General features: G+C 70.5%; 54 protein-coding genes and 1 riboswitch (1 of these 55 only partly in view). Of the genes, 31 read left to right on the top strand and 23 right to left on the bottom strand.

All coding sequences use genetic code 11. The features are described from left to right. Positions 1–877 carry the 5' portion of an arabinose transporter gene (locus LZ017_RS11615; protein ID WP_241396994.1) on the bottom strand. It extends 347 nt beyond the left edge of the window, so 877 of the gene's 1,224 nt are visible here — the first part of the coding sequence; the start codon lies at positions 875–877; its stop codon lies beyond the left edge, outside the window. Between the two features lie 86 nt (positions 878–963). On the opposite strand from LZ017_RS11615, the gene LZ017_RS11610 reads away from it, so the two are divergent. Next, complete coding sequence (locus tag LZ017_RS11610; protein ID WP_241396993.1) at positions 964–1,587, top strand: TetR/AcrR family transcriptional regulator; 624 nt, start codon at positions 964–966, stop codon at positions 1,585–1,587. Here the strand turns inward: LZ017_RS11610 and ribB are convergent. Then, complete coding sequence (ribB, locus tag LZ017_RS11605) at positions 1,584–2,270, bottom strand: 3,4-dihydroxy-2-butanone-4-phosphate synthase (protein ID WP_308194071.1); 687 nt, start codon at positions 2,268–2,270, stop codon at positions 1,584–1,586. The two genes, LZ017_RS11610 and ribB, sit on opposite strands and share 4 nt — an antisense overlap. Positions 2,271–2,380: 110 nt before the next feature. Continuing rightward, positions 2,381–2,550: riboswitch (FMN riboswitch) on the bottom strand. A gap of 163 nt (positions 2,551–2,713) precedes the next feature. Here ribB and LZ017_RS11600 point away from each other — a divergent pair. The 4 genes from LZ017_RS11600 to LZ017_RS11585 are packed head-to-tail and all read left to right on the top strand — an operon-like array spanning position 2,714 to position 5,727. Beyond that, positions 2,714–3,763 carry a cyclopropane-fatty-acyl-phospholipid synthase family protein gene (locus tag LZ017_RS11600; RefSeq protein ID WP_241396992.1) on the top strand — a complete coding sequence of 350 codons (1,050 nt, stop codon included), beginning with the start codon at positions 2,714–2,716 and terminating at the stop codon, positions 3,761–3,763. A 10-nt stretch (positions 3,764–3,773) separates the two neighbouring features. Continuing rightward, positions 3,774–4,580 (top strand): DUF1295 domain-containing protein, encoded by an 807-nt coding sequence (locus tag LZ017_RS11595; protein ID WP_241396991.1) that lies wholly within the window; start codon positions 3,774–3,776, stop codon positions 4,578–4,580. Further along, positions 4,577–5,224, top strand: a complete 648-nt coding sequence (locus LZ017_RS11590; protein ID WP_241396990.1) for a DUF6134 family protein — start codon at positions 4,577–4,579, stop codon at positions 5,222–5,224. The genes LZ017_RS11595 and LZ017_RS11590 overlap by 4 nt, the downstream gene beginning before the upstream one ends. A gap of 44 nt (positions 5,225–5,268) precedes the next feature. Next, on the top strand, positions 5,269–5,727 hold the full coding sequence (locus tag LZ017_RS11585; protein ID WP_241396989.1) for a DUF2177 family protein: 459 nt from the start codon (positions 5,269–5,271) through the stop codon (positions 5,725–5,727). Here the strand turns inward: LZ017_RS11585 and LZ017_RS11580 are convergent. Both LZ017_RS11580 and LZ017_RS11575 read right to left on the bottom strand, forming a co-directional pair. Continuing rightward, positions 5,690–6,376 (bottom strand): ChrR family anti-sigma-E factor, encoded by a 687-nt coding sequence (locus LZ017_RS11580; protein WP_241396988.1) that lies wholly within the window; start codon positions 6,374–6,376, stop codon positions 5,690–5,692. The two genes, LZ017_RS11585 and LZ017_RS11580, sit on opposite strands and share 38 nt — an antisense overlap. A 20-nt stretch (positions 6,377–6,396) precedes the next feature. Next, positions 6,397–6,990, bottom strand: a complete 594-nt coding sequence (locus LZ017_RS11575) for a sigma-70 family RNA polymerase sigma factor (protein ID WP_241396987.1) — start codon at positions 6,988–6,990, stop codon at positions 6,397–6,399. 248 nt (positions 6,991–7,238) lie between these two features. Here LZ017_RS11575 and LZ017_RS11570 point away from each other — a divergent pair, with 248 nt between their 5' ends. From LZ017_RS11570 to LZ017_RS11545, 6 genes are all read left to right on the top strand, one after another. Then, positions 7,239–8,630: an NAD(P)/FAD-dependent oxidoreductase gene (locus LZ017_RS11570; protein ID WP_241396986.1), complete on the top strand. Its 1,392-nt coding sequence runs from the start codon at positions 7,239–7,241 to the stop codon at positions 8,628–8,630. Beyond that, positions 8,627–9,448 carry a DUF1365 domain-containing protein gene (locus LZ017_RS11565; RefSeq protein ID WP_241396985.1) on the top strand — a complete coding sequence of 274 codons (822 nt, stop codon included), beginning with the start codon at positions 8,627–8,629 and terminating at the stop codon, positions 9,446–9,448. Before LZ017_RS11570 ends, LZ017_RS11565 begins: the two co-directional genes overlap by 4 nt. Before the next feature lie 10 nt (positions 9,449–9,458). Then, positions 9,459–10,703 carry a cyclopropane-fatty-acyl-phospholipid synthase family protein gene (locus LZ017_RS11560; protein WP_241396984.1) on the top strand — a complete coding sequence of 415 codons (1,245 nt, stop codon included), beginning with the start codon at positions 9,459–9,461 and terminating at the stop codon, positions 10,701–10,703. 174 nt (positions 10,704–10,877) lie between these two features. After that, positions 10,878–11,306, top strand: a complete 429-nt coding sequence (locus tag LZ017_RS11555) for an Hsp20/alpha crystallin family protein (protein ID WP_241396983.1) — start codon at positions 10,878–10,880, stop codon at positions 11,304–11,306. Between the two features lie 113 nt (positions 11,307–11,419). Further along, positions 11,420–11,620, top strand: a complete 201-nt coding sequence (locus LZ017_RS11550; RefSeq protein ID WP_241396982.1) for a DUF3460 family protein — start codon at positions 11,420–11,422, stop codon at positions 11,618–11,620. Then, the gene (locus LZ017_RS11545; RefSeq protein ID WP_374109912.1) at positions 11,530–12,456 is read left to right on the top strand and encodes a ScpA family protein; all 927 of its coding nucleotides are present in this window, start codon (positions 11,530–11,532) and stop codon (positions 12,454–12,456) included. Before LZ017_RS11550 ends, LZ017_RS11545 begins: the two co-directional genes overlap by 91 nt. 826 nt (positions 12,457–13,282) lie before the next feature. Here LZ017_RS11545 and LZ017_RS11540 read toward each other — a convergent pair. The 3 genes from LZ017_RS11540 to LZ017_RS11530 form a co-directional block, all read right to left on the bottom strand. Beyond that, positions 13,283–14,008: a response regulator transcription factor gene (locus LZ017_RS11540; protein ID WP_241396980.1), complete on the bottom strand. Its 726-nt coding sequence runs from the start codon at positions 14,006–14,008 to the stop codon at positions 13,283–13,285. Positions 14,009–14,110: 102 nt separating this feature from the next. Then, positions 14,111–14,569, bottom strand: coding sequence for a MaoC family dehydratase (locus tag LZ017_RS11535; RefSeq protein ID WP_241396979.1), 459 nt, complete (start codon positions 14,567–14,569; stop codon positions 14,111–14,113). A gap of 25 nt (positions 14,570–14,594) precedes the next feature. Then, complete coding sequence (locus tag LZ017_RS11530; protein ID WP_241396978.1) at positions 14,595–15,221, bottom strand: ParA family protein; 627 nt, start codon at positions 15,219–15,221, stop codon at positions 14,595–14,597. 77 nt (positions 15,222–15,298) lie between these two features. Here LZ017_RS11530 and LZ017_RS11525 point away from each other — a divergent pair, with 77 nt between their 5' ends. From LZ017_RS11525 to LZ017_RS11515, 3 genes are read left to right on the top strand one after another with little or no spacing between them, the layout of a single operon-like run. Continuing rightward, positions 15,299–15,913, top strand: coding sequence for an NAD(P)H-dependent oxidoreductase (locus LZ017_RS11525; RefSeq protein WP_241396977.1), 615 nt, complete (start codon positions 15,299–15,301; stop codon positions 15,911–15,913). Further along, positions 15,913–17,763 carry a glutathione-regulated potassium-efflux system protein KefC gene (gene kefC, locus LZ017_RS11520; protein ID WP_241396976.1) on the top strand — a complete coding sequence of 617 codons (1,851 nt, stop codon included), beginning with the start codon at positions 15,913–15,915 and terminating at the stop codon, positions 17,761–17,763. Before LZ017_RS11525 ends, kefC begins: the two co-directional genes overlap by 1 nt. Positions 17,764–17,767: 4 nt before the next feature. Beyond that, the gene (locus LZ017_RS11515) at positions 17,768–18,199 is read left to right on the top strand and encodes a DUF1841 family protein (protein WP_241396975.1); all 432 of its coding nucleotides are present in this window, start codon (positions 17,768–17,770) and stop codon (positions 18,197–18,199) included. A gap of 70 nt (positions 18,200–18,269) precedes the next feature. Here LZ017_RS11515 and LZ017_RS11510 read toward each other — a convergent pair whose 3' ends face one another. From LZ017_RS11510 to flgA, 3 genes are all read right to left on the bottom strand, one after another. Beyond that, the gene (locus LZ017_RS11510) at positions 18,270–18,668 is read right to left on the bottom strand and encodes a hypothetical protein (protein WP_241396974.1); all 399 of its coding nucleotides are present in this window, start codon (positions 18,666–18,668) and stop codon (positions 18,270–18,272) included. A 43-nt stretch (positions 18,669–18,711) separates the two neighbouring features. Further along, entirely contained in the window at positions 18,712–19,017 is a 306-nt protein-coding gene (gene flgM / locus LZ017_RS11505) for a flagellar biosynthesis anti-sigma factor FlgM (RefSeq protein WP_241396973.1), read from the bottom strand. A 163-nt stretch (positions 19,018–19,180) separates the two neighbouring features. After that, positions 19,181–19,942: a flagellar basal body P-ring formation chaperone FlgA gene (gene flgA / locus LZ017_RS11500; protein ID WP_241396972.1), complete on the bottom strand. Its 762-nt coding sequence runs from the start codon at positions 19,940–19,942 to the stop codon at positions 19,181–19,183. A gap of 168 nt (positions 19,943–20,110) precedes the next feature. Between flgA and flgB the strand changes: the two genes are divergently transcribed. The 14 genes from flgB (at position 20,111) to LZ017_RS11430 (ending at position 36,624) form a co-directional block, all read left to right on the top strand. Continuing rightward, on the top strand, positions 20,111–20,524 hold the full coding sequence (gene flgB / locus LZ017_RS11495; RefSeq protein WP_241396971.1) for a flagellar basal body rod protein FlgB: 414 nt from the start codon (positions 20,111–20,113) through the stop codon (positions 20,522–20,524). A 20-nt stretch (positions 20,525–20,544) separates the two neighbouring features. Continuing rightward, a complete protein-coding gene (flgC, locus tag LZ017_RS11490; RefSeq protein ID WP_241396970.1) occupies positions 20,545–20,961 on the top strand; it encodes a flagellar basal body rod protein FlgC in 417 nt (138 codons plus the stop codon). A gap of 18 nt (positions 20,962–20,979) precedes the next feature. Then, the gene (locus LZ017_RS11485) at positions 20,980–21,654 is read left to right on the top strand and encodes a flagellar hook assembly protein FlgD (RefSeq protein WP_241396969.1); all 675 of its coding nucleotides are present in this window, start codon (positions 20,980–20,982) and stop codon (positions 21,652–21,654) included. A gap of 40 nt (positions 21,655–21,694) precedes the next feature. After that, on the top strand, positions 21,695–23,098 hold the full coding sequence (gene flgE, locus LZ017_RS11480; protein ID WP_241396968.1) for a flagellar hook protein FlgE: 1,404 nt from the start codon (positions 21,695–21,697) through the stop codon (positions 23,096–23,098). 37 nt (positions 23,099–23,135) lie between these two features. After that, on the top strand, positions 23,136–23,864 hold the full coding sequence (gene flgF, locus LZ017_RS11475; protein ID WP_241396967.1) for a flagellar basal-body rod protein FlgF: 729 nt from the start codon (positions 23,136–23,138) through the stop codon (positions 23,862–23,864). A gap of 35 nt (positions 23,865–23,899) precedes the next feature. After that, on the top strand, positions 23,900–24,682 hold the full coding sequence (gene flgG / locus LZ017_RS11470) for a flagellar basal-body rod protein FlgG (RefSeq protein WP_241396966.1): 783 nt from the start codon (positions 23,900–23,902) through the stop codon (positions 24,680–24,682). Positions 24,683–24,749: 67 nt separating this feature from the next. Next, positions 24,750–25,451, top strand: coding sequence for a flagellar basal body L-ring protein FlgH (locus LZ017_RS11465; RefSeq protein WP_241396965.1), 702 nt, complete (start codon positions 24,750–24,752; stop codon positions 25,449–25,451). A gap of 48 nt (positions 25,452–25,499) precedes the next feature. Then, positions 25,500–26,642, top strand: coding sequence for a flagellar basal body P-ring protein FlgI (locus tag LZ017_RS11460; RefSeq protein ID WP_241396964.1), 1,143 nt, complete (start codon positions 25,500–25,502; stop codon positions 26,640–26,642). A gap of 1 nt (position 26,643) precedes the next feature. Then, positions 26,644–27,546, top strand: coding sequence for a flagellar assembly peptidoglycan hydrolase FlgJ (gene flgJ / locus LZ017_RS11455; RefSeq protein ID WP_241396963.1), 903 nt, complete (start codon positions 26,644–26,646; stop codon positions 27,544–27,546). A gap of 38 nt (positions 27,547–27,584) precedes the next feature. After that, a complete protein-coding gene (gene flgK / locus LZ017_RS11450) occupies positions 27,585–29,603 on the top strand; it encodes a flagellar hook-associated protein FlgK (RefSeq protein WP_241396962.1) in 2,019 nt (672 codons plus the stop codon). Between the two features lie 52 nt (positions 29,604–29,655). Further along, entirely contained in the window at positions 29,656–30,909 is a 1,254-nt protein-coding gene (flgL, locus tag LZ017_RS11445) for a flagellar hook-associated protein FlgL (RefSeq protein ID WP_241396961.1), read from the top strand. A 7-nt stretch (positions 30,910–30,916) separates the two neighbouring features. After that, on the top strand, positions 30,917–32,101 hold the full coding sequence (locus LZ017_RS11440; protein ID WP_241396960.1) for an EAL and HDOD domain-containing protein: 1,185 nt from the start codon (positions 30,917–30,919) through the stop codon (positions 32,099–32,101). Positions 32,102–32,134: 33 nt separating this feature from the next. Next, positions 32,135–35,857: a PAS domain S-box protein gene (locus LZ017_RS11435; protein ID WP_241396959.1), complete on the top strand. Its 3,723-nt coding sequence runs from the start codon at positions 32,135–32,137 to the stop codon at positions 35,855–35,857. Between the two features lie 146 nt (positions 35,858–36,003). Further along, a complete protein-coding gene (locus LZ017_RS11430; RefSeq protein ID WP_241396958.1) occupies positions 36,004–36,624 on the top strand; it encodes a response regulator in 621 nt (206 codons plus the stop codon). 20 nt (positions 36,625–36,644) lie between these two features. Here the strand turns inward: LZ017_RS11430 and LZ017_RS11425 are convergent, their stop codons facing one another. Further along, positions 36,645–38,270, bottom strand: a complete 1,626-nt coding sequence (locus tag LZ017_RS11425; protein ID WP_241396957.1) for an ATP-binding protein — start codon at positions 38,268–38,270, stop codon at positions 36,645–36,647. A gap of 140 nt (positions 38,271–38,410) precedes the next feature. On the opposite strand from LZ017_RS11425, the gene LZ017_RS11420 reads away from it, so the two are divergent. The 3 genes from LZ017_RS11420 to LZ017_RS11410 are packed head-to-tail and all read left to right on the top strand — an operon-like array spanning position 38,411 to position 42,873. Further along, positions 38,411–38,806 (top strand): Hpt domain-containing protein, encoded by a 396-nt coding sequence (locus LZ017_RS11420; RefSeq protein WP_241396956.1) that lies wholly within the window; start codon positions 38,411–38,413, stop codon positions 38,804–38,806. Beyond that, positions 38,803–41,028, top strand: coding sequence for a bifunctional diguanylate cyclase/phosphodiesterase (locus tag LZ017_RS11415; protein ID WP_241396955.1), 2,226 nt, complete (start codon positions 38,803–38,805; stop codon positions 41,026–41,028). The genes LZ017_RS11420 and LZ017_RS11415 overlap by 4 nt, the downstream gene beginning before the upstream one ends. 18 nt (positions 41,029–41,046) lie before the next feature. Next, positions 41,047–42,873: a diguanylate cyclase gene (locus tag LZ017_RS11410; RefSeq protein ID WP_241396954.1), complete on the top strand. Its 1,827-nt coding sequence runs from the start codon at positions 41,047–41,049 to the stop codon at positions 42,871–42,873. 30 nt (positions 42,874–42,903) lie between these two features. Here the strand turns inward: LZ017_RS11410 and LZ017_RS11405 are convergent, their stop codons facing one another. The 12 genes from LZ017_RS11405 to LZ017_RS11350 all read right to left on the bottom strand — a co-directional run bounded on the left by LZ017_RS11405 (position 42,904) and on the right by LZ017_RS11350 (position 55,588). Then, positions 42,904–43,164 (bottom strand): hypothetical protein, encoded by a 261-nt coding sequence (locus LZ017_RS11405; RefSeq protein WP_241396953.1) that lies wholly within the window; start codon positions 43,162–43,164, stop codon positions 42,904–42,906. Positions 43,165–43,489: 325 nt separating this feature from the next. After that, positions 43,490–44,839 carry a methyl-accepting chemotaxis protein gene (locus tag LZ017_RS11400; protein WP_241396952.1) on the bottom strand — a complete coding sequence of 450 codons (1,350 nt, stop codon included), beginning with the start codon at positions 44,837–44,839 and terminating at the stop codon, positions 43,490–43,492. Between the two features lie 168 nt (positions 44,840–45,007). After that, positions 45,008–45,721 (bottom strand): RNA polymerase sigma factor FliA, encoded by a 714-nt coding sequence (locus tag LZ017_RS11395; protein ID WP_241396951.1) that lies wholly within the window; start codon positions 45,719–45,721, stop codon positions 45,008–45,010. Positions 45,722–45,733: 12 nt separating this feature from the next. Continuing rightward, the gene (locus tag LZ017_RS11390; RefSeq protein WP_241396950.1) at positions 45,734–46,555 is read right to left on the bottom strand and encodes a flagellar biosynthesis protein; all 822 of its coding nucleotides are present in this window, start codon (positions 46,553–46,555) and stop codon (positions 45,734–45,736) included. A 25-nt stretch (positions 46,556–46,580) separates the two neighbouring features. Beyond that, complete coding sequence (gene flhF, locus LZ017_RS11385; protein ID WP_241396949.1) at positions 46,581–48,173, bottom strand: flagellar biosynthesis protein FlhF; 1,593 nt, start codon at positions 48,171–48,173, stop codon at positions 46,581–46,583. 169 nt (positions 48,174–48,342) lie between these two features. Beyond that, positions 48,343–50,442, bottom strand: coding sequence for a flagellar biosynthesis protein FlhA (gene flhA / locus LZ017_RS11380; protein WP_241396948.1), 2,100 nt, complete (start codon positions 50,440–50,442; stop codon positions 48,343–48,345). Further along, the gene (locus LZ017_RS11375) at positions 50,439–51,638 is read right to left on the bottom strand and encodes a flagellar biosynthesis protein FlhB (RefSeq protein ID WP_241396947.1); all 1,200 of its coding nucleotides are present in this window, start codon (positions 51,636–51,638) and stop codon (positions 50,439–50,441) included. The genes flhA and LZ017_RS11375 overlap by 4 nt, the downstream gene beginning before the upstream one ends. Before the next feature lie 206 nt (positions 51,639–51,844). Beyond that, positions 51,845–52,480, bottom strand: a complete 636-nt coding sequence (locus tag LZ017_RS11370) for a protein phosphatase CheZ (RefSeq protein WP_241396946.1) — start codon at positions 52,478–52,480, stop codon at positions 51,845–51,847. 16 nt (positions 52,481–52,496) lie between these two features. Continuing rightward, positions 52,497–52,889, bottom strand: a complete 393-nt coding sequence (cheY, locus tag LZ017_RS11365) for a chemotaxis response regulator CheY (RefSeq protein ID WP_241396945.1) — start codon at positions 52,887–52,889, stop codon at positions 52,497–52,499. A gap of 26 nt (positions 52,890–52,915) precedes the next feature. Beyond that, complete coding sequence (gene motB / locus LZ017_RS11360) at positions 52,916–53,848, bottom strand: flagellar motor protein MotB (protein ID WP_241396944.1); 933 nt, start codon at positions 53,846–53,848, stop codon at positions 52,916–52,918. Positions 53,849–53,905: 57 nt separating this feature from the next. Beyond that, a complete protein-coding gene (gene motA / locus LZ017_RS11355) occupies positions 53,906–54,766 on the bottom strand; it encodes a flagellar motor stator protein MotA (protein WP_241396943.1) in 861 nt (286 codons plus the stop codon). Positions 54,767–54,772: 6 nt separating this feature from the next. Beyond that, a complete protein-coding gene (locus LZ017_RS11350; protein ID WP_241396942.1) occupies positions 54,773–55,588 on the bottom strand; it encodes a trans-aconitate 2-methyltransferase in 816 nt (271 codons plus the stop codon). Between the last annotated feature and the right edge of the window lie 59 nt (positions 55,589–55,647).

The raw sequence follows: 55,647 nt of genomic DNA, 5'->3' as shown, positions 1-55,647 counted from the left end.
AGACGAGCGCGACGCGGGCACCACCCAGCCGGTCCGGCAGATGGCCGAAGAAAAGCCGGGCCGCGATGAAGGCCAGGCCGAAGGCCGTGAAGGCCAGCGAAGCCTGCCCCCAATGCCGGGCGGAGAACAGCAACGCGACGAAGGCGGTGATGACGCCAAAGCCCACGCTGGACAGGGCCAGCCCCAGGCCGGGCATCCAGACCGCACCCAGCACCTGGTAGAAGGGCGTGCGCCGCGTGGCGGTGGGCGGCGTCGCCCGCAGTCCGGCCACCAGGGCCAGGGCCACGAAGGGCACGAACAGCGTCGCCAGCGCGAGACCGGCAAAGCCCTGGGCGGCATTCAGCGCCACCCCGGCCGGCGCGCCGACGGCGTAGGCGCCATACATCGCGATGCCGACCCAGGCCATGACTTTGCCGGCATGCTGGGGGCCCAGCATGCCCACGCCCCAGCCGAGGGCCCCGGTGACGACCAAGCTCTCTCCACAACCCAGCAGCAGGCGGCCGATCAGCAGCACCGCCGTCGACGCCGCGGGCGTGGCCGTGAAGGCCAGGGACAGCCAATAAGCCAGCCCCGAGCCGGCGGCCAGCAGCAGACCCGTGACCACGGCACGCTTGCCGCCGCGGAGGTCGGCCAAGTTGCCGGCCCAGGCACGCGACAGCAGGGCCGCCACGAACTGCGCGCCCATCAGCACGCCCACCATCGGCATGCTCAGGCCCAGGCTGTCATGCAGGTGCAGCGGCAGCACCGGCATGGGCAGGCCCAGCGTCAGAAAGCCGACGAACACCGCCAGCGCAAGAGGCAGCAAACGCAGGACGCCCGGCCCCGCGGGCGGTGCATGGGTGGAGGGCGACACGGGGGATGAAGACGGAAAAGACATGCATGACTCCAAACATGAGCATTTGCTCGATATCCATTAGAATATGAGCCATTACTCACGTTGAAAACTCGCCTTTCGGAGCCCCCATGCCGCCCCTGCCCCAGCCCCGCCGAGTTCCGCGCCAGGCCCGTTCCCGCGCGCTGGTGGAGGCTATTCTGGAAGCCACGGCTCGCGTTCTGGCCGAGCGCGGCTACGCCGGCACCAACACCAACCTGGTCGCCGAACGTGCCGGCGTCAGCGTGGGCTCGGTCTACCAATACTTCCCGAACAAGGATTCGCTGATCACCGCGCTGCACGAGCGCCACGCCACCGAAATGCAGGCGGCGATGGAGACCGTGCTGGCGACCGCCCATCCCCGCGGGCTGCGCGGGCAGCTGGCGGCCCTGGTCCATGCCTGGATGGCGGCTCACCAGGTCGAGCCCGAGCTGCACCGCGTGCTGGAAAAGGAGTTCCCCTTCTTCGACGCGCCCGCCGAGCACAGCCCGGCGGACCAGGGCATCTTCCGCCGCGTGCGCCAGCTGCTCCAAGACCACCGCCATGAGATCGTGCCCAGCGACCTGGACCTCGCGACCTGGGTGGTGCTGCGCACCCTGGAAGCCCTGATCCACGCAGCGGTGATCACCCCGTCACCGGCGCACCCGATGCCGGCCGTCGAGCAGGCCATCGTGGACCTGCTCTCCGGCTATCTCTGCGGCCGGACGGACACTTAGCCTTCGCCGCACTCCTGCCGCTCACTGAGCACCAGATCGGCAATGGTGAGCACGGGCAGGCCGTGGCGCCGGGCGTAGTCCAGCACCTGGGCGCCGCGCGTCATGGTGCCGTCCGGGTTCATCAGTTCGCACAGCACCGCGCTCGGCCGCAGCCCGGCCAGGCGGGACAGCAGGACGGAGCCTTCGGTGTGCCCCGGGCGCGCCAGCACGCCGCCGGGGTGCGCGCGCAGCGGGAACACATGGCCGGGCCGGACCAGATCCTCGGGGCGGGCCTGCGGATGGATGGCCGCCCGCACGGTGGTGAGCCGGTCGCGCGCGCTGACGCCGGTCGACACGCCATGGCGGGCCTCGATCGACACGGTGAACGCCGTGCCGTGCGAGCTTTCGTTGCGCGCCACCATCTGCGGCAGCTGCAGGCGGGACAGGTCCTCGTCGGTCATGCACAGGCACACGATGCCGCTGCCGTCCCGGATCAGCTGGGCCATGGTCTGCTCCGTGATCCGTTCGGCCGCGAGAATCAGGTCGGCCTCGTTCTCGCGGTCGTCGTCGTCCATCAGCACGACGGGAATGCCCTGGCGCATGGCCTCCAGGGCCGGCTGGATGCGCCGCCGGGCGGCCTCCACGGCGGAATCGCTGCAGGGGTAAGCCGGCGCGGCGCGCTCGGCGATTTGGGTTTGAGACATTCAAACGCTCCTCGTTGACAGGTTGAGAAGACGTTTTCGGGGCACGCAGCCGCGCCTGCCCCCGCGGGCACGGCCGAAGCCGCCCGCGCATGGGGCATGCGCTGACGCTTGCGCATCTTCTTTCATCCGGACTGTGACCGTCGGCTCTGGTGTGGGGCCAGATCTGCTGACCTCATTGCACGAGGCAATGAGCGCTCGCGGGCTCGCGGGGACCTGCAGGCATTGCGCCGCAGCCTCGCCTACCGCCGGTGGGGAATTCCGCCCCGCCCTGAAGACGCTGTGTCGCTCAAAGAACGACGCTGGCATTTTAGGGAGCTGCGCGACGGGCCGCCTACTCGCGTTCCGCGCCCCAGCGGAGCGGCGCGCACAACGATGGCCGCGCGGTGATCCAGCGCCGGCCGCGGCGCGTACAAGAGGGCAACCTGTCACTGTGCCGGAACACCATGGCCCAAGACCTCACCCTCGCGGCGACCCGCCTGGCCGAACGCGGCCTGCTCCCCGACCCGGCGCTGCGCCTGGGCATACGCCGCCTGCTGCGCCAGCGCCTGCAGGAGCTGCGCGATGGCGACAGCGAGAGCGCCGCCGTGCTGACGCAGCGCTTTCTCGCCGAGCTGCGCGCCGCGCCGCTGGCCCTGCTGCCGGACAAGGCCAATGAGCAGCACTACGAACTGCCGCCGGCGCTGTTCGAGGCCATGCTGGGCCCGCAGCGCAAGTACAGCTGCTGCTGGTGGCCCGAGGGCGTGGACACGCTGGCGCAGGCCGAGGAAGCGGCGCTCGCCGAGACGGCCGCGCGGGCACGCCTGGCCGACGGCCAGCAGATCCTGGAGCTGGGCTGCGGCTGGGGCTCGCTGAGCCTGTGGATGGCGGCGCGCTACCCGAACGCGCGCATCCTGGCCGTTTCCAATTCGGCCTCCCAGCGCGAGTTCATCGAAGGGCAGGCGCAAGCGCGCGGGCTGGGCAACCTGGAGGTGCAGACCTGCGACTTCAATGCCTTCGAGACGCCGCGCCGCTTCGACCGCGTGGTCTCGATCGAGATGTTCGAGCACCTGCGCAACTGGCCACTGGCCTTCGCCAAGGTGGCCCGCTGGCTGCGGGACGACGGGCTGTTCTTCCTGCATGTCTTCGCGCACCGCGAGGCACCCTACGCCTTCGAGGCCCGCGACGCCAGCGACTGGATGAGCCGGTACTTCTTCTCCGGCGGCATGATGCCCAGCGACGATCTGGCGCTGCTGTGCCAGGACGAACTCGCGCTGCAGCAGCGCTGGCGCTGGGACGGCCGGCACTATGCGCGCACCGCGGCGGCCTGGCTGGCGCAGCTGGACGCGCAGCGCGGCGCGCTGATGCCGCTGTTCGAGACGGTCTATGGCGCGCCGCATGCGCCCATGTGGTGGCAGCGCTGGCGGCTCTTCCTGCTGTCGGTCGAAGAGTTGTTCGCCTATGAGCGCGGTCAGCGCTGGTGGGTGAGCCACTACCTGTTCGCGCCCCGGCGCTGAGGCACGCGGCATGGCCACGAGTTCCGCCCTGTGGTCCAGCGGCGCGCCGGGCCTGCTGGTGGGCGTCGCGATCGCGCTGCCCACCTGGCTGGCAAGCATTCCGCTGCGCGACGCCAGCCTGGCGGACCGGATCTGGTCGGCCCTGGTCGCCGCGCCGGCGGCCTTCTATGTGCTGCGCAGCGGCGCCGATGCGCGCAGCGGCGTGATGCTGGCCATCATCCTGGTGTGGGCGCTGCGCCTGGGGCTTTACCTCAGCCTGCGCAACTGGGGCCATGGGGAGGACCGCCGCTACCGCGCCATGCGCGAGCGCCACCAGCCGGGCTTCGCGCTGAAGAGCCTGTGGCTGGTGTTCCTGTTGCAGGCGCTGATCGGCTGGATGGTTGGCTGGCCGATGCTGGCCGCGCTGCCGCCGGCGGGCCAGGCCTGGACCGCGTGGGACACGCTGGGTGCGCTGGTCGCGGTCGCGGGCCTGCTGACGGAGACGGTGGCCGACGCCCAGCTGGCCCGCTTCCGCCGCGACCCCGCCCAGCGTGGCCAGGTGATGGACCGAGGGCTGTGGCGCTACTCGCGCCACCCCAACTACTTCGGCGAAGCCTGCCTGTGGTGGGGCCTGGGCCTGATGGGTCTGGCCGGCGGCGGCTGGGAGCGCGCCTGGTGCCTGCTCTCGCCGCTGATGATGACGCTGCTGCTGTTGCGCGTCTCCGGCGTGACGCTGCTGGAACAGGACATCGGCGAACGCCGCCCGGCCTACCGCGACTATGTGACACGCACCAGCGCCTTCATTCCCTGGCCGCCCCGGCGCGGCGCCGGCCGATGACGGCGAGGACGGCGCGAGCGGGCACGCTGGCGCTGGCCGGCGCACTGGCGCTGGCGCCGCTGGCCAGGGCCGCGGCGGACGACGCCGGCGCGCAGACCTGGGAGTTCGAGGTGCGGCTGGACGGCCGGCCGATCGGCTCGCATCGCTTCGTCGTCAGCGGCCCGCCGGCGGCGCGCGAGGTGGAGAGCACGGCGCGCTTCGAGGTGCGGCTGCTGGGCATCCCGGTCTATCGCTACCGCCACCAGGCGCGCGAACGCTGGCGTGGCGACTGCCTGCAGGCACTGCAGTCGCAGACCGACGACGACGGCCGGCCGGCCCGTGTCGACCTGCAGCGCGAGGACGCGGCCGCCCGGACGAGCGACTGCCTGATGAGCTTCGCCTACTGGCACCCCGCGCTGTCTCGCCAGAGCCGGCTGCTGAACCCGCAGACTGGCCGCATCGAGGAGGTGCGCTTCGAGCGCCTGCCCGACGCCACCGTCCAGGCCGGCGGGCAGGCGCGGGACGCCGAGCGCTGGCGGCTGCGGACCTCGTCGGGCACGCCGCCGCAAGACCTGACCCTCTGGCTGGACAAACGCGACGGCCGCTGGCTCGCGCTGGACGCGCAGGTCGCGGGCGGCCGCCAGCTCAGCTATCGACTGCCCTGACCTCGACGTTCTTCCCTCCCTCAGCCCACGACCGGAGATCCACCTTGTCCTCCACCCCCGCTCGCATCCCATCGGCGTGGCGCCTGCCCCTGGCCTGCGCGACGACCACCGTCGTCTTCCTGACGCTGGACGCACTCTGGCTGACCAACACCGCCAGCGCGCTCTACCGGCCCGCGCTCGGCCACCTGATGGCCGACAGCGTCGACTGGAAAGCCGCCCTGCTCTTCTACGCGATCTACATCGCGGGCCTGACGGTCTTCGCGCTGAGCCCCGCGCTGGCCGCCGGGCGGCCGTTCGCGGCGCTGGGCCGCGGCGCGATGCTGGGCCTGCTGGCCTATGCCACCTATGACCTGACCAACCAGGCCACGCTGCGCGGCTGGCCCTGGCGGGTCACGCTGATCGACCTGGCCTGGGGGGCCTGCGTCAGCAGCCTGTCCTGCTGGGCCGGCGCCGCGCTGAGCGCGGCTACATGCCGACCAGCGAGCCCAGGCAGCGGGCGATGAGCCCGTCGAAGCGCAGCGGGGCCTCCAGCGTCGCGACGCAGATGCACTCGCTGCCGTCCTGCACCACCGGCTGGTGGTGGACCTCGCCGTCGGCGAGGTCGAAATCGCCCGGGCCGAACAGCGCGCGCCCGTCGTGGAAGCGGCCGTAGATCACCTGGGTCAGCTCGGTGCCGCGATGGGTGTGCTGCGGCAGGTATTTGCCCGCCCCGATGCGCAGCAGGAAGACATTCGCCTGCGGCGCGTCGGGCACGGTGACGCGGCTCCAGCGCATGCCCGGGCCTATCCAGCGCCAGCGCGTGGCGCTGCAGCGGGCGAGCGCGCGCGGCCAGATCGCGCCGGCCGGCAAGGGCGGCGGCGGCGCCACCCGACGCGGCGGCCGCGCGGCGTCCGGGCCGGCGGCCTCGGCCCGCTGCGCCTGGTCGATGCGTGCCAGCACCCGGGCCAGCGCGTCCTCGCGCATCGGCGCGGCGGGCTGCTCGTCCAGCAACGCACCGCCCACGCTGCGCAGCAGCGCCACCCGCGCACGGCAGGCCGGGCACAGCTCCAGATGGGTTTGCACCACCAGCTGCATGCCGATGGGCAGGGCGCCTGCGGCGAGCGACAGCAGCAGCTCGTCGGCGGGGTGGTGGCGGATGTCCAGGGGCTCCATGGTCGGATCGTCAGCGGGGGTCAAAGGTCGAGCAGCTTGCGCAGGTGCGACACCGCCAGCCGCATGCGCGACTTGACCGTGCCCAGCGGGATGCCCAGTTCGGCCGCGATGCGCGCATGCGGCTCCTCGTCATAGAAGGACAGGCGCAGCACCTGGGCCTGCTCGGGCGGCAATCGATGCAGCGCGTCGCGCACGCGCCGCGCCAGCCGGGTCGCGTCCAGCTGCTCGGGCACGCTGGGCTGATCGGCCTCCAGCGCGTCGAACTCGAAGCACTCGTCGCCGGCGCCGTCCAGCCGATGCCGCCGCGCGGCGTCCACGCGCAGATGGCGGGCGATCGTGAAGATCCAGGTCGACACCGCCGCCTGCGCCGGATTGAACAGCGCCGCCTTGCGCCACACCGTCACCAGCGTTTCCTGCGCCAGCTCCTCGGCCGCCTCCTCGAGGCTGCCGCTGCGCATCAAATAGCTCTTCACCCGCGGCGCGAAATGGGCGAAGAGCCGCCCGAAGGCCTCGCGGTCCTGGTGCTCGGCGACCCGTCGCATCTGCGCCGGCCAGTCTTCGGCGGACGCGGGCGGCGCGGCGGCACGGTCGGGATCGAACGGAACAAGGGTCAAGCGGCGGGCTCCCGGCACGGCGGTCGTGGACGATTCGCCCGGCGCGCCGGCCGGGGCATTCAACGGATTGTCGCGTCGCGGGCTGCCCATGTGGGCTTGTACGCGGCAAGCCGGCCCATGGATCACTCCAGCATCGCCGGCGCACCCCCTGGACCCGGGCCCTCAGGGAAAACGCGAAGTTCCCGGGCCGCAGCGATCCAAACCGCGGCGGCCTGCGTAGAAGCGCCAGAGACCCCCAGGAGCAGCACATGCCCCCTCAACCGATCGCCCGCGCCCCCCTGCCGCTGCCGCCCGGCGCCGAGCGCGGCCGGCAGCGCATTGCCGTGGTCGGCAGCGGGATCTCCGGCCTGTCCTGCGCCTGGCTGCTGTCGCAGCGCCACGAGGTCGAGCTGTTCGAGGCCGAGCCGCGCATCGGCGGGCACAGCCACACGGTGGACGCGCCCTGCGACGGGGGCTCGCATCCGGTGGACACCGGCTTCATCGTCTACAACGAACCGGCCTATCCCAATCTGAGCGCGCTGTTCCGCCACCTGGACGTGCCGACGCAGGCCTCGGACATGTCCTTCGCGGTCAGCCTGGACCAGGGCGCGCTGGAGTACGCGGGCACCGACCTGAACGGCCTGTTCGCACAGCGTAGCAACCTGCTTCGGCCGCGCTTCTGGACCATGCTGCGCGAGCTGCTGCGCTTCTACCGCGAGGCCGAACGCGACGCCCCGCTGTGCGGCGATCTGAGCCTGGACGACTACCTGGACGCGCGCGGCTATGGCCGCGCCTTCCGCGACGACCATCTCTATCCGATGGGCGCGGCCATCTGGTCCTCGACGCCAGCGGAGATCGGCCAGTACCCGGTCGCCGCCTTCGTGCGCTTCTGCGCCAACCATGGGCTGCTGCAGGTCCGCGATCGCCCGGTCTGGCGCACCGTGGTCGGCGGCAGCCGCGAGTATGTACGCCGGCTCACGGCCGGCTTTGCCGGCCGATTGCACCGCGACGAACCGGTCACCGCACTGGCGCGCGAGCCCGGCGGCGTGCGCCTGCGAACGCAGCGTGGCAGCTGGACCGCGGCCTTCGACCAGGTCGTGCTGGCCACGCACGCCGACCAGGCGCTGCGCCTGCTGGCCACGCCGTCGGAGGACGAGCGCCGCCTGCTCGGCGCCTTCGCCTACACCCGCAACCTGGCCGTGCTGCACAGCGACCCGACCCTGATGCCGCGGCGGCGCCGGGTCTGGTCGAGCTGGAACTACCTGGCCGGCCGCGCGCGGGCGGGCCAGCCGGCGCAGACGCCCACGGTGAGCTACTGGATGAACCGGCTGCAGCCCCACCTGCCCCAGGGGCGCGAGGCCCGGCCGCTGTTCGTCTCGCTCAACCCCGGCGTCGAGCCGCGCCCCGAGCATCTGATCCGCACCGAGGTCTATGAGCATCCGCGCTTCGATGCCGGCGCCATCGCGGCCCAACGCGAACTCTGGACCCTGCAGGGCCAGCAACGCAGCTGGTTCTGCGGCGCCTACTTCGGCTCCGGCTTCCACGAAGACGGGCTGCAGGCGGGCCTGGCGGTCGCCGAGGCGCTGGGCGGCGTGCGCCGCCCCTGGACGGTGGCCGGCGAGTCCGACCGCATCCACCTGCCGCGGGCGCTGGCCACATGAGCCCCGCCCCCGGTTCGGCCCTCTACCTCGGGCAGGTGATGCACCAGCGGCTGCACCCGCTGCGCCACCGGCTGAGCTACCGGGTGTTCTCGCTGCTGCTGGACATCGACGAGCTGGCCGCGCTGGACGCGCGGCTGCGCTGGTGGTCGCTGGGCCGCTTCAACCTCTTCAGCTTCCATCCAGGCGACCACGGCGACGGCAGCGCCAGCGACGTCCCCGGCCTGCGCGCGCAGATCGACACCAGGCTGCGCGAGGCCGGCCTGCCCACGGGCGGCGCCATCCGGCTGCTGGCCATGCCACGCATCCTGGGCTATGCCTTCAACCCGCTCAGCGTCTGGTTCTGCGAGGCGCCCGGCGGCGGCCTGCAGGCCATCGTCTACGAGGTCAACAACACCTTCGGCGAGCGGCACAGCTACCTGATCGAGGTCGACGCCTCGCGCCCCCTGCCCGAGGTGCTGGAGCAGCGCTGCGACAAGCAGATGTTTGTTTCGCCCTTTCTCGGCATGGATCTGCACTACCGCTTCCGCGTTCGGCCGCCGGGCGAGGGGCTGGGCATCGGCATCGGCGTGCATGAAGGCCCCGCCCGCGACGCCGCCGCCCGATTGCTGATGCACGCGCGGCTGGACGCGCGCCGCGTGCCGCTCACCGACGCCGCGCTGCTGCGCGCGCTGGCCCTGCATCCGCTGCTGACGCTGAAGGTCATCGGCGGCATCCATTGGGAGGCGCTGCGCCTGTGGCTGAAAGGGGCCCGGCTGCATGAGCGCCCGCCCGCGCCGGCCCATCCCCTGACCGTCGTCCGCCCGGGCGACCCGACCTGAGTCCCGCGCCATGAGCACCCTGCTTCCGCTGTCGACGTCCACCCCCTCCTGCGCCGCCACGCTGGCCGGCGACCCGCTGTCGGCCTGGCATGCGCCGCTGCGCCGCCTGCTGTCGCGCATCCAGCATGGGCGGCTGAGCCTGACCCTGCCGGACGGCCGCCGCCTCGAGGCCTGCGGGCCCCACCCCGGCCCACAGGCGGAGCTGCGGCTGCACCGCTGGCGCCCAGCGTTGCGCCTGCTGCTGCAAGGCGACCTGGGGCTGGCGTTCTCCTACCGCGATGGCGACTGGAGTTCGCCCGACCTGAGCGCGCTGCTGTCCTTCGGGCTGGCCAACGAGGCAGCGCTGGGCTCGCTGACCGAAAGCCGTGGGCCGGCGCGCTGGTTCGCCCGGCTGCTGCACCGCGCCCGCGCCAACACGCGCCGCGGCAGCCGGGACAACATCGCCTACCACTACGACCTGGGCAATGCCTTCTACCAGCGCTGGCTGGACGACAGCATGCTGTACTCCAGCGCGCTGTACCGCGACGATCCCGCCGACACGCTGGAAGCCGCGCAGGCCCGGCGTCTGGACCGCATCGCCGAGCTGCTGGACATGCGCCCCGGCCTGAAGGTGCTGGAGATCGGCTGCGGCTGGGGCACGCTGGCGGCCACGCTGGCCCGGCGTTTCGGCGCCGAGGTCGTGGGGCTGACGCTGTCGACCGAGCAGCTCCGCTTCGCGCGCGAGCGTGCCTCGCAATGGGGCGTGGCCGACCGCGTGGATCTGCGCCTGCAGGACTACAGGGACGAGACCGGCCGCTACGACCGCATCGTCTCGATCGAGATGATCGAGGCCGTGGGCGAAGCCTACTGGCCGCTGTACTTCGCCAGCCTGCGCGACCGGCTGGCCCCCGGCGGCGTCGCCGTGCTGCAGGCGATCACGATCGCCGAGCCCTACTTCGAGCGCTACCGCGCCAGCCCGGACTTCATCCAGCGCTGCATCTTCCCGGGCGGCATGCTGCCCAGCCCCGAGCGCATGGCCGAGCAGGCGCGCCGCGCCGGACTGCGCCTGAGCACCGAGGAACGCTTCGGCCACAGCTATGCGCGCACGCTGGCCGAATGGCGCCAGCGTTTCCGCGCCGAATGGCCGGCGATCCAGGCCCAGGGCTTCGACCCGGCGTTCAAGCGTCTGTGGGAGTACTACCTCTGCTACTGCGAGGCGGGCTTCCTGGACGGCCGCGTCGACGTGGGCCTGTACCGCCTGACCCGGGACGAATGAGCCCGAGGCGCCGGGACGGGCCGGCGCCTCGCGGTGTTGCGCCGCGTCAAGCCCGCCGGCGCCGCGCGCGCGATCATGGAAGCGGTCCCGGCGCCCCAGCGCCGGGACCGCGGCCGCCCGCCGTCGGGGCGGACGGCTCTGCGTCCTGAGTCCATCCAGCGAAAGGAGCAACCCATGAGCCAATTGCCCACCGAGCGCAGCAGCCTGTTCGACGACCTCTTCCGCGACTGGGCGCCCGGGTTCTACATCCGTCCGTTGCATGGCGACCCGCTGCCGCGCCAGATCAAGCTGGACGTCAAGGAGAGCGCCGAGCAGTTCACCATCGTCGCCGAACTGCCCGGTGTCGCCAAGGAAGACATCCAGGTCCATGTCGACGGCCCCATGGTCACGCTGCGCGCCGAGGTTCGCCAGCATGACCGCAGCACCCAGGACGAGCGCGTGCTGCGCAGCGAGCGCTATGTCGGCGCCGTCTCGCGCAGCCTGCAGTTGCCGGCCGACGTGGACGACGCGCGCGCCAGCGCCAAATACGACCAGGGTGTGCTGACGCTCACGCTGCCCAAGAAGGCGGACAGCGTCAGCAGCCGGCGCGTGCGCATCGACTGAAGCGCCCGCCGGGGGCGCGGCGGCGGCCTGGCCGGCCCGGCCCGGGGCCGGCTAAAATCGCTGCTTTGCCGCGGGACGCTCCCGCGCCCCCCACCCGATCTGCCGCAAGCGCCATGCCTCTCTTCTGGAAGCCCTACAAGTCCGAAGTCACCCAGTTCATCGACGAGCTGCGCAGCAAGAACCCGCAGCTGGAGGCCTCGCAGCGCGAAGGCCGTGCGCTGCTGTGGGACAAGCAGGTGGACCGCCAGGCCCAGGCCGACTTCCGCGTCGCCCGCGTGCCCCAGCAGCCCTACGTCTACCAGACCAAGGGCTGAGCTTGGACCTGACGGACGAGCCGGCCGCCGAGGCCGCCACGCCCGAAACGGTGGACGGCGTCGCGGTGGCCCGCCTTTATGGCGAGCCACTGTTCACGCTGCCCCAGGACCTCTACATCCCGCCCGATGCGCTGGAGGTCTTTCTGGAGGCCTTCCAGGGGCCGCTGGATCTGCTGCTCTACCTGATACGGCGGCAGAACTTCAACATCCTGGACATCCCGCTCGCCGAGGTCACGCGCCAGTACCTCAGCTATGTGGAGCAGATCCGTCGCCACAACCTCGAGTTGGCGGCCGAGTACCTGCTGATGGCGGCCATGCTGATCGAAATCAAGTCACGCATGCTGCTGCCGCCCAAGAAGACCGAGGACGGCAGCGAGCCCGAGGACCCGCGCGCCGAGCTGGTGCGCCGTCTGCTTGAGTACGAACAGATGAAGCTGGCCGCGCAGACCCTGGACCAGCTGCCGGTGCTGGGGCGCGACTTCCTGCGCGCCCAGATCCACATCGAACAATCGCTGGCGCCGCGCCTGCCCGAGGTCAGCGTCGAAGACCTGCGCAGCGCCTGGGCCGAGCTGATGCGCCGCGCCCGGCTGACCCAGCACCACAAGATCAGCCGCGAGCAGCTGTCGGTGCGCGAGTACATGAGCCATCTGCTGCGTCGTCTGCAGGGCCAGCGTTTTGTCGAATTCGAAGATTTGTTCGAACTCGACCGAGGCCCTCAGGTGCTGGTGGTCAGCTTCATCGCGATGCTGGAACTGGCCCGCGAGCGCCTGGTCGAAATCACCCAGGCCGAGGCCTTCGCGCCGATCTACGTGCGCTTGTCTTACGCACCGATGTAGCCCCTCGTCCAGGGAGTACCCTGGCCGGTCCCCCGAGGGGACGGCGATGCTGGCGGCATTGAGCCGCCAGCACATCGCCACGTGGGCCGGCTTGGGGCGGCCCGGCGCTCGACCCTGGAATACACCCCCTCGTCCAGGGAGTACCCTGGCCGGTCCCCCGGGGGGACGCCGATACGGGCGGCATTCAGCCACCCGTATCGCCAAGCGGGCCGGCTTGGGGCGGCCCGGCGCTCGGCAAATCATGGGGCCCCTCGTCCTGCGGGTACGCTGGCCGGTCCCCAGAGGGGACGCCGATACGGGTGGCATTCAGCCACCCGTATCGCCAAGCGGGCCGGCTTGGGGCGGCCCGGCGCTCGGCAAATCATGAGGCCCCTCGTCCAGCGGGTACGCTGGCCGGTCCCCAGAGGGGACGCCGATACGGGTGGCATTCAGCCACCCGTATCGCCAAGCGGGCCGGCTTGGGGCGGCCCGGCGCTCGGCCCCAAATACCGCCGATGCCCGCGGCATTGAGCTGCGAGCATCGGCTGTGCGACGGGGTACGAGGCCCGGTGTGGAGTCGAGCCGTACTCGGCGAGCGACTTACATCCTGAGCGGTGGAGCCGCCCCGATGGTGGTCGGGCCGGGGCTCAGTGCCCAGCGCGGGCCTCGGTCAAATCGCATTTCAGGCCCTCCTTTTGGTGACTTTTCCTGGGCCCGCAGGAAAAGTTACCCGGCTGCCGGGCCGGGACCCGGCGGGATCTGCGCCCCGCGCAACAAAGCAAAGAGCAAAGAGCAAACAACCCCACCCGAAGGGCCAGGCCTTGCCCCCAAGCCGCCCACCCGTCCTTCAACGGAAGGTCGAAAAACTCTCACTCGGCCGCCGCTGCCCCATCTGCGCCACCGCCAGCACCGCCTGGGTGCGCGAACTGACGCCCAGCGCCTTCAGCACCGCGGCCACATGGTCCTTGATGGTCTCGACCGAGACCCCCAGTTCGCGCGCGATGATCTTGTTGGGCTTGCCCTGCAGCAGCAGCGCCAGCACATCGGTCTGGCGCGGCGTCAGGCCCAGGCTGTCCAGGCCCGGAATGGACTGGTAGCCGCCTTCGCTGGCCAGCACATGGACCGGCGCCAGCGCCGGCGTGCCGGGCGGCACCAGCGGCGCGGGCTCGGGGCTTTCACTGCCCAGCGACATCGGCGGCACATAAATGCCCCCGGACATCACCAGGCGCAGCGCCTGGGCCAGCACCTCGTTGCTGGTGCGCTTGGGCACGAAGCCCATCGCGCCCTGGTCGATCGCGCGGATCACGTCGCTGGCACGGTCGGACGCGGAAATCACCACCACCGGCAGCGCCGGATAGTTGGCCCGGAACTCGTCCAGCACGTCGAAACCGCTGGCATCGCCCAGCTGCAGATCCAGCAGCACCAGGTCGAAATCCTCGCGGCCGGCGAGCAGCGCGCGCGCCTCGGCGGCGCTGCCGGCGCCCTGCACCTCGACGCCGTCGCCCAGTCCTTCGATCACCGTGCGCAGGGCCGACAGGATCAGGGGATGGTCATCGATGAGCAGCACCCTCATGCTCGGCCTTCTGTCATTCATAGTCACAGGGACCGAATCATAGGTGCAGCCACCCGCCGCGGCACTCCCAAAGAAGGGTGGAGGCCGCGGCACGCGAGTTCTTTATTCGAACATGCGTACCAGCGACTCCGCCACGCAGACCGGCTTGTCCGGCTGGCCCTCGCGCTCCACCGTGACCTCGGTGCACAGCTGGGCCCCGCCGCCAGGCAGCGACTCCCAGCTGACCAGCCGGAAGCGGCCGCGCAGCCGGCTGTCCACCGGCACCGGCGCCGGGAAACGCACGCGGTTGAGCCCGTAGTTCAGGCCCATGCGCACCGAGCGCACGGCAAAGGCGGTCTCGTAGAAGCGCGGCAGCAGGCTCAGCGTCAGAAAGCCATGCGCGATGGTGCCGCCAAACGGCCCGGCCGCCGCGCGCGCCGGGTCGGTGTGGATCCACTGCAGGTCTTCGGTGGCCTCGGCGAAGGCCTGGATGCGCGACTGGGGCAGCGCGATCCAGTCGGACACACCGATCTCCTCCCCCACCCGCTCGCGCAGATCCTGCAACCGTTCGAACTCAAGCATTCCCATGTCTCCTCGTCCGCGCCGCTCAGTCCAGTTCGTCCAGCCAGCGGCACAACGGCTCCCATTGCGCCAGGTCGCGCGCCACGCGGCCCGGGGCGATGTCCCAGAGCGTCAGCCCCCGCGCCGCCAGTTGCACGTAGTTCTGCGTGTCGCGCAGCTCGGCCGGCATCGCCAGTCCGCGCTGCCGGATGAACTGCTGCAGCTGCTGCTGCGCCAGCGTGCCCTCGCGAACGCGCATGCCCACCAGCGCGATGCGCGGCCGGCGCCCCCGCTCCTGCATCGCATCATGAAGCTCGGCGAGGAAATCATGTGTCGCCTGGATGTCAAACAGGCTGGCCTGCAGCGGCAGCAGCAGCCCATCGGCGACCTTGAGCACCTGCGCGAGCTTCTTGCCGCGCAGGCCGGCCGGGGTGTCCAGCACCGCATGCGTCACGCCCTTGGGGCTGCGCAGCTGCTCGCCATCGGCGTCCCAGCCGCGTATCGGCGCCAGGCCGCTGGGGCGCTGCGCCAGCCAGCGCGCGGCGGACTGCTGGCGGTCGATGTCGCCCAGCATCACCGCATGGCCCCGGTGGGCCAGGAAGCCGGCCACCTGGCTGGCCAGCGTGCTCTTGCCGACGCCCCCCTTGGGATTGGCCACGACGATCACCGACATAGGCTCTCCTGCTGGAATGCTGGCGCCGGATCTTAGTGGAGCCCACGCCCGCCGCGCCTGGTGGATACTCCCCGGCCATGCCCTCCCCCACCCTGATCCTGCTGGCCCACCCGGACCTGCCCCACTCGCGCGTGAGCCGTCTGCTGGCCGATGCCGCGCGCGCACGGCCCGGCGTGGAAGTGCGCGACCTGTACGCGCTCTACCCCGACTACGCGATCGACGTCGCTGCCGAGCAGGCGGCGCTGGCGCGCGCCGGTCTGGTGGTCTGGATGCACCCGCTGCACTGGTACGGCATGCCGGCGCTGATGAAGCTGTGGGTGGACGAGGTGCTCAGCCTGGGCTGGGCCTATGGCGAAGGCGGCAGCGCGCTGAGCGGCAAGGACCTCTGGCCGGTCTGCTCCACCGGCGGCAGCGCCCATTCGTACTCGCCGCAGGGCTACAACCAGCGCCCGGCCGAGGACTATCTGCTGCCCTATGCGCAGACGGCGCGCCTGTGTGGCATGCGCTACCTGCCGCCCCTGTTGTTGCATGGGGCGCAGCGCGCCGACGAGGCCACGCTGCAGGCCCATGCGCGCCGCTTCCTCGACGAACTGGGCCGCCTGCCGGCCTGGTGCCAGGCCCAGCCGGAGCCGGCGCAGACCGCGGTGCCGCAGGGCGACCGGCCCGTGCTCGCGCGCGACGGGGTGGTCTGATGGAAGCGCACGGACACTGGCTCGGCACGCCGCTGGTGCTGCTCGCCGCCGCGGTGCTGGCGGTGCCGCTGGCGCGCGGGCTCAAGCTGGGTGCCATCCTCGGCTATCTGGTGGCGGGCGTGCTGATCGGCCCGTCGGTGCTGGGGCTGATCGCGCGGCCGGAAACGGTGCTGGAAATCGGCGAGTTCGGCGTCGTGCTGATGATGTTCCTGGTCGGGCTGGAGCTGGAGCCGCGCCGGCTGTGGGCGCTGCGCCGGCCCATCTTCGGGCTGGGCTCGGCGCAGATGCTGGGCTGCAGCCTGCTGCTGCTGGTGCCGGCGCTGTGGCTGGCGAGCGACTGGCACGGCGGGCTGGTCGCCGCGCTGGGGCTGGCGATGTCCTCCACCGCGGTGGCGCTGTCGGTGCTGGCCGAGCGCAACCTGGCCGGCACGAGCGCCGGGCAGAGCGTGGTCAGCGTCGCGCTGCTGCAGGACATGGCCGCCATTCCGGTGCTGGCGCTGATCCCGCTGCTGGCGGCCGGCGGCGCGCGTCAGGGCGGTGGCAGCGGCCAGGTCTGGGCCGCGCTGGCGGCACTGGTGGCCATCGTGCTGGTGGGCCGGCTGGCGATGCGCCCGCTGCTGCGCTGGATCGCCAAGCAGGGCACGCCGGAGGTCTTCACCGCCGCGTCGCTGCTGCTGGTGCTGGCCACCGCGGCGCTGATGCAGCAGGTCGGGCTGTCGATGGCGCTGGGCGCCTTCGCCGCCGGCGTGCTGCTCGCCGAAAGCGAGTACCGCCGCGCGCTGGAGGCCGACCTGGAGCCCTTCAAGGGCCTGCTGCTGGGCATGTTCTTCATCGCCGTGGGCATGGGGCTGGACCTGGCCGTGCTGTGGCAGCGGCCGCTCGCGGTGCTGGCGCTGCTGGCCGCGCTGTGGGTCTGCAAGGGCCTGGTGCTGATGCTGCTCGCACGCCTGGCACGGTTGCCGCTGCTGGAGCGCCCCGTCTTCGTGATCCTGCTCGCACAGGGCGGGGAGTTCGGCTTCGTCGTCTTCCAGTTGGCCGAGCAGGCGCGCTTGATCGACGCCGCGCAGCGCTCGGTGCTGGTGGCCGCGGTGGCGCTGTCGCTGGCGCTGACGCCGCTGCTGCTGGCCTGGGCCCAGCGCCGCGCCGCGCGCCGCCACCCGGCCAGCTCGCCACACGCGCTGAAGGAAGCGCAGGCCACGCCGGTCATCATCGCGGGCTTCGGGCGCTACGGGCAGATCGTCGGACGTCTGTTGAACGCGAACGGGCTCGCGGCCACCGTGCTGGACCACGACGCCGACACCGTCGAAACCCTGCGCCGCTTCGGCTGGCGCGTGTTCTGGGGCGACGCCACGCGGCTGGACCTGCTGCGCATCGCCGGCGCCGAGCAGGCGCGCGTGCTGGTGATCGCGGTCGACGACGTCAACCACAGCCTCAAGATCGCCGAGCTCGCGCGCCAGCATTTCCCGCAGCTTCGCATCGTCGCGCGGGCGCGCAACGTGCAGCATGTCTACGCGCTGCGCGACCTCGGCGTGGAGCTGATCGAACGCGAAACCCTGGACGCCGCGCTGACCAGTGGGCGCAGCGTGATGGAGTTGCTGGGCTGGTCGGCCCACGCGGCGCGCCAGCTGGCCTGGCGCTTTCGCCGCCACAACCTCGCGCAGGTGGAGCAGATGCGTGCCCACCGCCATGACCAGGACGCCCTGATCGCGCTCACCCAGCAGGGCCGCCGCCAGTTGGAGGAGCTGCTGGCGCGCGAGCGCGCCGACCAGGCGCAGCGCCGCGAGCAGCCGGCCTGGCACGGCCCCGCCCAGCCCCCGGCCAGCGAGGGCGGCGCGGCGCCGCGACAATAGCGCCATGTTCGCCCCTTCCCAAATCGAGGTTCGCCGCTTCTTCTGCGCCACCTACCGCAAGCAGCGCGACGGCCTGCCGCTGACGCCCATGGAGGCCATCGCCGCCGACTGGATCGTTCAGCACCCGGAGTACCACGCGGAACTGGCCGACGAGGCCGCCGCGCTGGCGGCCGTCTACGACGTCGAGGCCGGCCGCAGCAACCCCTTCCTGCATCTGTCCATGCACCTGACGCTGATGGAGCAGCACAGCATCGACCAGCCCTCTGGCGTGCGCCAGGCGCTGGACCTGCTCGCCGCGCGCCGCCAGTCGCTGCACGAGGCGCACCATGCGGCGATGGACTGCCTGGGCGAGATGATCTGGGCCTCGCAGCGCAGCGGCCTGCCGCCCGACGGCCACGCCTACCTTGACTGCCTGCGCCGCAAGGCCACGGCCTGACACACCAGGCGTTCCCACCATGCAAAAAGCCACCCGAGGGTGGCTTTGTTCCGGCGGGGAAGCGCGCGCCTCAGGCCTGGATGGACCCGCCCAGCGCGGACTTGCGGTCGTTCTTGCCCTGGGCCGAATAGAGGCCGCTGCTGGTGTCGCCAGGCATCAGCACGTCGATCGCGCGGTCCAGCGCGGCGGTGGCGCGGGCCAGCGACTCGCGCTGCGCGGCGACACGGCCGCCGGCCTGCATCAGCCGGTTGCGCAGCCCGGCGGGCACCGTGCCGGCGCGCGCCGCGGCGGAAAAGCGCTCGATCGCCCGCGCCAGCGCCAGGTGAAGCGACGCGGCATGCAGCTCGATCGCCTGGCTGTCGCGCCGGTGCAGCGCTTCGCCGAGCAGGTTCAGGCAGCTTTCGACCTCCTGCAGCGGCTGCTCCAGCTCCAGGGCGAGGGGGTCGTGGGATTCCGTGGTTGCAGACATGGCCGGCCCGGTGTGAAAGGACGTGGACGAGTTCCTGGCGCGCTCAGTGCGGCATCGCGCGGCCCAGCATTTCCTGGGCATTGGCGATCAGCTTGTCCGCGATCGCATCCGCGTTCACGGTGAACTTGCCGTCGGCAATGGCCTGGGAGATGCGCTTCACCTTCTCGGCATCGAAGCTGCCCTCGTCGGACTTGGCACCGGCCACCAGATGGGTGGCGGTGCTGGACAGTTCGACCTGCGTGCCCGCCTCCGTCTTTCCAGGCCGGGCCTGGCCCGCCTGGCCGGAGGCCGGACGGTCGTTGCTGAGCTGCTTGTAGGCGTGTAGTTCGGGGCTGTTACCGATTTTCATGGCATTTCTCCATGGGCCTGCCGCTGAAGGCAATCCCATCCAATGTTCGGTATATCGACCGGGGAGCGCAGGACTTTAGGGTGCTCTTTGTGCGAGGAGCGTTCCTCCCCGCAGCGTGGGGGCCGGCGCCGGCTGGCGTCCGCCCGAGAGATTGAGAGCCAACTCATAGCAACACCTCCACGCGCCGCTCCGCGACCGCCCGCCCCACGGCGACACGGCCATTGTCGAAGCGCACGCGCACCTCCTGACCTTCCAGACCCACGCCCATCGCCTGTCCTTCGGAAGAGATCGCATACCCCGTGCCCACGGCCATGACCAGGACCCGTTCCCCGGGTCCGAACCACTGCCGCAGCTTCAGCGCGCCGCTGCGCACCGGTTCGCCGGCCTCCACCGTGCGCACCAGGGTGCGCCCCAGTGGCGCCTGGTCGGCGCCGAACACCGCGCCGCCGTCGCCGGCTATATCTACTTCGGCCCAGCGCAGCTTGTCTTGAGTCAGTTCGGTGCCGGCCGGCAGGTCCGCCACCGCGGCCCAGGCCTTGGCAAAGACCTTGACCCGCAGCGGCAGGCTGACGTTCCAGCGCCGCTCCCCTTCCAGACAGCGCACACCCAGGCGGGTGCGGCCCCACATCTTGGCGCCGTTGGGCACATAGGCCTGGATCTGGCGGCAGGGCGCCAGGCGCAGCCGCGGATCCAGCGTGCCCAGCTCCACCTCCACGCGCGCCGGTTGCGCCAGCGAAGCCAAGGCCGCGCTCTGGGCCAGGCTTTGCAGGCGCTGGGCCATCTCGGCGCCCAGCACGGACTCCTGCGCCTGCGCGCCGCCCGTCAGCGCCAGCGCGGCCGCGAGGCCGGCCGCACGCAGCATGCCGCGGCGCGGGCGCTTGTGCAGCGGCGCCGGGCGGCATGGACGGAGGGCAATTTGGATCATGGGCGTCACTGTAGACCGCCGGCCGCGGCCGCTTCGCGCGGAAATACGCGGCAAAGCCCTTGCTATTCCCGCTCATGTTTTCCGGGTCGCGTTCCCACAATCCCGTCACCTGCCCGAAAAGCGCCCCGAGCCTCCCTGGCCCCGGTCGCCGGACAGGCGGAGTCCAACATGATCTCTCGCATCACCGACACGCTGAACTTCCAGGCCCAGGCGCTGACGCTGAGGGCGGAGCGTCAGCGCCTGCTGGCCAGCAACATCGCCAACGCGGACACGCCCGGCTACCAGGCGCGCGACTTCGACTTCGCCCGCGCGCTGAAGGAAGCCACCGGCGCCCTGCCCGTCCCCGGCGCGATGGCCGCCACCCAGCCGGGCCACATGGCCCCGGTCGCGGGCGCGCGCAGCGACAGCCAGAAAACCTATGCGCTGGCCGCCCAGACCAGCCTGGACAGCAACACCGTGGACATGGACCGCGAACGCGCCAGCTTCGCCGACAACACCGTGAAATATGAGGCGACGCTGCGCTTCATCAACGGGTCGGTGCGCACCACGCTGGACGCGATGAAGTCGCCCAACGCCGCCTGACGCCCCGAGGGAGCCCGATCATGTCGATGTTCCAGATCTTCAACATCTCCGGCAGCGCGGTCAGCGCGCAGAGCCAGCGCCTCAACGTCGTCGCCAGCAACCTGGCCAATGCCGACACCGTGGCCGGCCCCGACGGCCAGGCCTACAAGGCGCGCCAGACGGTGTTCCAGACCCAGCTGATGGGCGCCACCGAGGACCTGGCCAACGCCGGGGTGCGCGTCGCGCAGATCTCCGAGGACCAGACGCCCGGGCGCCGCGTCCACGACCCGAAACACCCCAAGGCCGACGCCGAGGGCTATGTCACCTACAGCAACGTGAACACCGTGGAGGAGATGGTCAACATGATCTCCGCCTCGCGGTCCTACCAGAACAACCTGGAGGTGATGGGCACGGCCAAGAGCCTGCTGCTCAAGACCCTGCAGCTGGGCCAGTCCTGAACCGGGAGCTGAACACTCATGGACTTCTCCGCACTGAACAAGAACACCAGCAGCACGAGCAACAAGAGCGCGCTGCAGAACATCAACGCCAACGGCAACAGCGGGGCCAAGGGTGCCCAGGACACCCAGGACCGCTTCCTGAAGCTGCTCGTCGCGCAGATGCAGAACCAGGACCCGATGAACCCGATGGACAACGCCCAGGTCACGACCCAGCTGGCGCAGATCCAGACGGTCAGCGGCGTGGGCACGCTGAACACCAGCATCCAGGCCCTCGCCGGCCAGTTCAGCCAGATGCAGGCGCTGCAGAGCGTGGGGCTGGTGGGCCGCGAGGTCTCGGTGCCGGGCGACCAGGTCATCGTCAAGGACGGCAAGGCCAAGCTGGACTATGTGCTGGACAGCACCGCCGCGTCGGTGAAGCTGGAAGTGCTGTCCGCCAGCGGCGCCGTGGTCGACACCGTGGAGCTGGGCAAGCAAAAGGCCGGTGCGCAAAGCTACAGCTGGGACGCCGCCAAGGCCAACGGGCTGGAAGGCCTGAAGTGGCGCATCACCGCGACCAATGGCGACGCCAAAGTGGCCTCCACCACCATGATGCGCGACACCGTGACGGCGCTGAACACCGCCGGCTCGACGCTGCAGCTGGAGCTGAAGTACTCGGGCACCGTCGACTACACCAAGATCCGCGCCATCGGCTGAGGCCGGCGCCCGCAGCAAACACCACGCCAAGGAACACACCATGAGCTTCCAGCAAGGTCTCTCCGGTCTGAACGCTTCCAGCAAAAGCCTGGAGGTCATCGGCAACAACATCGCCAACTCCAGCACCTACGGGGCCAAGGGCTCGCGCGCCGAGTTCGCCGATGTCTACGCCACCGCGCTGAACGGCGCGGGCTCCAACCCCATCGGCATCGGCACGCGCATCGCGGCGGTGGCCCAGCAGTTCACGCAGGGCAACATCACCATCACCGAGAACCCGATGGATCTGGCGATCAACGGCGGCGGTTTTTTCCAGGTGACCGACGGCCGCAACCCCACGCTGTACACCCGCAACGGCCAGTTCAAGGTCGACAACGACGGCTTCATCGTCAACAACGACCAGCTCAAGCTGCTGGGCTATCCGGCCGACGCCAATGGCGTGATCCAGCCCGGCCTGGCCCAGCCGCTGAAGCTGCCCACCGGCGGCATCGACCCCAAGACCACCTCCAAGGTGCAGATGGAGTTCAACCTGGACTCCCGCTCGCAGCCCACCGCGCCCTACACGCTGGACACCAGCACGACGCCGCCGACCAAGGTCGACCAGCCCGGCGTGACGCTGAACGATCCCAAGACCTACAACAACGCCACCTCCATGACCGTCTATGACGCGAAGGGCCAGCCGGTGGCGCTGACGGTCTATTTCCAGCGCACCAACCAGACCGTGGCCGACGCCAACGGCCAGGCGCAGACGCAGTACCGCGTCTTCGTGACCGCCAACGGCAAGCCGCTGGAGTACGACGCCAGCGGCGCCGCCATCACGCCGACCGACCCCAACAAGCCCCAGGAGCCCTTCACGACGCTGCTCTTCCCGGCCAACGGCGGCAAGCCCAACTTCCCCGGGCCCAACGACTTCCTGAACATGAAGATCCCGGCGAGCACCAATGCCGCCGGGGCCCCGACCCTGCCCATTCCGGCGCCGCCGGCCGACCATGCCGATCCCACGGTGAAGGGCATCAGCGTCGACCTGCGCGGGGCCACCGAGAACGGCTCCAGCTTCGGCGTCACCAACCTGACCCAGGACGGCTACGCGCCGGGCCAGCTGGTGGGCATACGCATCGAGAACTCCGGCGTCGTGACCGCGCGCTATTCCAACGGCGAGTCCAAGCCGGCCGGTCAGGTCGAGCTGGCCAACTTCCGCAACCCGCAGGGCCTGCAGCCCCTGGGCGGCAACGTCTGGGCACGCACCAACACCTCGGGCGACCCGGTCGTCGGCGCGCCGGGCGACGGCAATATGGGCAAGCTGCAGGCCGGTTCGCTGGAGGATTCCAACGTCGACCTGACCTCCGAGCTGGTCAACATGGTCACGGCGCAGCGCGTCTACCAGGCCAATGCGCAGACCATCAAGACCCAGGACCAGGTGCTTCAGACCCTGGTGAACCTGCGCTGATCCGGACACGTCCCGACAGCCCTGAAGGAGAGCCTTGATGGACCGCATGATCTACCTCTCGATGGCCGGCGCCAAGGCGGCCATGCAGCGTCAGGACGTGCTCTCCCACAACCTGGCCAATGTTTCCACCAACGGCTTCCGCGCCCAGCTGGCCGCCTTCCGCGCCGTGCCGGTGCGCGGCGACGGCGCCAGCACGCGCGCCTATGCGCTGGAGACCACGCTGGGTTACAGCGACGCCCCGGGCGTCGTGCAGCAGACCGGGCGCAACCTGGATGTCGCGATGCGCGGCAACGCCTGGCTCGCGGTCCAGGGGCTGGACGGCACCGAGGCCTACACGCGCGCCGGCAGCATGGATGTCAACGCCGAGGGCGTGCTGGTGCTGCGCAACGGCCTGCAGGTGCAGGGCGACGGCGGCCCCATCACCGTGCCGCAGGACGCCGAGGTGCAGATCGGCGCCGACGGCACCGTCAGCGCCAAGCGCGGCAACGAACGCCCGGTCAACCTGGGCAAGCTCAAGCTGGTGACGCCCGAGGCCCCGCTGACACGCGGCGAGGACGGGCTGTTCCGCGCCGCCGAAGCCGACCTGCCCGCCGATCCCAATGCGCGGCTGCAGGACGGCGCGCTGGAGGGCTCCAACGTGAGCCCGGTGGAGACCATGGTGGGCATGATCGCCGCCGCCCGCCAGTTCGAGCAGCAGATGAAGCTGCTGCAGATCGCGCAGACGCAGGGCCAGACCGCGGCCAAGCTGCTGTCCAGCAACCCCTGACCCCGCCCACCTGACACCCGCCAGGAGCCACCGACATGATCCGTTCCCTGTGGATTGCCAAGACCGGCATGGAGGCCCAGCAGACCCAGCTGGACACCATCTCGCACAACCTCTCCAACGTCTCGACGAACGGCTACAAGCGCTCGCACGCGGTGTTCGAGGACCTGATCTATCAGAACCTGCGCCAGAGCGGCGCCAACACCACCGAGCAGACGCAACTGCCCACCGGCTTGCAGCTGGGCCTGGGCACGCGCGCGGTGGCGACTTCGCGCATCTTCAGCCAGGGCAGCCTGCAGCAGACCACCAACAACCTGGACCTGGCGGTCAAGGGCAACGGCTTCTTCCAGATCCAGATGCCCGACGGCACCACGGCCTATACCCGCGACGGCTCCTTCCAGCTCAACGCCAACGGCCAGATGGTGACCAACAACGGCTACACCCTGCTGCCCGGCATCGTGGTGCCGGCGGACGCCAAGTCGCTGACGGTGGGCCAGGATGGCACGGTCAGCGTGACCACCGGCACCAACCCGCAGCCCCAGACCCTGGGTCAGCTGCAGCTGGCCAGCTTCGTCAACCCGGCCGGCCTGGAGCCGCTGGGCCAGAACCTGTTCGGCGAGACCGCCTCGTCCGGCACGCCCAACACCGGCGCGCCGAACGCCAACGGGCTGGGCGCGCTGCAGCAGGGCTTTGTCGAGACCTCCAACGTCAACGTGGTCGAGGAGCTGGTGTCCATGATCCAGACCCAGCGCGCCTACGAGCTCAACTCCAAGGCCGTGCAGACCTCCGACCAGATGCTGCAGAAGCTGGCGCAGATCTGAGCGCGGCGCCGCCACTAGACCGCAACACCTGACCCCCACCTCCCATCACCGCCCCGTGAGGCCCGCCATGCGCACCGCCACCACCGCCCCCTCCCTGCTGCGCCTGCTCGGCGCCGCCCTGGTGCTGCCGCTGGCGGCCTGCGGCACGATGTACCCGCAGCCGCGCGTGGACATGACGCCGGCCCCGGTCGTGCGCATGCCCGAGGCGCAGATGCTGCCGCCCAGCAACGGCGCGATCTACCAGGCCGCCGCCTACCGGCCGCTCTTCGAGGACAACCGCGCCCGCCATGTCGGCGATGTGATCACGGTGCAGATCGTCGAGCGCGTCAGCGCGACGCAGAAGTCCACCAGCGCGCTGAACAAGACCGGCGACCTGGCCGCCGGCGTGAGCGCGCTGCCCGGCATCTCGCCCAACTCATTCGCCAACGGCCGCGCCTCGGCCACCGGCAGCAGCGCGTCCAAGTCGGCCGGCAGCGGCACCAACGAGAACAGCAACGACTTCACCGGCACCATCACCGCGGTGGTGGTGGCGGTGCTGCCCAACGGCCACCTGCTGGTCAGCGGCGAAAAGCAGATCGGCGTCAACCAGAACGTCGACGTGCTGCGCTTCTCCGGCCAGGTCGATCCGCGCTCCATCGGCCAGGGCAACCTCGTGCCCTCCGCGTCCATCGCCAACGTGCGCATCGAGCAGCGCGGCCGCGGCGCCGTCGCCGATGCCCACGGAATAGGCTGGCTGTCGCGGTTCTTTTTGAACCTTTCGCCGATCTAAAGTTTTCCCACAATCGGTCTCATCGCTCCCCAAAGCCGTGAGACCGAGATGTACCCCTCTGCCCTTTACCGCCTGCGCGGACTCACAGCCCCCCTCCAGGCCCTGCTGATCGCCGCCGCCGCATTCGGCGCCGCGCTGCCCGCCCAGGCCCTGCGCATCAAGGAAGTCGCCGCGGTCCAGGGCGTGCGCAGCAACCCGCTGACCGGCTACGGCATCGTCGTCGGCCTGGACGGCACGGGAGACCAGACCACCCAGGCGCCCTTCACCGGCCAGAGCCTGACCTCCATGCTGCAGCAGTTCGGCGTGCTGCTGCCCCAGGGGGTGACCATGCAGCCGCGCAACGTCGCCGCGGTGATGGTGACCGCCCAGCTGCCGCCCTTCGCGCAGCCGGGCCAGCCGCTGGACATCGTCGTCTCCTCCATGGGCAATGCCAAGAGCCTGCGCGGCGGCACGCTGATCGCCACCCCGCTCAAGGGCGCGGATGGCCAGGTCTATGCGATCGCGCAGGGCAATGTGGTCGTCGGCGGCGCCGGCGCCTCGGCGGCCGGCTCCAAGGTGCAGATCAACCATCTGAGCGCCGGCCGCGTGCCGGGCGGCGCGCTGGTCGAGCGTTCGGTGCCTACCGCGGCGCTGTCCGGCGGCGACTTCATCCAGCTGGACCTGAACGCCAGCGACTTCGGCACCGCGCGCGCGGTGGCGCGCGCGATCAACCGTGCCAAGGGCGACGGCACGGCGCAGGCGATGGACGGCCGCGTCGTGCGCGTGCGCGCCCCGCAGACGCCCGACGCGCGCGTGGCCTTCCTCGCCGACATGGAGAACCTGCCGCTGGAGCTGGACACGCCGGCCGCGCGCATCGTGATCAACGCCCGCACCGGCTCGGTGGTGATGAACCAGGCCGTCACGCTGGCGCCCTGCGCGATCGCGCACGGCAACCTGTCGGTGACCATCACCAACACGCCGCAAGTCAGCCAGCCCAACGCGCTGTCCGGCGGCCAGACCACGGTGACCGAACGCGCCGACATCGCGATCCGCCAGGAACCCGGCGCGCTCATCCAGATGCCCGCCGGCGCCAAGCTCGCCGACGTGGTGAAGGCGCTCAACACCCTGGGCGCCACGCCTCAGGACCTGCTGGCCATCCTGCAGGCCATGAAGAGCGCCGGCGCGATCCAGGCCGAGCTGGAGGTGATCTGACATGGCCAGCGACTCAAGCACCGTCGGGCGTTTTTCCGCCTCGTTCACCGACAACCGGTCGATCGAGGCGCTCAAGGCCGCCGCCGCCCGCGATCCCAAGGCCACCATCAAGGAAGCCTCGAAGCAGTTCGAGGCCTTGTTCATGCAGGAGGTGATGAAGAGCATGCGCTCCGCCACACTGTCCTCCGGCATGATGGAGAACTCGGCCACCCAGCTGGGCACCGAGATGCTGGACACCCAGTTCGCCGGCAAGATGACCGGCCTGCCGGGCGGTCTCTCGCAGGCCATCGAGCGCCACCTGCAGCGCCAGATGGGCATCACGCCCGAAACGCTGAACCGCGCGTCGGGCACCGGTCTGGAGCGCCGCGGCGACCTCACCGGCACGAACGCCGCCCTGCCGCAGCTGGCCAAGAAGAACGTGCAGCCGCATGTGCAGAGCTTCATCCTGCAGCACGACGGTGCCGCCAAGGCCGCGCAGGCCGCCACCGGCATCCCGGCCAGCTTCATGATCGCGCAGGCCGCGCACGAATCCGGCTGGGGCAAGCGCGAGATCCTGAACAAGGATGGCAGCAGCAGCTTCAATGTCTTCGGCATCAAGGCCGGTGCCGGCTGGACCGGCAAGGTCGCCGAGGTGCAGACCACCGAGTACGTCGACGGCAAGCCTCAGCGCGTGACCGCCAAGTTCCGCGCCTATGGCAGCTACGAGGAAGCCTTCAAGGACTACGCACGCCTGCTCACCGGCAACGACCGCTACCGCGACGTGGTCGCCAAGGCCAACAGCAACAGCGCCGAGGGCTTTGCGCGCGGCCTGCAGAAGGCCGGCTACGCCACCGACCCCGAGTACGCCAACAAGCTCGCGCGCGTCATCAACACCACGGTGCGCGTGCAGCGCGCCTTGGCTTGAGGCCGCCCGCGCGGCATCACGACTAAAGAGGAAAGATCATGGGTACCTCCGCATTGCTGACCCTGGGCATGCGATCCATGTTCGCCAGCCAGGCGGCGCTGCAGACCATCGGCCAGAACATCGCCAACGCGAACACGCCCGGCTATTCGCGCCAGCAGGTCTTGCTCACCACGCCCGAGGGCCAGTACACCGGCGCCGGCTTCTTCGGCAAGGGCGTCAACGTGCAGACGGTCACGCGCGCCCACAACGATTTCCTCACCAAGGAGGCGGCGAGCGCCAAGTCGCAGGCCTTCATGGACTCCACCCGCTCGGCCCAGCTGATGCAGCTGGAGAAGCTCTTCCCCACCGGCGACCAGGGCCTGGGCCAGTCGGTCAACGTCTTCCTCAACGCCATGGTCGACGTGGCCAGCCGCCCCGCCGATCCGTCGGCGCGTCAGGTCGTGCTGGGCCGCGCGCAGGACCTCGCGGCGCGCTTCCAGAATGCCGGCCAGCAGCTGGCCGACCTGCAGTCCGGCGTGGTCAGCGACATGAACGCCGACGTCAAGGTCGTCAACCAGCTCACCAAGCAGATCGCCCAGGCGAACGACCAGATCGCGCGCACCATGGGCTCGGGCCATGACGCCAACGACCTGCTGGACCAGCGCGACCGATTGATCTCGGAGCTGAGCCAGTACGTCCAGGTCACGACGGTGAAGAACGACCGCGACGGCAGCCTGGGCGTGTTCATCGGCGGCGGCCAGCGCCTGGTGCTGGGCTCGCAGGCCCAGGAGCTGCAAGTCAGCGCCGACCCCTATGACGGCGCCCGCGCCCAGCTCTCCATCAAGGAAGCGAGCGGCAACCGCGTGCTCGATGAGAGCGTGCTCACCGGCGGCACGCTGACCGCGCTGCTGAGCTACCAGAACAAGGACCTGCAGGACGCGCGCAACATGCTCGGGCAGATGGCGCAGGCCATGGCCGACCGCGTCAACCGCCAGCAGTCGCTGGGCATGGACCTCAACGCCCAACCCGGCGCGCCGATGTTCAAGGTGGCGCAGCCCGCCGCGCTGCCGGCCAGCACCAACACCGGCACCGGCAGCCTGCAGGTGGACATCAAGCCCGGCAACGGCGCGCGTGTGCCGGCCAAGTCCTTCGTCATCCAGGCCGACCCCAACGGCGTGCCCGACCAGTACCTGGTCGCCGTGCGCGACGGCAGCCAGCCGACGCTGATGACCAAGAGCCAGATTGAGGACAAGTACGGCTTCACCCTCACCGCGGGCGGCAGCTTCAACCCCGGCGACAGCTTCCTGGTCGAACCGGCCGGCACCGGCGCCGCCAGCTTCAAGGTGGCGCTGGACAACCCCGCGGGCATCGCCGCCGCGGCGCCGGTCACCGCCACCGTCGCCAGCACCAACCGCGGCACCGCGACGGTGGACTCGCTCTACACCGTCAACGACAAGTACGACAAGACCAAGCAGCCGCTCACCATCCAGTTCGGCTCGGTGGACTCGACCGACCAGAGCATCAACTACACCATCACTCTGTCCGACGGCTCCACGCTGGCGGGCAAGTGGAAGGCCGGCTCGGCGATCGGCAACGACCCGCTGTCGGGCATCGACCTGGGCTTCGAGCTGCGCCTGAACGGCGTGCCGCGCGGCGAGACCGTCAACCCGGACGGCAGCGTGACGCCCGGCGACAAGATCTCCATGACGGTGTCCGACAAGGTGGTCAGCACCAACAACGGCAATGCCAAGGCCTTCCTGGGCTTGCAGAAGGAAGCCTTCGTCGGTCGCCAGCTGCAGGCCGACGGCAGCCTGTCGCGCGGCCAGACCATGACCGAGGCCTATGCCGCCGCGATGGCCGACGTGGGTTCGCGGGTGCAGGGCGCGCAGTACCTGTCCGAGGTGTCCTCCAGCGTCGCCAGCGACGCCGAGGCCACGCGCTCCGGCCAGGCCGGCGTCAACCTGGACGAGGAAGCCGCCCGCCTGATGCAGTTCCAGCAGAGCTACCAGGCCGCCGCCAAGGTGCTGCAGACCGCGCAGAACATCTTCGATCAGCTGCTCTCCATCGTTCAGCGCTGAGCGCCGCGCAACGAGCAACCCATGAGGCCCTCCCCGAGGTGAAAGGACGATCATGAGACTGGCCACTTCCAACATGTTCGACGCCAGCATCTCCACGCTGCAGCAGCGCCAGCAGCGCATGCAGGAAGCGCAGGAGCGGCTGACCTCCGGCAAGCGGGTGCAACGCGCCAGCGACGACCCCACCGCCGCGGCGCGCGCCGAACGCGCGCAGACCACGATCGGCCAGGTCGACGCCAGCAAGCGCGCGCTGGACGCCAGCCGCAACGCGATGACGCTCAGCGAATCCGCGCTGGGCGACGCCAACGAGCTGCTGCAGCAGATCCGCGAAACCATGATGGCGGCCGGCAACGCCAGCTACAGCGACCCCGAGCGCGCCGGACTGGCCAACAAGATCCAGGGCCTGCGCGACCAGCTGCTGTCCATCGCCAACCGCAGCGACGGCGCGGGCAGCTATCTGTTCGGCGGTCAGGGCACCGACGGCCCCCCCTTCCTGGACAAGCCGCGCCTGGACTCGGCCGGCAACCCGGTTCCCGGCGGCGGCGTGCGTTTCGAGGGCGTGGCCGGCAACATCACGACCGGCAACATGGAGCCCTACCCGATCAGCGTGGACGGCAAGCTGGCCTTCGAGCAGGCGCGCAGCGGCAACGGCAGCTTCGTCACCGCCGGCGCGCCCAACGTGGTCGACGCGACGCGCAAGCCCGGCGGCTGGGTGGACCGCGGCCGCGTCACCGACCCCGCGCTGCTGACCGGCCACGACTACAGCATCCAGATCAGCGGCAGCGCGCCGTCGCAGACCGTCGCCGTCTTCGACCTGACCACCGGCGCCGGCGTGCCGCTGGCCGACAGCAGCTTCACGCCCGGCAAGACCCTCACCTTCGACGGCATGGCCATGACCATCAGCGGCAGCCCGGTCGACGGCGAGGCCTATTCCGTCACCCCCTCCACCAGCGACCTGCGCCTGTTCGAGGTGCTGGACCGCGCCATCGACGGGCTGCGCCAGCCCAACCGCAATGGCGCCGAGGTCACCCAGGCCAACCTGATCACGATCCGCGATCTCGACGCAGCGATGGGCGGCATGCAGACCATGCGCGCCCGCGTCGGCGAGCAGCTCAACAACCTGGACGGCTCCTCCGAGCGGCTGGACTCGCTGAAGCTGTACAACCAGGCGGAACGCTCGGCCGCCGAGGATCTGGACATGACCCAGGGCATATCCGACTTCCAGAACCAGCAGACCGGCTACGATGCCGCGCTGAAAACCTATTCCATGGTGCAGCGCATGTCGCTGTTCCAGTACATCAACAGTTAGACATCGCATGAACTCCTCCCACGCCATCCTGGGTCAGCTCGCGGCGGGCTATGCGCCACTGGTCGACAAGCAGCGCGAGATCGGCGCGACGCGGCTGACGCTGTTCGCGTTGCGCCCGGACGCGGCGCTGGATGCGGGGGCGCTGCTGACCGCCGTCGTCGACGCCTTCCCGGCCTCGGCGCTGGTGCTCAACGTGGCGCACGAGGGCCTGCTGCGCGATCTGCTGGCGCAGGAACTGCCGGCCAACGTGCAGCTGGAGCTGCCCACCTTCCTGGCCACCGACGCGACGCTGGCCGATGCGCTGCGCGCCCGCGCCGCCAAGGGCACGGTGCTGCTGCTCAAGGGCCGGCCGCCGGCGACGATGGACCCGGCGCTGCTGGGTCTGTTCAAGAAGCTGGTGCTGGACCTGGACGAGGCGCGCCAGGGTCCGGTGGCGCTGCCGCGCGGCGCCGCGCTGGTGCACGCCGGCGCGCGCAGCGCCGCGGACTTCGACGAGTCCTTCCGCCTCGGCGCCCAGGCCGTGATGGGCTGGCCCATGCAGGGCGAGTTCGAGCCGGCGCCCGGCGCCCCGCGCTCCGAGGTGCAGGCCGACCTGCAGGTCATCGTCGAGCTGATGTCGCGCGTCGACCAGGGCGAGGACATCGAGCGCCTGGAGCAGACGCTCAAGCGCGACCCCAGCCTGGCCTTCAAGCTGCTGCGCTACATGAATTCGGCCGCCTTCGGGCTGTCGGTCGAGGTGTCCTCGTTCCGCCACGCCATCATGCTGCTGGGCTATGCGCGGCTGAAGCGCTGGCTGGCGCTGCTGCTGGCCACCGCGAGCAAGGACCACAGCATGCGCCCGGTGATGTATGCCGCGCTGCGCCGCGGCCTGCTGATGGAAGAGCTGGCCAAGGGCATGGCCGAGGCCGAGCTGCGCGACGAGATGTTCATCTGCGGCCTGTTCTCGCTGCTGGACCACATGCTGCGCCAGCCCTTCGCGCGTTTGCTGCAGTCCATCCCGGTGCCCGAGCGGGTGCGCCAGGCGCTGGTGGAGCGCACCGGCCCCTACCAGCCCTACCTGGACCTGGTTCACGCGATCGAGAACGAGTCCGTCTTCGACTACCGCGCCGCGGCCGACGCGCTGATGCTGGGCGCGGAAGAGATCAACCACGCCCTGCTGCGCGCGCTCTACAAAGCGGCACAACTGGAATGAGCGGGGTCTGAACCCCGCTCCTACACTGGCGCCGTGTCGCCCCAGATCCCTCTCCTCGCCCCCGACCTGGCCGCCCTGCGCGGCCTGATGGCGACGCTGGACGACGCCGTGCTGCTGCTCGACGAGCAGCTGCGCGTGCTCGACGCCAATCCGCGCGCGCTCGCCACGCTGCAGATCAGCCCGGGCCAGGTCTTGCCCCCCTTGCGCACCGGTTCCGGCGCGCGCCTGCCGGACTGGCTGCGCCAGGCCAGCCTGGCGCTGCGCGAGGGTCGGCGCGGCCCGGTCGCGCCCAGCCTGAAGCTGGACAACGGCCAGCGCCTGCAGTTCAGCCTGGTGGCGCTGGACGAGTCCACCGCCTCGTCGGATCCGGCGCGCTGGTTGCTGCTGGGACGCATCCAGGGCCATGAACGACGCGCGGATGCGGCCGCGCCGCGCCGTGCGCCGGCCGCCGGCGAGGCCGACGCGCTGGCCGCTCCGCTGCGCGGCGAACCCGTGCCGCCGCAGCCCGGCCTGCCCGCGCTGCTGGCCGAACTCCCCGGCGCGGCCGAGTCGCGCGAGGCCCTGCTCGCCGCGCTGGCACCGCTGTGGGACGCACCGCTGCCGCTGGCGCTGCTGGACGGCCAGGGAGCGCTGCAGCTGGCCAACCCCGCGCTGCGCGAGCTGCAGCTGCCCCATTCGGGCCGGCCGCTGGCGCAGGCGCTGCAGGGCCGCTGGGCGCGCGAGCCGGCCGCGGCCGGCGCCTCCGCCGAGCTCATGCTGAAGGACGGCGCGGGCCGCGAGCGGCTGCTGCAATGCAGCCTGCGCCCGCTCGTCGCCGGCTGGAACCTGGCGCTGATGCAGGACCGCAGCGCCGAGCTGGCCGCGCGCGAGCATGCCGAGCGCCTGCAGGCCGAGGTGGAGCAATGGCTGGCGCTGAGCCCGCTGCCGCTGCTGATGTTCGATGCCCAGGGCCTGGTGCTGCGCGCCAACGCGGCACTGGCGCAGTTGCTGGGCGGCCAGCCGGCGACGCTGCATGAGGTCGACGCCACGCTGCAAACCTTGCTGGGCTGGACGCGGCAGGGCCCCGATGCCGGGCTCGCGGAACCGGGCCAGGTGCTGGTGCGCGAGGCCTCGCTGCCGGACGCGCAAGGCCGGCTGGACGGGCTGCGCGCCACCGTCTGCCGCATGCGCGACGATGGCCGCCGCCGCTATCTGGCCGTGCTGCAGCAGCGCGGCGCCGAGCTGGCGCGCGAACTCGCCGCGCAGCAGATCGACGCCTTGATGGACCTGGCCGGCGTCGCGCTGGCCACCCGCCACCAAAGCCTGGGCTGGCTGCGCCCCGACGGCGCCGAGCGGCGTGGCGCCAGCGCCCCATCGGCCCATGCGGCGGCGCTGCAGGGCGTCAACCGCGACATGGTCGAGCCCGACAGCCGCGCCGACTACGAGCGCCTGCAGCAGGCGCTGAAAAAGGGCGAAGCGGCCGATCTGCGCTACGCGGTCCAGCACCCCGAGCTGGGCCGGCGCTGGCTGCGCACCCGCGTCGCGCCGGGCCGGCTGTCCGACGGCCAGCGCCTGCTCACCGTGCTGACGCAGGACATGTCGGCGCAACAGCAGGCGCTCAGTCGCGGCGACCAGCTGCTGCAGGAGCTCAGCACCATCATGGACAGCGCCGGACTGGGGCTGGCCTATTTCCGCGACGGCCGGCTGCTGCGCAGCAACGGCGGCTTCGGCCGCATGCTGGGCCTGGACGAGGACCCGCCGCCCGGCAGCGAGGCGGCGACGCTGTTCGCGCCGCTGCCCGAGCTCGGCGAGCGCGTCGCGGAGGCGCTCGCGCAGCTGGACGCGCATGGGCTGGAACTGGAATTCCAGACCCCCGGCCAGGCGCGCTGGCATGCGCTGGCGCTGCGCCGCGTCGACCCGCTGCCGGCACCGGACGCGCGCCCGCGCGAGCTGATCGCGGTGATCAGCGACATCTCCCGGCTCAAGGCCCAGCAGGCCCAGCTGCAGGCGCTGGCGCAGGACCGCGAACTGATGTTCAGTCTGTCCGACGTCGGCATCGCCATCCTGCGCGCCGACCGCATCGAGCGCGCCAACGAGGCGTTGGCCGCGCTGCTGGGCTACCGCATCGACGAGCTCTCCGGCCTGCCGCTGACCGCGCTGTTCGATTCCGCCGCCCAGTACCAGCACGAGCAGCGCCTGGTCCGCCAGGCGCTGGGCGAGCACGGCCTGTGGCGCGGCGAGCGCCGCGTGCGTCGGCGCGACGGCAGCGTGCTGTGGATGCAGGTCAGCAAGCGTCTGCTGCGGCCCGGCGAACCCGACGCGGGGCTGATCGCGACCTATGTCAACGTGGACGACCGCCACCGCGCCCAGCAGTCGCTGATGCTACAGACCGAGCGCGAGCGCGCGGTGCTGGACTCGGTGCTGGTGGGCATCGTCACCGTGGGCCGCGCCGGCATCGAGTGGATGAACCGCTCGGCGCGGCGCATGTTCGGCGGCGATCTGGTCGAGTTCGCCGGCCAGCCCATGAGCATGGTGGCGACGCCCGACCCCGACCATCCCTTCCGCCAGACCCACTATCTGGAGGAGCTGACCGAAGGCCAGGCCGAGACCTTCGAATGCAGGCTCAAGGCGCGCGACGGACGCGAGTTCTGGGTCGTCGGCAACGCCGTCGTGACCGGCGGCGGCAGCGGCCGCCAGCTCACCTATGCGCTGTTGGACATCGAACGGCGCCGCCTGGCCGAGGCGCAGAGCCTGCAGGCGCAGGCCTCGCTGCGCCGCATCATCGAGGCCGCGCCGCTGGCGATCTCGCTGCACGACGCGCGCACGCTGCGCGTGGAACAGATCAACCAGGTGGCCGCGGCGCTGGCCGGGCGCAGCGAGTCCGAGCTGTTGGGCGCCAGCCCCGAGGACCTGTTCGGCGCCGAGCAGGGCCGCCTGCTGCGCGCCGACATGGAGGCCGCGCTGCAGGGCGACGGCGCGACCCAGCGCGAGTACCGCCTGGGCCGCGGCGAACCGCAGCGGCTGTGGGACGCACGCCTGCTGCACCTCTCCGGCGTCGCCGAGGGCGGCGGCGCCAGCGAGGACGACCAGGTGCTGCTGGTCGCCAGCGACGTGACCGAACAGCGCGCCCAGGAGGCGGCGCGGCTGGAGGCCGCGATCGCGCAGCGCGAACTGCTGGTGCGCGAGGTACACCACCGCATCAAGAACAACCTGCAGGGCGTCGCCGGGCTGCTGCAGCAGATCGCCAACCGCCGCCCCGAGGTCAAGAGCGTGATCAACGAGGCCGTGGGCCAGGTCCAAGCCATCGCGCAGGTCTACGGGCTGCAGGTGGGCGCCAGCGGGCCGCTGCGGCTGCGCAAGGTGGTCGAGGCCATCACCGGCTCGGTGCAGCGCATGTTCGGCCGCGAGATCCGCTGCGAGGTCGAGGGCCCGCTGGCGGACGCGCAACCCGGCTGGTCGCTGCCCGAGGCGGAATCCATCCCGATCGCGCTGACGCTCAACGAGCTGCTCACCAACGCCGTCAAGCACAGCCCGCAGACGCCGGTGCACTGCGTGCTGCGCTGCGAGGCCGAGCATGTGCTGGTGGAGATCAGCAACGAGGGCCAACTGCCCGCGGGCTTCGACCTGGCCCACGTGCCGGGCGGCGTGTCGGGGCTGGGCCTGGTGCGCGCGCTGCTGCCGCGGCGCAGCGCGCTGCTGACGCTGGAACAGCGCGGCGCACGGGTCGGCTGCAGCGTCATGCTGATGCCGCCCAGCATCAGCCTGCAGAAGATTTGATGCAGCGCAAGGCGTCACGCGAGTTCAGTGACAATAACCGCCGTGGTCAGACCTTCATGGAGATCCCTGAAGCCGGCCATGGCGCCCACGGTCCAGGCTTTGCGGGCGCATGGGCGGAACAACAGAGCGGACGTCGCGTGAGCACAATGGCAAAAGGCAAGATCTTGGTGGTGGACGACGACCGGCTGGTCCTCGCCACCCTGACCCATGGGCTGGCCCAGGCCGGCTACGAGGTGCTGGACGCGGACAACGGCGACGACGCCATCCTGCTCGCGCGCCAGCACCGCCCCGACCTGGCGCTGCTGGACATCCGCATGGAAGGCATGAGCGGCTTCGACGTCGCCGGCTATCTGCGCGACTACCTGCAGGTGCCCTTCATGTTCCTCTCCGCTTTCGCCGACGAGGAGACCATCGCCCAGGTCAAGGCGCTGGGCGCGCTGGCCTACCTGATCAAGCCGCTGGACATCCACCAGATCGTGCCGGCCGTGGAGGCCGCCTTCGCCAACCGTCCGCGCCCCGAGGCCGCGCCGCCCGCGCCCACAGCGCCGGCGGCGACGGCGGTGCCGACGACAGTGGGCGCCGACGAGGCGCTGGCCCAGCCTGTCGCCACCGCGCTGGGCATCCTGATGCACCGCTATTCGCTCAACCGCGCGCAGGCCCTGACGCGGCTGCGCCGCCTGGCCGGCGAGCAGGGCCTGGCGCTGGAAGACCAGGCCGAGCGGCTGATCGAGGCGCTGGAGCTGCTGGCGCTGCCCGGACAGGATTGATCAGCCGCCCGGCGTGATCATCAAAAGCGCGCTCCGCCCAGCGTGAAGTAGAAGCGCGCGCCCTGCCCCACCTCGGCTTCGGCCCAGATCTCGCCACCATGGCGACGCACGATGCGCTTCACCGAGGCCAGGCCGACCCCGGTGCCCTGGAAGTCGCTGGCGCTGTGCAGGCGCTGGAACACGCTGAACAGGCGGTCCGCGAAGCGCATGTCAAAGCCCGCGCCGTTGTCGGTGACGGCGAACACCCGCTGCCCGCCCTGGGCCTGGCATTCGAAACGGATCTGCGCCAGCTCGCGCTTGGCGCTGTACTTCCAGGCGTTGCCCAGCAGGTTCTCCAGCATCATGCGCAGCAGCGTCGGATCGCCCTGCACCACCAGCCCGGGCTGGATGGCCACCTCGGCACGGCGCTGCGGCGCGGCGCGCTTGAGCTCGTCCATCACCAGCTGCGCCAGCGCCGACAGGTCCACCGTCTCGCAGCGCAGCGGCTGCGCCGACAGCTGCGACAGCGACAGCAGCGAGTCGATCATGCTGTGCATGCGCGCCGCAGCGCCCAGCACGCGCTCCAGATGGTCGTTGCCGATGCGGTCCAGCAGGCGGCCGTAGTCTTCCTTCAGGATGCGGGTGAAGCCCTCGACCACGCGCAGCGGCGCGCGCAGGTCGTGCGAAACCGTGTAGCTGAACGAGGCCTGGTCGGCGCGCGCCGCCTCGGCCGCCTGCAGCGCCAGCGCGGCCGGCACGCTGTCGGGCGCGCCCTGCGGCCACAGGCTCAGCAGCAGCGGCCCCGGGGCCCCCTCGCCGCCCAGCGGCGTCAGGCACAGCCACCAGCTGCCGCAGGACTGGCTCGCGCTGCCGTTCTGCGGCGCGTCCAGCGCCTCGCGCAGTTCGTCCGGCAGGGCCTCGCGGCAACTCGTCCATGCGCGCCCCGGCCAGCCGGCCTCGGGCTCGTCGCCCATCATCTGCCGCGCCCCGTCGTTGAGCGCCAGCAGCCGCGCCTTGGCCGAACGGTCCGACACCAGCCAGGCCGGCCCCGGCAAGGCCTGCAGCCATTGGCGCGCATCGGTCTCGGGCCGCATCGGCTCGGCCGCACCGATGTAGCCACTGAAGCGGCCGGCGCCGTCCAGGCAGACCTGGGCGCGCAGCCGCCACTGGCGGCCCTGCTCGTCGCGCACCATCAGGCCCTGCAGCGGCTGGCGCTGGTCCAGGCGCTGCTGCAGGGTCACGCCGGGCGCCACGTCGCAGAGCTGGAAGCGCTCGCACAGGCCCTGCGTCACCGTGATGCCCACCCAGCTGGACGCCGGCGCGCCCTGCGGCGCCTGCCAGCGCACCAGATGGTGCTGCGCATCGGTCTGCCATTGCCAATCCGGCGACAGCTGGGCCAAGAGATGAGCCTGCTGACGCGACTCGCGCAGCGCTTCACGGACCTGGCCGCGCGCGACGCTGACCGCCAGATGCCAGGCCAGCGACGCGACCAGCAACACCATCAGCGCGCCGATCAGCAGGGCCAGCAGCACCAGGCCCAGCCCGGGTTCGGGCGGCATGGAGTGCCAGACGCCCATCAGGGCCAGCAGCAGCACCAGCAGGCCCAGCGTGACCACCGCCGCCTTCAACGGGCGCGGGCGCAGGTCTGCATCTGCCAGGGGATTCATGCGGGGCATTGTATGTAGGGCGAAGCCCTGCTAAGAGACTGGCCCCAACAGAGACAGAATTGCCACGTTTTTCTCGCTGACCCGCCATGGCGCTGACGCACAATCGCATCCGGCGTTGATCGCCCACCCAAACTGCCGACATGAGCTCCGACCCCGTCCATTCGCCTGCGCCCACCGGGACGACCCTGGATCCGCAGGCCATTGCGCAGCTGCGGGCGCTGGACCCCAGCGGCGCGAACCAGCTGCTGGATCGCGTGGTGGGCGCCTTCCTGCGCTCGCTGGACCAGCACAGCCAGATGCTCGCCGCCTCGCGCCGGGACGATGCCGATCTGGCCGCGGTGCGCCATGTCGCCCACACGATGAAGTCCGCGTCGGCCAGCCTGGGCGCGCGGCAGCTGTCGCAGCGTTGCGCAGAACTCGAACAATTGGCCCGTGAAGGCCGCCGGGATGGCCTGCAGGCCCTTCTTGATGCCACACTCCAGGAAATGGCGCTGGCCCGCAGCGCCGTGCATGAACTGATCGCACCACCTCCATGAAGTCCGACCCCACCGAGCTGCCTGAACAGCCCCGCGTGCTGCTGGTCGACGACGACCCGGTGAATCTGCTGGTGACCGCCGCGGCGCTGGGCGAGCGCGGCTTTGAGGTGCGCAGCGCCGAAGGCGGCCATCTGGCGCTGCAGCAGATCCTGCAATGGACCCCCGACCTCGTCGTGCTGGACGCGATGATGCCGGAGATGGACGGCTTCGAGACCTGCCGCCGCCTGCGCGAGCTGCCCGGCTACGAGGCGGTGCCGGTGCTGATGCTGACCGGGCTGGACGACGAGGCCTCGATCAACCGCGCCTACCAGGCCGGCGCCACCGACTTCTTCGTCAAGTCCCCGCAGTGGAGCCTGCTCGCGGGCCGGCTGCGCTACCTGCTGCGTTCCTCGCGCATCCGCATCGAGCTGGAGCGCAGCAAGGCCCGGCTGGCGCGCGCGCAAGACCTGGCACGCATGGGCAGTTTCGAATGGCACCGCGCCAGCAACCGCTTCCAGCTCGCCAACGAGGCGCTGCGCGTGTTCGGCCGCGGGCCCAGCGAGAAGCTGGACTTCGTCGGCGTGATGCGCATGGTGCCGCACGAGGAGCGCATGCTCTTCATGCGCCTGCTGCGCGACGTGATCGCGCACAACTCGGTGCTGGTGACCGACCTGCCCTTCACGCTGCTGGACGGCCGCCAGCGCATCATCCACATCGAGGCCGAGCCGGAGTTCAACGACCACGGCAACGCCTGCGGCTACACCGGCGTGATCCAGGACGTGACCGACCGGCGCATGGCCGAGGACCGCATCCGCCAGCTCGCCAATTTCGACGCGCTGACCGGCCTGCCCAACCGCCGCCAGCTGATCTGGCGCGCCGAGCGCGCGATCGAGGCGGCGCGGCGCATGGGCCACGAGGTCGGCCTGCTGCTGATCGACCTGGACCGATTCAAGGTCATCAACGACACCCTGGGCCATGCCGCCGGCGATGAGCTGCTGATGGAGGTGGGGCGTCGGCTGCGCGGCTGCGTGCGCCACTCCGACCAGGTCATGGAAGGCATGCTGGAAGCGGTGGGCGCGCGCTCGCACCGCACGCTGGAGGCCGTGGGCCGGCTGGGCGGCGACGAGTTCGTCGCGCTGCTGCCGGAGGTGGCCGACGAGCGCGACGCCGAGACCGTCGCCCAACGCGTGCTGGACGCGCTGCGCGACCCCATCTACATCGCCGGCCAAGACTGCTTCGTGACCGCCAGCGTGGGCATCGCCATTTACCCGCGCGACGGGCTGACCACGGCGGACCTGCTGCGCAACGCCGACGTGGCGATGTACGCGGTCAAGAACCAGGGCCGCAACGCGTCGGCGCTGTACTCGCCCCACCTGTCCGGCCGCGGCCGCGAGAAGCTGGAGCTGGAGAGCGCGCTGCACAAGGCCATCGAACGCGACGAGCTGGTGCTGCACTACCAACCCAAGGTCGACGTGCGCGCCGCCCGCATGGTGGGCGCGGAGGCGCTGATGCGCTGGCGCCGCGGCGACACGCTGGTGGCGCCCGGCGAGTTCATCCCGCTGGCCGAGGAGACCGGGCTGATCGTGCCGCTGTCCGAATGGGCGCTGCGCGAGGCCGCGCGCCAGGCCAAGGTCTGGCAGCTGAACTTCGGCTTTTCCGACTCCATCGCGGTCAATCTGCCCAACCGGCTGTTCGAGCGTTCCGACCTGGTCGAGCACATCCACCAGTTCGTCAGCGCCTGGGGCGTGCCGCACCGCGCGATCCAGCTCGAGATCACCGAGACCGGCCTGATGAAGGACCTGCAGAGCGTGATCCCCTCGCTGCACCGGCTCAACGAGGTCGGCGTGGAGATCTCCATCGACGACTTCGGCACCGGCTACTCCTCGCTGGCCTACCTGACCACGCTGCCCATCTCCGAGGTCAAGATCGACCGCAGCTTCGTGCGCGACCTGGGCATCACGCCGCAGAGTTCGGCCGTGGTCACAGCCATCATCGCGCTGGCGCGCTCGCTGGGCCTGCGCGTGATCGCCGAGGGCGTGGAGACGCTGCGCCAGATGGAGGTGCTGCACCGGCTGGGCTGCAGCCTGATGCAGGGCTTCCTGTTCAGCAAGCCGCTGCCGCCGGACGAGCTGGAGCGCTGGCTCTCGCAGACCGTGCTGCCGCGCAAGGCGCCCTGGATCAGCCAGGCCGACGCCGACGAGTCCGCCCCCGACACCAGCCCTGCCGCGCTGCGCCTGCGCTGAGCCCGAGCACCGCGACCGATGAGCCGCCAACCCCCTGCCCTTCTGGCCAAGGCCGCGCTGCGCCGCCTGGCCCTGGACAAGCTGGAGCCCACCCCCGAGAACTACGCCCGCGCCTATGCGCAGGAGGCGGGCGAAGCGGTGCCCGGCAGCGATGCCCTGCCCGAGCGCGCCCAGCCGCCGCTGAACCGGCTGCTTGCGCTGGGCGTGTTCGACCCCGCGCAGCGCCAGCAGCTCGCCCAGATGCTGCGCGACGCGCGCTGGGACGAGGCCGGGCGCCTGCTCGAAAGCCTGCACCAGAGCCAGGGCCCGCAGGCCCAGGCCGAGAACCTGGCCCAGGCCGTCGAACGGCTGATGCGCGGACTGGAGCGCGGCGGCCGCCAATGGACGCTGGCGCGCAAGAAAGACGGCGTTCAGCGCGTGCTCGCCAGCAACCGCAGCGACCCGCTGCGCCTGGCCCAGCGCCTGCGCCAGCTGGCGCTGAGCTGGGACAGCGACGCGCTGGATGCCCAGCCCGTGGTCGAGGCGGACGAGCCGGACGGTGACGACGACGACGTGGGCGGCACGCCCAGCCAGTTCTTCACCGACGAGGAGAACGCCTCGCCGGCGCCCGCGCGCGCCAGCGAGGGCGCGGGCAGCGCCGCGGTCTCCGCGGCCGCCTGGCCAGCGATCAGCGCCAGCCTGCACGGCACGGTGCAGCAGGCGCTCAACGCCGACGAACAGCGCGCGCTGGAGCTGATGGCGGAGCTGCAGGCCGTGCATCTGCAGGCCCAGCAGATGGGCGCCAGCGAGGCGCGCGCCCAGGCCATCGAGGCCTTGTGCACGCGCGCGCGGCGGCTGCTGGACCACAAGGCCCACGCCTTCGGCGAGATGGGCCGGCTGTGCCGCGAACTGACCGAGAGCCTGGCAGACCTGGCCGAGGACGACTCCTGGGCGCGCGGCCAGTGCCAGGCCATGACCCAGACCCTGGATCAGGGGCTGAACGCACGCAGCGTGCGCGCCGTCAGCGAGTTGCTGGCCGGCACGCGCGAACGCCAGCAGGGGCTGCGCGAGGAACGCGCGCGGGCGCGCGACGCGCTCAAGACCCTGATCAACCGCATGCTGCAGGAGCTCGGCGAACTGGGCCAGCACACCGACCGCTTCCAGAGCAGCGTGGGACGCTATGCCGAGGTGATCGAGCGCGCCGACTCACTGGAAAGCCTGACCGGCGTGGTGCGCGAGATGGTCGAGGAAAGCCGCACCGTGCAGGCGCTGGTGCAGCAGACCCAGGCCCGGCTGCACAGCGAGCACGAAAAGGCCGACCAGCTGACGCGCCGCGTCGAGCAGTTGGAGGGCGAGCTGCGCCGCCTCTCCGACGAGGTGCACACCGACCAGCTCACCCAGGTGGCCAACCGCCGCGGCCTGCTGCAGGCCTTCGAGATCGAGCAGGGCAAGCTGGAGCGCGAGCCCAGCTCGCTGGCGCTGGCGCTGCTGGACATCGACAACTTCAAGAAGCTCAACGACACCCTGGGCCATGCGGCGGGCGACGAGGCGCTGAAGTCACTGGCGGCGCGCGTCTCCGGGCTGCTGCGCCCCGGCGACAAGGTGGGGCGCTGGGGGGGCGAGGAATTCGTGCTGATCCTGCCCGCGGCCCCGCTGGACGAGGCGCGCAGCATCCTGACCCGGCTGCAGCGTTCGCTGTCGGCCAGCCTCTTCATGCACGAGGGCCAGGACGTGTTCGTGACCTTCTCGGCCGGCATCACGCTGTACCGTCCCGGGGAAACGCTGGACACGGCGCTGAACCGCGCCGACGAGGCGCTCTACGAGGCCAAGCGCACCGGCAAGAACCGCGCCTGCGTCGCGGAGTGACGCGCCGGGCCTCGCGGGCCCGGTTGTGGGTTACTGGCCGCCCTTCTCACGCCTCGGCATCGTGCGCCGGATGGCCTCGGCTGCCTCGTCCACCGAACGTCGTTCCTCGGCACGCTGCTCGGCAGAACGACATTGCACGCTGGCCAGCAGGGTTCCCGTACGAACCTCCTGCGTGCAGCGCACATCGGTGCCCTCGGCCTGCACTACCTTGACCTTGGTGGATGAGCTGTCGGTCGCCGCGCAAGCGGCCAGAAGCACGGCCAGAGACAGGCACACGGAAATACGCAGCATGGAGATCCCCCTGTTGAATGGCCCGGCGACGGCTCCTTTGTTCGTGAGCCCACGCGATGAGCATGTGACCGTCCCGGATAGAGACAGTCTCGCGTCATTGCTGTGCGGAAGGCGCCCTGATTAACCCGTGGTCACCCGCTGATTGCGCGCCTATCGCACGATCGCCGGGCGAAGGGAGCTCCCGCCCCTTCCAGACGCCACGAGGTTTCCCCACCTCGTGGACACCGCCCGGCCAAGAGGGTGTTCTCAGGAAAACAAAGCGCCGCTCGCAGCTTTCTCGCCACATCTGGAGGTCGGGAGCGAAGCCGCAGGTCAAGTGGGGCACTCAGAAGCTGAACGCCAGCCGCAGTCCGCCCCAATGCCGGCCGCGCACCGTGATCGGCGCCGCCGCCTCCTTCAGCAGCACATAGCGTCCGCCGCCCATGTCGCGGCGGTAGGTCTGCAGCAGGAAGGGACGCTGGTTGCGCGCCGAAGCCAGGCCGGTGCGGTCGTTGAAGATGCGCCGGTAGCGGCTGTTCGCGGTGTTCCAGACCGGGTCGCCGTGGCGCTGGGCCTGGCAGTACTTGCGGTTGTGCGTGGGCACATAGCCGTTGCGGTCCACCGCGATGCAGTACACCACCTTGTCGCTGAACTGGAGCATGGGCTCCTGGACCTGCGGGAACAAGCGGTCGGTCAGCTCGACATAGCGGGTCAGATGCTGCAGCGGATCGGTGCCGGGCACGGGCCGGTACTGCTCGTCGAACAGCGAGGCTTCGTCGATGCTGCGCTCGTCCAGCGCCTGCTCCAACAGCGCCGCGACCTGCGCCGCGGCCTGCTGCGCGGCGCGGATGTAGGGCGTGTCCTCGACCTCGACGCCGGTGGTGACCAGCTGCTCGAACATCTCCTCGGACAGGCGCAGGAAGCGGTCGCTGCAGGCAAAGGCGGACTCCAGCCGACGCATCGCCAGCTGCACCTCTTCCTCCAACTCCCCGGAGCGCTGCGCCAGCTGCTGCGTGGTGCTGCGGCTTTGCTGGGCGGCGCCGGCGATCAGGCCCACGTCGGACTCGACTTCGGCGAAGGCCAGGTGGATGCTGCGCTGCTGCCCGGCCGGCGAGCTGCCCTCGTTGCGCAGCTCTCGGCTGAAGGCCTCCACGCGCGCATCCAGCGTCGAGATGGTGCCCATGATGGATTTGGACGAGGCTTCGACCTTGGCCGCCAGGTCCTTGACCGCGTCGGCGACAACGCCGAAGCCGCGCCCGGCCTCGCCGGCACGCTTGGCCTCCACCGACGCGTTGAAGGCCACCAACCGGGTCTGCAGCGCGATCTGCGTGATCTCGGAGGCCGCCGCGGACACCTCGCGCAAGGTCGCCACGATGCCGCCGACCTCCTCGCCCACGCCCTCCAGCGCCTGGCGCGCATGCTGCACCGCGGCGTGGGCTTTCTCGGTGGAGCTGTTGATGCCCTGCTGGGCGCGCTGCACCTGGTCCAGTTCGCGGCCCAGCGCCTGCATGGCCTCGGCCTGGGCGCTCACCACCTTCTGCGTGTCCTCCAGCAGGCCGCGCACCTCGGCCGCATCACGGCCCAGCCGGGACACCCCGACCGACAGACCACGAACGACCGCATGGTCCTGACCCGCGGCGGCCGGCGCATCGGCCGGCGGCGGGACCGGGGCGCTCCTGCGCCAGTTCTGCCACATGTATTTGTCTCCAGATCACCAGAAAACGAAGCGCCGCGCCGAGTTTTATTGCCCCCCACGAAGACCTGGCGTCAAGCGGCAGGTCCGGGGGGCCTCAGAAAGGCAAAAGGCCGGCGCATGCGCCGGCCTGATCAAGACTATCCGTACGTCGCACACGCGACGACGGTTTTACCAGTCCCGCAGCTTCACACGCAACCGGGCAATGGCCTGACTGTGCAGCTGACACACGCGGGATTCGGTCACTTTCAACACCGCGGCTATCTCTTTCAGGTTCATGTCATGCTCGTAGTACATGGACATCACGTACTGCTCGCGCTCGGGCAGGTTCTTGATCGCCGCGACCAGCGCGCTGCGCATGCGATGGTCCTGCAGCAGGCTCATCGGGTCGGCGGCGTCGTCGGACACATGCCGGTCCAGGAAGTCCTCGTCGCCGTCGTCGCCGGAGATGTCTTCCAGATAGACCAGCTGGGTGCCGCGCACCTTGGACAGCATCTCCTGGTATTCGCCGAGGCTGATGCCCATCTCGGCGGCGATCTCGGATTCCTGCGGCGCGCGGCCCAGCTTCTGCTCCAGCTTGTGCACCGCGGCCTCGATGGAGCGCTGCTGGCGGCGCGTGCCGCGGCTCATCCAGTCGGTGCCGCGCAGCTCGTCCAGCATCGCGCCGCGGATGCGCTGGGTCGCGAAGGTCTCGAACTGCACGCCCTGCCCCACGTCGAAGCGCGACAGCGCGTCGGTCAGGCCGATCAGCCCGACCTGGATCAGGTCGTCCAGCTCCACGTTGGCCGGCAGCTTGGCGATCATCTGGTGCGCGAGCCGTCGCACCAGCGGGCTGTACTGGCGGATCAGGGAAGACTTGTCGAGTTGGCCCTTGGCGGTATACATCGTCGTCTCCACTCAATGCGTGGCCAGGCCCGGCAGCCGGGCCGGCTTGGCCTGCCACATCTGCCGCGGGCGCAGCGGCATCGCGTCCGCGGCGCGCTCCAGCGCGGCACCGGGGACCGAAGCCATCAACAGCTCGCGCGCGAGGTGGCGCAGCTCGGGCGCCAGCGGCGCACTGACCGGCTGGCGCGGATCCAGGCAGGCCCAGTCGCGCAGCACCGAACCCAGGAAGCCGTCGCCGCAGTTGGACAGCTGCTGGGCGATGCGCTCGGCCAGGCGCAGCTGCGGCGAGCAGGCCATCAGCAGGCTGTAGACCATCAGGCCGGCGCGCTGGCTGAGCCACTTCATGCCGGCGTAGGCGTGGGTCACGGACTGCATGTCGGTGTCGGCCAGCAGCACCGGGCGCACCTCGCGGGAGGCGAGCACGCGCGACAGCTCGGCCGCCGGCGCGTGCAGCAGCACCACGTCGGCATAGGGGGCGGCGTCACCCACCGCCTCGAGGAACTGGGCGGCGCTGCCATTGGCATTGATGTAGCGCAGCGGCAGGCCGCGTGCGGCCAGGAAGGACACCTTGGGCGACAGCGTCTCCACGCAGGCGGCCAGGTCCACCGCGGCGAGGTCGGACGGCGCATTGGCGCGCTCGCCGGCGTCCACCACCAGGGTGTGCAGGCCGAGTTCGGTGAAGGCGGCGCACAGCCCCTCCAGCAGGGCGCCGCTGCCGACCACATGCGGGTTGCTGACCACCGGCACGACACGCAACCGGGCGGCGGCGAACAGGCGGCGCAGGCCGTCGGCCTGGTCCTTGGGCATGTGCGGATGAGCGTTCGGGTCGCGCATGGGAACGGGCTCGTCGTTGGGTTCGTCAGAAAGCGCCCATCGCCGTGGGCGCGGCGGCGGCGACGTTGCCGGCCGCGAAGATCAGGTTCACATCGGCGCTGTCCATGCGCCAGGCGCTGGCGCCGTGCGGACGCAGCGCGCGCTGCACCAGGGCCTGGGCCGACAGGCGGTGCCAGTCCTCCGGCACGCGCTGCCCGTTGGCGACGCCGATCACGCGCAGGCGGTGGCGGATCATGGTGTCCAGCGCCGGCGCGAGCTTGACGGCCTCGTCGATCTTGGACAGCACCACGCCCTGCGCCTCGCTGGCGCGCCAGGCCTGCACCACGTCCTCGATGGTCTCGCCCTGCTGCGCCGAGTTGACGACCAGCAGGCGCTTGATGCTCTTGTGGGCCAGCATGTCCAGCAGCTCGTGGGTGCGGCTGTCGCGCTGGGCCATGCCGGCGGTGTCGATCAGCACCATCTTCTTGGCCGCCAGCAGCTCCAGCAGGTCTTCCAGCGACGCCCGGTCATGCGCGGTGTGCACCGGCACGCCGAGGATGCGGCCATAGGCGCGCAGCTGCTCGTGGGCGCCGACCCGGTAGGCGTCCAGCGTGATCAGGCCCAGCTGCGACGCGCCGTACTTGGTCGCGAAGGCGGCGGCGATCTTGGCCGTGGTCGTGGTCTTGCCGACGCCGGTGGAACCGATCATCGCGAACACGCCGCCCTGGTCTTCCAGCGCGGGCTGCTGCTCGCCGGTGGCGACGTTGCGCGCCAGCACGTTGGCGGCCCAGGCGCTCCACTGCGCCTCCTCGGCCAGGTCGGTGGGGCAGCCCTCGACCAGCTTGCGCACCAACGCGGGCGAGAAGCCGGCGTCCAGCAGCTTCTGCGTCAGGCGCGCCTGGGTGGGCTGGCGCTGCAGCTTCTCCATGAAGGCGAGCGCGCCGAAGCGCTCCTCGATCAGGCCCTTCATCGCGCGCAGCTCGTTCATCATGTCCTGCTGCTGGCGCGGCGCCAGCTCGGGCGGCAACGCGGCGGCCGGCACGCGGATCTCGTCGCGCAGCACCGGCGGCAGGCGGCGCGCCTCGGGTTCCGGCGCGCGGGCTTCCTCGGCCATGCGGCGCGCGCCCAGGGTTTGCATCGCGCTCTGGGCGCGCTGCTGGCGCAGCTGGGCCAGCGAGGCGGTCTCGGCGCTGGCGGCGGGCGCCGGCGCGCGGTCCATCACGGGGTCCGGCTGGCCCTGCAGCTCGGCCTGGCGGCGGCGCAGCATGCGCTCGCGCACATAGTCCTGGAAGGACAGCGTGCTCATCGCCAGGGCCTGCACGTCCTCGCCGACCTCGGCGCCCTCGCCCATGCGGGGCTCATGGCGTTCCGCGGCGCGGGCGCTCAGGCGGCTCTTGACCGCCGGACGGTCCTGCTGAGGCGCGGAGGCCGGCTGGCGCATCGCGGGGCGGGCCGCCACATGCGGCGCGCGCGCGGCGACCTGCTCGATCTGCGACATGCCCTCGGGGGCCATGGCCAGCACCTCCACGCCGCCGGCGCAGGGCTTGTTGGACAGCACGACCGCGTCGTCGCCAAAGGCCTGGCGCACCAGCGCCATGGCTTCGCGGGTATTCGGGGCGGTGAAGCGTTTCACGTTCATGGGGCCTCCTGCGGAGCCGAATTCACATCACCCCCAAAGCTGCCGCGGTGCGTCAGCCCCCCCGAGGCGGCGAAGGCGACTCGGGAGCGGCCCTGCATCGCCTTTGAGGAGGCGCGTCCCCGTTGGGGGGGCCGCGAGCAGCAACGAACGCTGGTGCGGGCGTGGGGGGTCATGTGCTTGCTCCGATGATCGAACCGATCCGGATCGTGTGGGTGTCAGGGATCTCGCTGTGGCCGAGGACCTTGAGCCGCGGCGACGCGCGCTTGAGCAGGCGGGCCAGCGGGGCGCGGATCAGGTCGGGCACCAGCAGGCAGGCGGGCACGCCGCGGTCTTCCTGGGCCTGGGCGGTCTCGGCGGCGCTGCGCGCCAGCGTGTCGGCGACGCCGGGGTCCAGCGCCGCGCCATGGGGGGAATTCAGGGCCTGGGTCACCAGGCGCTCCAGCTCGGGTTCCAGCGCGATCACGTCCAGCTCTTTCACCGGGCCGTAGATCTGCTGCACGATGGCCGGCGCGATGTGCACGCGCACGCGGCGCGCCAGCTCCAGCGGGTCGTTGGCCGCCGCGACGTTTTCCGCCAGGCACTCGACGATGGAGCGCATGTCGCGGATGTGCACGCCCTCCTCCAGCAGGAACTGGAGTACACGTTGCAGAGTTGCGATGCCGACCATCTTGGGTATCACGTCTTCGATCAGTTGCGGCGCCTGCTTGGTGAGGTGGTCCACCAGCTGCTGCGTCTCCACCCGGCCCAACAGACGGGCCGCGTGAACTTGCAGCAAGTGTGAGAGATGGGTGGCCACGACGGTCGAACAATCAACCACCGTAAATCCCGCCATTTGGGCCATTTCCCTCTGGCGGTCCTCGATCCAGACCGCCGGCAGCCCGAAGGCCGGGTCGGTGGTCGGGGTGCCGATCAGCTTCTGCGTCGCGTGGCCGGGGTTGATCGCCAGCCACATGCCGGGGTAGGCCTCGGCTTCGCCGACCACGGCGCCGCGCAGGGTCACGCGGTACTGGCTGGGGCGCAACTCCAGGTTGTCGCGGATGTGCACGGACGGCGGCAAAAAGCCCACCTCCTGCGCGAACTTGCGCCGCACGCCCTTGATGCGCGACAGCAGGTCGCCTTCGCGGCTCTTGTCGACCAGGCTGATCAGCCGGTAGCCGACCTCCAGGCCCAGGGTATCCACCGGCACCAGGTCGTCCCAGCTCGCCTCGGCATTGGCGTCCGCGCCACCGGCCGGCGCCGCGGCGGGCTTCTCTTGCGCCGCCTTCCTGGCCTGCTGGTCGCGCTGCGCCAGCCAGTAGGCCAGGTAGCCCAGGCCCGACGCGATGAGCAGGAAAACCAGGTGCGGCATGCCCGGGATCAGCCCCAGCGCGCCAATCACACCAGCCGTGATGGCCATGGCCTTGGCCGAGCCGAACACCTGGCGTCCGATCATGGAGCCGATGTCCTTGTCCTTGCCGACGCGGGACACCACCATCGCAGCCGACACCGAGATCAGCAGCGCCGGCACCTGGGCCACCAGCGCGTCGCCAACGGCCAGCAGAATGTAACTGTCGGCCGCCTGGCCGGCGGACAGCCCGTGCTGGGCCACGCCGATGATGAAGCCGCCGATGATGTTGATGAACAGCACCAGGATGCCGGCGATCGCGTCGCCGCGCACGAACTTGCTGGCACCGTCCATGGAGCCGAAGAAATCCGCTTCGTCGCTCAGCTCGGCGCGGCGGCGCTTGGCCTCTTTTTCGTCGATCAGGCCAGCCGACAGGTCGGCGTCGATGGCCATCTGCTTGCCGGGCATGGCGTCCAGGGTGAAGCGGGCGCCGACCTCGGCGATGCGCTCCGCCCCCTTGGTGACGACGATGAAGTTGATCACCACCAGGATGGCGAACACGATCAGGCCGACCGCGAAGTTGCCGCCGATCAGGAAGTGCCCGAAGGACTCGATCACCTGCCCCGCCGCGCCGGTGCCGGTATGGCCGTTCAGCAGCACAACGCGGGTGGAGGCCACGTTCAGCGACAGCCGCATCAGCGTGGTCAGCAGCAGCACGGTCGGGAAGGCCGCGAAGTCCAGCGGCTTGATCATGTGCGAGGCCACCATCATCACCATCACGGCCAGCGCGATGTTGAAGGTGAACAGCAGGTCCAGCGCGAAGGGCGGCAGCGGCAGCACCATCATCGCCAGCACCAGCATCACGGCCATCGGCGCCCCCAGCGCGCGCAGCACGCCGGCGCGCGGCCCCAGCAGCCCGTTGATTCGCGCCATCAGCTCGTTCATCGGTCAGCCTTTTCTTCGTCGCCGGCGTCGTCGCCGAATTCGTCCTGCGCCTGGTAGCCCGGCCGGTTGTGCGGGTCCAATTCGGGCGGCACCTGCGGATCGGGCGCGTCCATCAGCAGCGGCGTGTTGTTCTGCAGCGCAGCCTTCAGTTGATAGACGTAGGCCAGCACCTGGGCCACGGCGCCGAACAGCGCGGCCGGGACCTCCTGGTCCAGCTTGGTGTGGGCATACAGCGCGCGCGCCAGCATGGGGGCGCGCAGCACCGGCACCTTGTTGTCCTTGGCGATGTCGCGGATGCGGAAGGCCAGCGTGTCCAGGCCCTTGGCGATCACGCGCGGCGCGCCCATGCGGCCGTCGTCGTACTTCAGCGCCACCGCGTAGTGGCTGGGGTTCATCACCACCAGATCGGCCTTGGGCACGGAGGCGAGCATGCGGCGCTTGGCCATCTCGCGCGCCTTGGCGCGCTGGCGCTGCTTGATCTCCAGGTTGCCCTCGACCTCCTTGATCTCCTGCTTCACCTCTTCGCGCGACATGCGCAGGCGCTTCAGGTAGAGGTGGCGCTGCAGCGGCACGTCGATCACCGCGAACAGCGCCAGGGCCAGGCCCAGCAGGGCCAGGCCGCCCATCAGCTGGCGGCCCGCGTAGGCCAGTGCCGAAGGCAGCGGCACCGACATGATGCCCACGTAGGCGGCCAGCCGGTCCTTCAGCACCAGCGCGCCAACCACGCCCAGCAGCAGCGCCAGCAGCGAGGCCTTGAGCGCCTGTGACAGGTTCTGCCACTGGAACATCCGGCCCAGCCCGGCCAGCGGGTTGAGATGGCTGAACTTGGGCGCCAGCGGCTTGGTCGTGAAGTTCCAGCCGCCCAGTGCCAGATGGGCCGCCACCGCGGCCAGCGCCAGCAGCAGCACCGCCGGCAACGCCAGCAGCAGGCCCTGGATCGCCAGGTTGGCCAGGTGTTCGCCCATCGCGCCGGGCTTGGCGAGGGTCTGGGCGTCGAAGCGCAGGCCGGACTCCAGCAGGCGCTGCAGCTTGTCCACCGCATAGGGAGCGCCGGAGGACAGCAGCGCGCCGCCGGAGGCCATCACCGCGAAATGCGCCAGATCGCGCGAGCGCGGCACCTGGCCCTCGGCCCGAGATCGTTCGATCTTCTTGGCTGATGCCGGTAAGTTGCGGTCCTGTGCGTCCTGGTCGGCCATGGTGGAATCCGCACCCAATGCGCGGCTCGACCATTGTTGGTTCGCAGGCCCGCAAACTTAAGCGGGATAAGGGCCGGAAAGCGGCCGGTTATCCGCGTTGGCGCGCGGCGCCGCTCGGCCTGAAAAGCAAAAAGCCCGTCCGGAGACGGGCTTTGGGGGAAGCGGCCGGGCGCAGGCGGCATGCCGCCTGCGGCCTCGCGGGGCGTTCAGAACCCCAGGCTGGCGAGCAGGTCGTCGACCTCGCTCTGGTTGGTGACCACATCGGTGCGCCCCTCGGGGCTGACCACCGGGCCTTGCAGGATGGTCGGGTCCACCTTTTCGCGCTGGTCCGGCGGCACCACCTGCACCAGCAGCTTGACCAGGCTGTCCTCCAGGTCATTGGCCAGGGTCACGACCTTGGCCACCACCTGGCCGGTGAGGTCATGGAAGTCCTGCGCCATCATGATGTCGGTCAGGTGCTGGTCGATGTGGGTGGTGGACTGCTCGACCTGCTTGACGAAGTTGAACACCGCGCCGCTGGCCACGGCCTTCACCGGATCGGCGGTGATGGCCTTGGCCATCTCCGCGGTGGCGTCCGAGATGCGGGCGTGCTCGGCCTTGGCCTGGTCCACCGAGTTCAGCACCTTGTTGGCGGCCTCGGCGGTCTTGTTGGCGATATAGGTCAGGCGGCTGCGCGCGTCGGGCAGGCCGTCGGTGGCCACCTGCAGCTTGGGCATCACGCCCAGCTGCTGCATGGTGTCGTGCAGCACCCGGGTGATGGTGCCCAGCTGCTGGAACACCTCGGGCGACACCATCAGCGGTTCGGTCGCGGCACCCAGTTTTGCGAAGTCTTCGGCTTTCATGGCGGCGTCCTCCGGTTCAGGCGGCCGCGGCCAGTTTCTGCATGATCTTCAGCACCTTCTCCTCCAGCGTGGCCTTGGTGAAGGGCTTGACGATGTAGCCGGCCGCGCCGCTCTGCGCCGCCAGCACGATATCTTCCTTGCGCGCCTCCGCGGTCACCATCAGCACCGGCAGGTGCTTCAGGGTCGGGTCCTCCTTGATCGCCTTGAGCAGCTCGAACCCGTTCATGTTGGGCATGTTGATGTCGCTGACGACGAAGTCGAACTTGGATTGCTTGAGCATGCTCAACGCCTCGACGCCGTCCTCGGCCTCCTCGGCGTTGTTGTAGCCGATCTCCTTCAGCAGACCACGAACGATGCGGCGCATGGTCGAGAAGTCATCGACGATCAGGAATTTCATTTCAGTGCTCATGGCGTTCCTCTGGGGGAATTAGGCGTCTATCGGCTCGCCGCCGGGGAACTTGAGGCCGCTGCGGCTTCAGGCTCCTCTTCGTCGTCGTTCACGTTCTTCAGTACCGCGTCCTCGGCATCCCGGTTCATCACGATGATGCTGATGCGGCGGTTGATCGGGCTTTCCGGCTGCTGCGCGTCCAGCAGCTTGCTGGACGCCAGCCCCTGCACGCGCAGGACCCGGGCGTCGGGCAAGCCGCCGGCCACCAGCTCGCGCCGGGAGGCGTTGGCCCGGTCCGCGGACAGCTCCCAGTTGCTGTACCCGCGCTCCCCGGCAGAAAAAGGCACGGAGTCCGTGTGGCCTTCCAGCGTCAGCCGGTTCGGCACTTCGGTCAGCACGTTGCCCAGCTCCCGCAGCAGGTCACGCATGTACGGCTTCACCACGGCGCTGCCGCTGTCGAACATGGGACGATTATTTTCGTCCACGATTTGAATGCGCAAGCCCTCGCGGGTCATGTCGAGCCGAATTTGTCCACCTAATGCCGCTAATCGTGGATTCTCGGCAATGACTTTCTCGACTTTGTCCTTGAGCTGCTGCAAACGGACCTTCTCAGCGCGCCGCTGTTCTTCCTTCAGCGCCTTGAGGTTGATGGTGCGCCGGACCGATTCCACGTCGCCCGCCTTCACCTGGCCGGTCTGCCGGGTCAGGTCTTGCCCCCCGCCCTTGACCACGCTGGACGCGTCGCCCGAACCGCTGCCGCCGAACATCGCCACCTTCAGCGGCGAGCTGAAGTAGTCGGCGATGCCCTTCTTGTCGCCCTCGGTGGTGGAGCCCAGCAGCCACATCAGCAGGAAGAAGGCCATCATCGCGGTCACGAAGTCGGCATAGGCGATCTTCCAGGCGCCGCCATGGGCGGCATGGCCGCCCTTCTTGACGCGCTTGATGATGATGGGCTGGAGCTTCTTGGCGTCACCGGCCATGGTCGCCTCCCTGCGCAAGAGGCGGTCGCGCCGCCCCGGTCGTGAACTGCATCACGCTCACTTCTTGCCCTTCACGTGGCCTTCCAGTTCGGTGAAGGTGGGCCGTTCGGTCGAGTAGAGCACCTTGCGGCCGAACTCAATCGCCACCTGCGGCGCATAGCCCTGCATGGAGGCCAGCAGCGTGGTCTTGATGCACTGCAGCTCCTTGCCGGCCTCGTCCACCTTGGCTTCCAGCAGACCGGCCAGCGGCTCGGCGAAGGCATAGGACAGCAAAATGCCCAGGAAGGTACCGACCAGGGCCGAGCCGATCATGCCGCCCAGCACCGCCGGCGGCTGGCCCACCGAGCCCATGGTGTTCACCACGCCCAACACCGCGGCCACGATACCGAAGGCCGGCAGGCCGCCGGCCAGGCGCTGAATGGCCTGCACGGCGGCATGGGCTTCGTGGTGGTGGGTTTCGATCTCGCTGTCCATCAGCGCCTCGATCTCGTGGGCGTTGAGGTTGCCCGAGACCATCATGCGCAGATAGTCGGTGACGAACTCGGTCACGTGGTGGTCGCTGCCCACCGCGGGGTATTTCTGGAACAGCGGCGAGTTGTGCGGGTCCTCGACGTCCTTCTCGATGGACATCAGGCCTTCCTTGCGCGCCTTCTGCAGGATGTCGTAGAGCAGCGCCAGCAACTCCATGTAGCGCGCCTTGGTGTACTTGCTGCCCTTGAAGCACTCGCCCAGGCCCTTCATCGTGGCCTTCATCACCTTGGGCGGGTTGGTGGCCAGCATGGCACCCAGCGCGGCACCGAAGATGGTCGTCATTTCAAAGGGCAGCGCGTGCAGCACGACGCCGATGTTGCCGCCGTGGGCGATGAACACGCCGAAGACGCAAGCCATGGCGACAAGCCAACCGATGATGACAAACATGAAGCCTTACCCGTGTTGTGTGGTCCGCGCGCCCGGGGCGGGACGGTTTCTAGCCTTATCGGCCACACCGCTGCCGGCTTGAGCGGCGGCCTGCGGACTGCGGTAGACCCAGACGCGGTGGCGGGTGCCGGTCTCCAGCTCGGCCAGCGCCACGACGCCGGGCAGCGGGAAGTCCAGGCTCACCAGCCAGGCCTGTGGGCGCAGCTCGCGCCGGGCCTTGTCGGCGGCGGCGGCCATGGACTCGGGGCGCTGGAACAGATAGACGAGGTCGAAGCCGCGCCAGTCCTGCGCCCACATGTCGCCGCGCCGGATCCGTGCCCAGGGACAACGCAGCCGCGCCAGCCAGGCCAGCGGACGGCTGTACTCGATGCCTTCCAGCTGCGCCTGCGGATAGGCGCGGCGCAGCGCCAGCAGCCCGTCGCCCAGGCCGCAGCCGGCGTCGAGCACGCGACTGCCGGGCGGCAGCGGCAGCTGCCCGGGCAGCCCGGCCAGCGCCGCGTGGGGCGTGGGGAACAGCGGCGCGTCGCGCCAACCGCGCCAGGGATAGGCCAGCGCCAGCACGGCCAGCGCCAGGCCCCAGGCCCAGCCGGGCATGGATGCGCCCGCGGCCAGCAGCGACAGCGGAAAGCCGCCCGCCACCATCAAGCGACGCCAGCGCTGCGCATGCACCAAGGCCAGCGCCAGCCCCAGCAAGAGCGCGGCCGCCAGCGCGACCGGCGCGCCAGCGCGCGGCCCCAGCGCCAGGAATAGCCCCCAGCAGCCGGCCCAGCTCAGCAGCGCCAGCAGCGGCCAGCGCCAGGCGGGAGGGGTGGACCCGCTCACGAGCCGGGACGACGGTACGACAGACACGCCAGACAATGGCCGGGGCGGTCCCGACTCAA

Origin of the sequence: Pelomonas sp. CA6 (assembly GCF_022549225.1) — a bacterium.
Classification (GTDB): Bacteria; Pseudomonadota; Gammaproteobacteria; order Burkholderiales; family Burkholderiaceae_C; genus Roseateles.
This window is presented reverse-complemented; position numbering and strand designations above follow the sequence as displayed.

Bases quoted from the DNA above. Each gene is read 5' to 3' on its own strand.
- LZ017_RS11425 (WP_241396957.1), bottom strand. From the start codon at position 38,270: ATGAATCCCCTGGCAGATGCAGACCTGCGCCCGCGCCCGTTGAAGGCG.
- flgC (WP_241396970.1), top strand. From the start codon at position 20,545: ATGTCGATGTTCCAGATCTTCAACATCTCCGGCAGCGCGGTCAGCGCG.
- LZ017_RS11370 (WP_241396946.1), bottom strand. From the start codon at position 52,480: ATGAAAGCCGAAGACTTCGCAAAACTGGGTGCCGCGACCGAACCGCTG.
- LZ017_RS11570 (WP_241396986.1), top strand. From the start codon at position 7,239: ATGCCCCCTCAACCGATCGCCCGCGCCCCCCTGCCGCTGCCGCCCGGC.
- ribB (WP_308194071.1), bottom strand. From the start codon at position 2,270: ATGTCTCAAACCCAAATCGCCGAGCGCGCCGCGCCGGCTTACCCCTGC.
- LZ017_RS11565 (WP_241396985.1), top strand. From the start codon at position 8,627: ATGAGCCCCGCCCCCGGTTCGGCCCTCTACCTCGGGCAGGTGATGCAC.
- cheY (WP_241396945.1), bottom strand. From the start codon at position 52,889: ATGAGCACTGAAATGAAATTCCTGATCGTCGATGACTTCTCGACCATG.
- flgE (WP_241396968.1), top strand. From the start codon at position 21,695: ATGAGCTTCCAGCAAGGTCTCTCCGGTCTGAACGCTTCCAGCAAAAGC.
- LZ017_RS11440 (WP_241396960.1), top strand. From the start codon at position 30,917: ATGAACTCCTCCCACGCCATCCTGGGTCAGCTCGCGGCGGGCTATGCG.
- flgG (WP_241396966.1), top strand. From the start codon at position 23,900: ATGATCCGTTCCCTGTGGATTGCCAAGACCGGCATGGAGGCCCAGCAG.
- LZ017_RS11560 (WP_241396984.1), top strand. From the start codon at position 9,459: ATGAGCACCCTGCTTCCGCTGTCGACGTCCACCCCCTCCTGCGCCGCC.
- LZ017_RS11410 (WP_241396954.1), top strand. From the start codon at position 41,047: ATGAGCCGCCAACCCCCTGCCCTTCTGGCCAAGGCCGCGCTGCGCCGC.
- LZ017_RS11610 (WP_241396993.1), top strand. From the start codon at position 964: ATGCCGCCCCTGCCCCAGCCCCGCCGAGTTCCGCGCCAGGCCCGTTCC.
- LZ017_RS11465 (WP_241396965.1), top strand. From the start codon at position 24,750: ATGCGCACCGCCACCACCGCCCCCTCCCTGCTGCGCCTGCTCGGCGCC.
- LZ017_RS11580 (WP_241396988.1), bottom strand. From the start codon at position 6,376: ATGGAGCCCCTGGACATCCGCCACCACCCCGCCGACGAGCTGCTGCTG.
- LZ017_RS11510 (WP_241396974.1), bottom strand. From the start codon at position 18,668: ATGTCTGCAACCACGGAATCCCACGACCCCCTCGCCCTGGAGCTGGAG.
- LZ017_RS11595 (WP_241396991.1), top strand. From the start codon at position 3,774: ATGGCCACGAGTTCCGCCCTGTGGTCCAGCGGCGCGCCGGGCCTGCTG.
- LZ017_RS11535 (WP_241396979.1), bottom strand. From the start codon at position 14,569: ATGCTTGAGTTCGAACGGTTGCAGGATCTGCGCGAGCGGGTGGGGGAG.
- motA (WP_241396943.1), bottom strand. From the start codon at position 54,766: ATGTTTGTCATCATCGGTTGGCTTGTCGCCATGGCTTGCGTCTTCGGC.
- LZ017_RS11430 (WP_241396958.1), top strand. From the start codon at position 36,004: ATGGCAAAAGGCAAGATCTTGGTGGTGGACGACGACCGGCTGGTCCTC.
- LZ017_RS11550 (WP_241396982.1), top strand. From the start codon at position 11,420: ATGCCTCTCTTCTGGAAGCCCTACAAGTCCGAAGTCACCCAGTTCATC.
- LZ017_RS11530 (WP_241396978.1), bottom strand. From the start codon at position 15,221: ATGTCGGTGATCGTCGTGGCCAATCCCAAGGGGGGCGTCGGCAAGAGC.
- LZ017_RS11515 (WP_241396975.1), top strand. From the start codon at position 17,768: ATGTTCGCCCCTTCCCAAATCGAGGTTCGCCGCTTCTTCTGCGCCACC.
- flgB (WP_241396971.1), top strand. From the start codon at position 20,111: ATGATCTCTCGCATCACCGACACGCTGAACTTCCAGGCCCAGGCGCTG.
- LZ017_RS11415 (WP_241396955.1), top strand. From the start codon at position 38,803: ATGAAGTCCGACCCCACCGAGCTGCCTGAACAGCCCCGCGTGCTGCTG.
- LZ017_RS11525 (WP_241396977.1), top strand. From the start codon at position 15,299: ATGCCCTCCCCCACCCTGATCCTGCTGGCCCACCCGGACCTGCCCCAC.
- LZ017_RS11460 (WP_241396964.1), top strand. From the start codon at position 25,500: ATGTACCCCTCTGCCCTTTACCGCCTGCGCGGACTCACAGCCCCCCTC.
- LZ017_RS11400 (WP_241396952.1), bottom strand. From the start codon at position 44,839: ATGTGGCAGAACTGGCGCAGGAGCGCCCCGGTCCCGCCGCCGGCCGAT.
- LZ017_RS11420 (WP_241396956.1), top strand. From the start codon at position 38,411: ATGAGCTCCGACCCCGTCCATTCGCCTGCGCCCACCGGGACGACCCTG.
- LZ017_RS11375 (WP_241396947.1), bottom strand. From the start codon at position 51,638: ATGGCCGACCAGGACGCACAGGACCGCAACTTACCGGCATCAGCCAAG.
- flgF (WP_241396967.1), top strand. From the start codon at position 23,136: ATGGACCGCATGATCTACCTCTCGATGGCCGGCGCCAAGGCGGCCATG.
- flgL (WP_241396961.1), top strand. From the start codon at position 29,656: ATGAGACTGGCCACTTCCAACATGTTCGACGCCAGCATCTCCACGCTG.
- LZ017_RS11395 (WP_241396951.1), bottom strand. From the start codon at position 45,721: ATGTATACCGCCAAGGGCCAACTCGACAAGTCTTCCCTGATCCGCCAG.
- LZ017_RS11600 (WP_241396992.1), top strand. From the start codon at position 2,714: ATGGCCCAAGACCTCACCCTCGCGGCGACCCGCCTGGCCGAACGCGGC.
- LZ017_RS11590 (WP_241396990.1), top strand. From the start codon at position 4,577: ATGACGGCGAGGACGGCGCGAGCGGGCACGCTGGCGCTGGCCGGCGCA.
- LZ017_RS11540 (WP_241396980.1), bottom strand. From the start codon at position 14,008: ATGAGGGTGCTGCTCATCGATGACCATCCCCTGATCCTGTCGGCCCTG.
- LZ017_RS11485 (WP_241396969.1), top strand. From the start codon at position 20,980: ATGGACTTCTCCGCACTGAACAAGAACACCAGCAGCACGAGCAACAAG.
- flgK (WP_241396962.1), top strand. From the start codon at position 27,585: ATGGGTACCTCCGCATTGCTGACCCTGGGCATGCGATCCATGTTCGCC.
- LZ017_RS11555 (WP_241396983.1), top strand. From the start codon at position 10,878: ATGAGCCAATTGCCCACCGAGCGCAGCAGCCTGTTCGACGACCTCTTC.
- kefC (WP_241396976.1), top strand. From the start codon at position 15,913: ATGGAAGCGCACGGACACTGGCTCGGCACGCCGCTGGTGCTGCTCGCC.
- flhF (WP_241396949.1), bottom strand. From the start codon at position 48,173: ATGAACGTGAAACGCTTCACCGCCCCGAATACCCGCGAAGCCATGGCG.
- flgM (WP_241396973.1), bottom strand. From the start codon at position 19,017: ATGAAAATCGGTAACAGCCCCGAACTACACGCCTACAAGCAGCTCAGC.
- motB (WP_241396944.1), bottom strand. From the start codon at position 53,848: ATGGCCGGTGACGCCAAGAAGCTCCAGCCCATCATCATCAAGCGCGTC.
- LZ017_RS11405 (WP_241396953.1), bottom strand. From the start codon at position 43,164: ATGCTGCGTATTTCCGTGTGCCTGTCTCTGGCCGTGCTTCTGGCCGCT.
- LZ017_RS11390 (WP_241396950.1), bottom strand. From the start codon at position 46,555: ATGCGCGACCCGAACGCTCATCCGCACATGCCCAAGGACCAGGCCGAC.
- flhA (WP_241396948.1), bottom strand. From the start codon at position 50,442: ATGAACGAGCTGATGGCGCGAATCAACGGGCTGCTGGGGCCGCGCGCC.
- flgJ (WP_241396963.1), top strand. From the start codon at position 26,644: ATGGCCAGCGACTCAAGCACCGTCGGGCGTTTTTCCGCCTCGTTCACC.
- flgA (WP_241396972.1), bottom strand. From the start codon at position 19,942: ATGATCCAAATTGCCCTCCGTCCATGCCGCCCGGCGCCGCTGCACAAG.